The 55,962-nt window shown below is 59.2% G+C and carries 57 protein-coding genes and 1 tRNA gene (1 of these 58 cut by a window edge); 12 read left to right on the top strand and 46 right to left on the bottom strand.

Annotated features, from left to right (window positions below; translation table 11 throughout):
* Positions 1 to 8 precede the first annotated feature (8 nt).
* Both U8U68_RS00490 and U8U68_RS00485 read right to left on the bottom strand, forming a co-directional pair.
* Positions 9 to 3,182 (bottom strand): response regulator, encoded by a 3,174-nt coding sequence (locus U8U68_RS00490; RefSeq protein ID WP_322198896.1) that lies wholly within the window; start codon positions 3,180 to 3,182, stop codon positions 9 to 11.
* Between the two features lie 546 nt (positions 3,183 to 3,728).
* Positions 3,729 to 4,556: a C39 family peptidase gene (locus U8U68_RS00485; RefSeq protein WP_322198895.1), complete on the bottom strand. Its 828-nt coding sequence runs from the start codon at positions 4,554 to 4,556 to the stop codon at positions 3,729 to 3,731.
* A 427-nt stretch (positions 4,557 to 4,983) separates the two neighbouring features.
* Here U8U68_RS00485 and pyk point away from each other — a divergent pair, with 427 nt between their 5' ends.
* The 5 genes from pyk to U8U68_RS00460 all read left to right on the top strand — a co-directional run bounded on the left by pyk (position 4,984) and on the right by U8U68_RS00460 (position 11,188).
* Positions 4,984 to 6,732 carry a pyruvate kinase gene (pyk, locus tag U8U68_RS00480; protein WP_367575773.1) on the top strand — a complete coding sequence of 583 codons (1,749 nt, stop codon included), beginning with the start codon at positions 4,984 to 4,986 and terminating at the stop codon, positions 6,730 to 6,732.
* Between the two features lie 67 nt (positions 6,733 to 6,799).
* Positions 6,800 to 7,738, top strand: a complete 939-nt coding sequence (locus U8U68_RS00475; RefSeq protein WP_322198893.1) for a prohibitin family protein — start codon at positions 6,800 to 6,802, stop codon at positions 7,736 to 7,738.
* 12 nt (positions 7,739 to 7,750) lie between these two features.
* The gene (locus U8U68_RS00470) at positions 7,751 to 8,326 is read left to right on the top strand and encodes a DUF4364 family protein (RefSeq protein ID WP_322198892.1); all 576 of its coding nucleotides are present in this window, start codon (positions 7,751 to 7,753) and stop codon (positions 8,324 to 8,326) included.
* Positions 8,327 to 8,467: 141 nt separating this feature from the next.
* Positions 8,468 to 10,648: an alpha-galactosidase gene (locus U8U68_RS00465; protein ID WP_322198891.1), complete on the top strand. Its 2,181-nt coding sequence runs from the start codon at positions 8,468 to 8,470 to the stop codon at positions 10,646 to 10,648.
* A 464-nt stretch (positions 10,649 to 11,112) separates the two neighbouring features.
* A tRNA-Lys gene (locus U8U68_RS00460) sits at positions 11,113 to 11,188 on the top strand.
* Between the two features lie 410 nt (positions 11,189 to 11,598).
* On the opposite strand, the gene U8U68_RS00455 is transcribed toward U8U68_RS00460, so the two are convergent.
* A complete protein-coding gene (locus U8U68_RS00455) occupies positions 11,599 to 11,736 on the bottom strand; it encodes a hypothetical protein (RefSeq protein ID WP_322198890.1) in 138 nt (45 codons plus the stop codon).
* A gap of 72 nt (positions 11,737 to 11,808) precedes the next feature.
* Between U8U68_RS00455 and U8U68_RS00450 the strand changes: the two genes are divergently transcribed.
* Positions 11,809 to 12,126: a hypothetical protein gene (locus tag U8U68_RS00450; protein WP_322198889.1), complete on the top strand. Its 318-nt coding sequence runs from the start codon at positions 11,809 to 11,811 to the stop codon at positions 12,124 to 12,126.
* A 245-nt stretch (positions 12,127 to 12,371) separates the two neighbouring features.
* Here the strand turns inward: U8U68_RS00450 and U8U68_RS00445 are convergent, their stop codons facing one another.
* The 27 genes from U8U68_RS00445 to ruvC form a co-directional block, all read right to left on the bottom strand.
* Entirely contained in the window at positions 12,372 to 12,836 is a 465-nt protein-coding gene (locus tag U8U68_RS00445) for a hypothetical protein (RefSeq protein WP_322198888.1), read from the bottom strand.
* A gap of 178 nt (positions 12,837 to 13,014) precedes the next feature.
* On the bottom strand, positions 13,015 to 13,518 hold the full coding sequence (locus U8U68_RS00440; RefSeq protein WP_322198887.1) for a GNAT family N-acetyltransferase: 504 nt from the start codon (positions 13,516 to 13,518) through the stop codon (positions 13,015 to 13,017).
* Positions 13,515 to 15,809 (bottom strand): ATP-dependent Clp protease ATP-binding subunit, encoded by a 2,295-nt coding sequence (locus U8U68_RS00435; RefSeq protein ID WP_322199235.1) that lies wholly within the window; start codon positions 15,807 to 15,809, stop codon positions 13,515 to 13,517. The genes U8U68_RS00440 and U8U68_RS00435 overlap by 4 nt, the downstream gene beginning before the upstream one ends.
* Positions 15,810 to 15,954: 145 nt before the next feature.
* A complete protein-coding gene (locus tag U8U68_RS00430) occupies positions 15,955 to 16,626 on the bottom strand; it encodes a Type 1 glutamine amidotransferase-like domain-containing protein (protein ID WP_322198886.1) in 672 nt (223 codons plus the stop codon).
* On the bottom strand, positions 16,623 to 17,243 hold the full coding sequence (locus tag U8U68_RS00425; RefSeq protein ID WP_322198885.1) for a CDP-alcohol phosphatidyltransferase family protein: 621 nt from the start codon (positions 17,241 to 17,243) through the stop codon (positions 16,623 to 16,625). Before U8U68_RS00425 ends, U8U68_RS00430 begins: the two co-directional genes overlap by 4 nt.
* Before the next feature lie 90 nt (positions 17,244 to 17,333).
* Positions 17,334 to 18,038 (bottom strand): CvpA family protein, encoded by a 705-nt coding sequence (locus U8U68_RS00420; protein WP_322198884.1) that lies wholly within the window; start codon positions 18,036 to 18,038, stop codon positions 17,334 to 17,336.
* A 170-nt stretch (positions 18,039 to 18,208) separates the two neighbouring features.
* A complete protein-coding gene (locus tag U8U68_RS00415) occupies positions 18,209 to 19,513 on the bottom strand; it encodes a DUF5711 family protein (protein WP_322198883.1) in 1,305 nt (434 codons plus the stop codon).
* Positions 19,514 to 19,525: 12 nt separating this feature from the next.
* The gene (truA, locus tag U8U68_RS00410) at positions 19,526 to 20,263 is read right to left on the bottom strand and encodes a tRNA pseudouridine(38-40) synthase TruA (RefSeq protein ID WP_322198882.1); all 738 of its coding nucleotides are present in this window, start codon (positions 20,261 to 20,263) and stop codon (positions 19,526 to 19,528) included.
* Between the two features lie 180 nt (positions 20,264 to 20,443).
* The gene (locus U8U68_RS00405; protein WP_322198881.1) at positions 20,444 to 20,683 is read right to left on the bottom strand and encodes a GrpB family protein; all 240 of its coding nucleotides are present in this window, start codon (positions 20,681 to 20,683) and stop codon (positions 20,444 to 20,446) included.
* Between the two features lie 18 nt (positions 20,684 to 20,701).
* Positions 20,702 to 21,118 (bottom strand): GNAT family N-acetyltransferase, encoded by a 417-nt coding sequence (locus tag U8U68_RS00400; protein ID WP_322198880.1) that lies wholly within the window; start codon positions 21,116 to 21,118, stop codon positions 20,702 to 20,704.
* 21 nt (positions 21,119 to 21,139) lie between these two features.
* Positions 21,140 to 21,766 (bottom strand): hypothetical protein, encoded by a 627-nt coding sequence (locus tag U8U68_RS00395; protein ID WP_322198879.1) that lies wholly within the window; start codon positions 21,764 to 21,766, stop codon positions 21,140 to 21,142.
* A 25-nt stretch (positions 21,767 to 21,791) separates the two neighbouring features.
* A complete protein-coding gene (locus U8U68_RS00390; RefSeq protein ID WP_322198878.1) occupies positions 21,792 to 22,610 on the bottom strand; it encodes an energy-coupling factor transporter transmembrane component T family protein in 819 nt (272 codons plus the stop codon).
* Complete coding sequence (locus U8U68_RS00385; protein ID WP_322198877.1) at positions 22,600 to 23,472, bottom strand: energy-coupling factor transporter ATPase; 873 nt, start codon at positions 23,470 to 23,472, stop codon at positions 22,600 to 22,602. Before U8U68_RS00385 ends, U8U68_RS00390 begins: the two co-directional genes overlap by 11 nt.
* Positions 23,473 to 23,511: 39 nt before the next feature.
* Positions 23,512 to 23,904 carry a hypothetical protein gene (locus U8U68_RS00380; protein ID WP_322198876.1) on the bottom strand — a complete coding sequence of 131 codons (393 nt, stop codon included), beginning with the start codon at positions 23,902 to 23,904 and terminating at the stop codon, positions 23,512 to 23,514.
* A complete protein-coding gene (locus tag U8U68_RS00375; RefSeq protein ID WP_322198875.1) occupies positions 23,891 to 24,457 on the bottom strand; it encodes a GNAT family N-acetyltransferase in 567 nt (188 codons plus the stop codon). Before U8U68_RS00375 ends, U8U68_RS00380 begins: the two co-directional genes overlap by 14 nt.
* 13 nt (positions 24,458 to 24,470) lie before the next feature.
* Positions 24,471 to 25,307 (bottom strand): energy-coupling factor transporter ATPase, encoded by an 837-nt coding sequence (locus U8U68_RS00370; protein WP_322198874.1) that lies wholly within the window; start codon positions 25,305 to 25,307, stop codon positions 24,471 to 24,473.
* 385 nt (positions 25,308 to 25,692) lie between these two features.
* Positions 25,693 to 26,046 (bottom strand): hypothetical protein, encoded by a 354-nt coding sequence (locus U8U68_RS00365; protein WP_322198873.1) that lies wholly within the window; start codon positions 26,044 to 26,046, stop codon positions 25,693 to 25,695.
* Positions 26,043 to 26,912, bottom strand: a complete 870-nt coding sequence (locus U8U68_RS00360; RefSeq protein WP_322198872.1) for a class I SAM-dependent methyltransferase — start codon at positions 26,910 to 26,912, stop codon at positions 26,043 to 26,045. The genes U8U68_RS00365 and U8U68_RS00360 overlap by 4 nt, the downstream gene beginning before the upstream one ends.
* A 270-nt stretch (positions 26,913 to 27,182) precedes the next feature.
* Positions 27,183 to 28,142, bottom strand: coding sequence for a methyltransferase domain-containing protein (locus U8U68_RS00355; RefSeq protein ID WP_322198871.1), 960 nt, complete (start codon positions 28,140 to 28,142; stop codon positions 27,183 to 27,185).
* Between the two features lie 397 nt (positions 28,143 to 28,539).
* The gene (gene glmM, locus U8U68_RS00350) at positions 28,540 to 29,892 is read right to left on the bottom strand and encodes a phosphoglucosamine mutase (protein ID WP_322198870.1); all 1,353 of its coding nucleotides are present in this window, start codon (positions 29,890 to 29,892) and stop codon (positions 28,540 to 28,542) included.
* Positions 29,893 to 29,968: 76 nt separating this feature from the next.
* Positions 29,969 to 30,814: a class I SAM-dependent methyltransferase gene (locus U8U68_RS00345; RefSeq protein WP_322198869.1), complete on the bottom strand. Its 846-nt coding sequence runs from the start codon at positions 30,812 to 30,814 to the stop codon at positions 29,969 to 29,971.
* 5 nt (positions 30,815 to 30,819) lie between these two features.
* Complete coding sequence (ruvB, locus tag U8U68_RS00340) at positions 30,820 to 31,878, bottom strand: Holliday junction branch migration DNA helicase RuvB (protein ID WP_437124412.1); 1,059 nt, start codon at positions 31,876 to 31,878, stop codon at positions 30,820 to 30,822.
* Between the two features lie 92 nt (positions 31,879 to 31,970).
* Positions 31,971 to 32,288: a cupin domain-containing protein gene (locus U8U68_RS00335; RefSeq protein WP_322198868.1), complete on the bottom strand. Its 318-nt coding sequence runs from the start codon at positions 32,286 to 32,288 to the stop codon at positions 31,971 to 31,973.
* 336 nt (positions 32,289 to 32,624) lie between these two features.
* Positions 32,625 to 33,173, bottom strand: a complete 549-nt coding sequence (locus U8U68_RS00330) for a hypothetical protein (RefSeq protein WP_322198867.1) — start codon at positions 33,171 to 33,173, stop codon at positions 32,625 to 32,627.
* Positions 33,170 to 34,096, bottom strand: coding sequence for a phosphotransferase (locus tag U8U68_RS00325; RefSeq protein WP_322198866.1), 927 nt, complete (start codon positions 34,094 to 34,096; stop codon positions 33,170 to 33,172). The genes U8U68_RS00330 and U8U68_RS00325 overlap by 4 nt, the downstream gene beginning before the upstream one ends.
* 12 nt (positions 34,097 to 34,108) lie before the next feature.
* A complete protein-coding gene (ruvA, locus tag U8U68_RS00320) occupies positions 34,109 to 34,720 on the bottom strand; it encodes a Holliday junction branch migration protein RuvA (RefSeq protein WP_322198865.1) in 612 nt (203 codons plus the stop codon).
* Positions 34,721 to 34,861: 141 nt separating this feature from the next.
* Entirely contained in the window at positions 34,862 to 35,371 is a 510-nt protein-coding gene (ruvC, locus tag U8U68_RS00315; RefSeq protein ID WP_322198864.1) for a crossover junction endodeoxyribonuclease RuvC, read from the bottom strand.
* Between the two features lie 405 nt (positions 35,372 to 35,776).
* On the opposite strand from ruvC, the gene U8U68_RS00310 reads away from it, so the two are divergent.
* Complete coding sequence (locus U8U68_RS00310; protein WP_322198863.1) at positions 35,777 to 37,129, top strand: PepSY1/2 domain-containing protein; 1,353 nt, start codon at positions 35,777 to 35,779, stop codon at positions 37,127 to 37,129.
* Between the two features lie 74 nt (positions 37,130 to 37,203).
* The gene (locus U8U68_RS00305; protein WP_322198862.1) at positions 37,204 to 37,962 is read left to right on the top strand and encodes a helix-turn-helix domain-containing protein; all 759 of its coding nucleotides are present in this window, start codon (positions 37,204 to 37,206) and stop codon (positions 37,960 to 37,962) included.
* 439 nt (positions 37,963 to 38,401) lie between these two features.
* Here the strand turns inward: U8U68_RS00305 and U8U68_RS00300 are convergent, their stop codons facing one another.
* From U8U68_RS00300 to rsxC, 15 genes are all read right to left on the bottom strand, one after another.
* Positions 38,402 to 39,055: an alpha/beta fold hydrolase gene (locus U8U68_RS00300; protein WP_322198861.1), complete on the bottom strand. Its 654-nt coding sequence runs from the start codon at positions 39,053 to 39,055 to the stop codon at positions 38,402 to 38,404.
* A gap of 219 nt (positions 39,056 to 39,274) precedes the next feature.
* On the bottom strand, positions 39,275 to 39,811 hold the full coding sequence (locus tag U8U68_RS00295) for a hypothetical protein (RefSeq protein WP_322198860.1): 537 nt from the start codon (positions 39,809 to 39,811) through the stop codon (positions 39,275 to 39,277).
* A gap of 18 nt (positions 39,812 to 39,829) precedes the next feature.
* Positions 39,830 to 40,471, bottom strand: coding sequence for a J domain-containing protein (locus U8U68_RS00290; RefSeq protein ID WP_322198859.1), 642 nt, complete (start codon positions 40,469 to 40,471; stop codon positions 39,830 to 39,832).
* A 56-nt stretch (positions 40,472 to 40,527) separates the two neighbouring features.
* Positions 40,528 to 41,436, bottom strand: coding sequence for a DUF5685 family protein (locus U8U68_RS00285; RefSeq protein WP_322198858.1), 909 nt, complete (start codon positions 41,434 to 41,436; stop codon positions 40,528 to 40,530).
* Between the two features lie 339 nt (positions 41,437 to 41,775).
* The gene (locus tag U8U68_RS00280; protein WP_322198857.1) at positions 41,776 to 42,660 is read right to left on the bottom strand and encodes a diacylglycerol/lipid kinase family protein; all 885 of its coding nucleotides are present in this window, start codon (positions 42,658 to 42,660) and stop codon (positions 41,776 to 41,778) included.
* Between the two features lie 1,101 nt (positions 42,661 to 43,761).
* Complete coding sequence (locus U8U68_RS00275) at positions 43,762 to 44,481, bottom strand: CBS domain-containing protein (RefSeq protein WP_322198856.1); 720 nt, start codon at positions 44,479 to 44,481, stop codon at positions 43,762 to 43,764.
* Between the two features lie 5 nt (positions 44,482 to 44,486).
* Complete coding sequence (locus tag U8U68_RS00270) at positions 44,487 to 45,089, bottom strand: ribonuclease M5 (RefSeq protein WP_322198855.1); 603 nt, start codon at positions 45,087 to 45,089, stop codon at positions 44,487 to 44,489.
* Positions 45,086 to 46,144 carry a DNA polymerase III subunit delta gene (gene holA, locus U8U68_RS00265; RefSeq protein WP_322198854.1) on the bottom strand — a complete coding sequence of 353 codons (1,059 nt, stop codon included), beginning with the start codon at positions 46,142 to 46,144 and terminating at the stop codon, positions 45,086 to 45,088. The genes U8U68_RS00270 and holA overlap by 4 nt, the downstream gene beginning before the upstream one ends.
* 178 nt (positions 46,145 to 46,322) lie before the next feature.
* Positions 46,323 to 46,931, bottom strand: a complete 609-nt coding sequence (locus U8U68_RS00260; RefSeq protein ID WP_322198853.1) for a hypothetical protein — start codon at positions 46,929 to 46,931, stop codon at positions 46,323 to 46,325.
* Positions 46,932 to 47,179: 248 nt separating this feature from the next.
* Positions 47,180 to 47,968, bottom strand: coding sequence for an RnfABCDGE type electron transport complex subunit B (locus U8U68_RS00255; RefSeq protein ID WP_322198852.1), 789 nt, complete (start codon positions 47,966 to 47,968; stop codon positions 47,180 to 47,182).
* Positions 47,969 to 48,017: 49 nt separating this feature from the next.
* Entirely contained in the window at positions 48,018 to 48,638 is a 621-nt protein-coding gene (locus U8U68_RS00250; protein WP_322198851.1) for an electron transport complex protein RnfA, read from the bottom strand.
* Positions 48,638 to 49,339: an electron transport complex subunit RsxE gene (locus U8U68_RS00245; RefSeq protein ID WP_322198850.1), complete on the bottom strand. Its 702-nt coding sequence runs from the start codon at positions 49,337 to 49,339 to the stop codon at positions 48,638 to 48,640. Before U8U68_RS00245 ends, U8U68_RS00250 begins: the two co-directional genes overlap by 1 nt.
* 1 nt (position 49,340) lies before the next feature.
* Positions 49,341 to 49,958, bottom strand: coding sequence for an RnfABCDGE type electron transport complex subunit G (locus U8U68_RS00240; protein WP_322198849.1), 618 nt, complete (start codon positions 49,956 to 49,958; stop codon positions 49,341 to 49,343).
* Positions 49,955 to 50,926: an RnfABCDGE type electron transport complex subunit D gene (locus U8U68_RS00235; RefSeq protein WP_322198848.1), complete on the bottom strand. Its 972-nt coding sequence runs from the start codon at positions 50,924 to 50,926 to the stop codon at positions 49,955 to 49,957. The genes U8U68_RS00240 and U8U68_RS00235 overlap by 4 nt, the downstream gene beginning before the upstream one ends.
* Before the next feature lie 504 nt (positions 50,927 to 51,430).
* On the bottom strand, positions 51,431 to 52,777 hold the full coding sequence (gene rsxC / locus U8U68_RS00230; RefSeq protein ID WP_322198847.1) for an electron transport complex subunit RsxC: 1,347 nt from the start codon (positions 52,775 to 52,777) through the stop codon (positions 51,431 to 51,433).
* Positions 52,778 to 53,087: 310 nt separating this feature from the next.
* Between rsxC and U8U68_RS00225 the strand changes: the two genes are divergently transcribed.
* Genes U8U68_RS00225 through U8U68_RS00215 form a run of 3 tightly spaced genes read left to right on the top strand, consistent with a single transcriptional unit; the run spans position 53,088 to position 55,304 of the window.
* Positions 53,088 to 53,873 (top strand): ParA family protein, encoded by a 786-nt coding sequence (locus tag U8U68_RS00225; RefSeq protein ID WP_322198846.1) that lies wholly within the window; start codon positions 53,088 to 53,090, stop codon positions 53,871 to 53,873.
* A complete protein-coding gene (locus U8U68_RS00220; protein WP_322198845.1) occupies positions 53,870 to 54,811 on the top strand; it encodes a ParB/RepB/Spo0J family partition protein in 942 nt (313 codons plus the stop codon). The genes U8U68_RS00225 and U8U68_RS00220 overlap by 4 nt, the downstream gene beginning before the upstream one ends.
* Positions 54,795 to 55,304 carry a hypothetical protein gene (locus U8U68_RS00215; RefSeq protein ID WP_322198844.1) on the top strand — a complete coding sequence of 170 codons (510 nt, stop codon included), beginning with the start codon at positions 54,795 to 54,797 and terminating at the stop codon, positions 55,302 to 55,304. The genes U8U68_RS00220 and U8U68_RS00215 overlap by 17 nt, the downstream gene beginning before the upstream one ends.
* 45 nt (positions 55,305 to 55,349) lie before the next feature.
* Here U8U68_RS00215 and U8U68_RS00210 read toward each other — a convergent pair whose 3' ends face one another.
* Entirely contained in the window at positions 55,350 to 55,775 is a 426-nt protein-coding gene (locus U8U68_RS00210; protein ID WP_322198843.1) for a hypothetical protein, read from the bottom strand.
* Positions 55,776 to 55,896: 121 nt separating this feature from the next.
* Here U8U68_RS00210 and U8U68_RS00205 point away from each other — a divergent pair, with 121 nt between their 5' ends.
* Positions 55,897 to 55,962, top strand: the beginning of a protein-coding gene (locus tag U8U68_RS00205) for a hypothetical protein (RefSeq protein WP_322198842.1). 129 nt of this gene lie beyond the right edge of the window; the window shows 66 of its 195 coding nt (coding positions 1-66); the start codon lies at positions 55,897 to 55,899; its stop codon lies off the right edge, out of view.

The following is a 55,962-nucleotide window of genomic DNA, read 5'->3' as shown; positions in this document are numbered from 1 at the left end:
TTTGTTTTTTATGATCCGTTCCGGCCCAGCACTTGGTCCAGGGTGCTCATCAGGGTATCCACATCAATAGGCTTTGCTATGTGGCCGTCCATGCCGCTGCGCAGAGCCTCTTTTTTGTCCTCCTCAAAGGCATTGGCCGTCATTGCCAAAATGGGAATGCTGGCCAGCTCTTTTTCCGGCAGGGCCCGAATGGCCTTGGCCGCCTCATAGCCGTTCATGCCCGGCATCTGAATGTCCATCAGCACCAGCTGGAAATGCCCTGGCCCCGCGTTTTTCAGCATTTCCACCGCCTCCTGGCCGTTTTCCGCTGCTTCCAGGGTAAAGCCCGCCTCCTCCAGCAGAGCTGTGGCAATCTCCCGGTTCAGCTCGTTGTCCTCCGCCAGCAGAATATGCCCGGTGTTCTGCACCTGGGACCACGGGGCGGCCTCTTCGGCCTCTTGGTCCTTGTTGACAATGGAGTGCAGGCAGCCCCGCAGCTCTGAGAGGAACAGGGGCTTGCTGCAAAATGCGGTGACCCCCGCCTCTCTGGCCTCGTCCTCTATGTCGGACCAGTCATAGGCGGTCAGCACAATAATGGGCACCTCTTTGCCCATCTCCTGGCGAACCCGGCGGGCCACCTCCACCCCGTTCATATCCGGCAGCAGCCAGTCGATAATGTATACCGAGTAGTGGTCATCCCGCATAATGGCCTGGCGGGTGCGCAGCACAGCCTCTTTGCCGGAAAGGGTCCACTCGGCCCGTAGCCCTATCTGCTGAAGCATCCAGGAGACGCTGTCGCAGGTATTAAAGTCATCGTCCACCACCAGGGCCCGCAGCCCGCTAAGCTCGGGAATACTCTTTGGCTCCGTATTCTCGCTGCACAGCTGGAACGTAAAGGAGACCAGGCACTCGGTGCCCACCCCCTGGCGGCTTTTCACTTCTATAGTGCCGTTCATCAGGTCCACGATATTTTTGGTAATGGCCATGCCCAGGCCCGTGCCCTGAATACCGCTGGTGGTGGAGTTCCGCTCCCGCTCAAAGGGCTCGAAAATATGGGCCACAAAGGCCTCGTCCATGCCAATGCCCGTGTCCTTTACATGGAACTCATAGTTGGCGTACCCCGCGGGTGCCCCGGCCTTTTCCACCACTTTAACGCTTACCATGCCCCCCGCGCCGGTATATTTCACCGCGTTGGACAAAAGATTCAGCAGCACCTGGTTCAGCCGGAGCCTGTCACAGAAGATTTCCTCATTCTGTATGTCCACCGCGTCCATAAACAGCTCCAGCTGCTTGGAATGAATATCCGCCTGGATAATATTGCGCAGGCCGTGGAGGATCTCCGGCAGGCTGCACGGCTCCTCTTCCAGATGGATCTTGCCGCTTTCAATGCGGCTCATATCCAGCACGTCGTTGATCAGGCTAAGCAGGTGGTTCCCAGAGGACATAATCTTTTTCAGGTACTCCTCCACCTGCTCTTTTTTGTCAATATGGGTAACAGCCAGGGCCGTAAAGCCAATAATGGCGTTCATGGGGGTGCGGATGTCGTGGCTCATGTTAGAGAGGAAGGTGCTCTTGGCCCGGCTGGCCCGGTTGGCCTGGGAAAGGGCGTCCTCCAAAAGGGCCTGCTTCTCCCGCTGCTCCCGGGCCTCTTCGTCAATGCTGCGGAAGCCCAGCACCACCCCGTGCTTTTCCTCCCAGCTGCCGGCCCGGGCCGCCTTCATCTGAAAATACCGCACATAGCCGCAGCAGGTGGTACGGAAGTTCAAGGAGCTGGCCGGCTTCTCGGCCAGAGCCTCCTCCAGCCACTGGCGGGTAATGGTCTGGCGCATCATCTCCTGGTCCTCTGGGTGCACGCCCCGTTCTATGTAGCGGCCAATACAGTCCTCCATATAAAGCGGGCCGCTGAAGATCTCGGTCAGAATATCCTCCGGGCAGGCGTTAATGCGCAGGGGGTAGCCCGCGCCGGTTTCCAGGTCAAAGTAGCACACCAGGTTATACTCAATAGAAAGGGCGTGGATCAGCTCCATCTGCCGGCGCTCTTCCTCCTGCCGTTTCTGCTCTTCCTGCATTTTCAGGGCCGTGCAGTCCAGCAGATACCGCTGGTACAGCAGCTCGCCCTTTTCCTGTATCAGCTTTACGTTGCCCATTACGTGGAGAATCTCTCCGCCTGGGTGCTGCACCCGGTACTGGATGCTCACATTATCTCCCGCGTTTTTCAGCTTGCCAATGCTTTCCAGCAGGCGGGTGCGGTCCTCTTCGAAAACCGTATGGGCCACGGTTTGAAAGTCGTCGTTCAGCAGCTCCTCTTCCGAGCTGTAGCCCAAAATATCCAGGGCCGCTTTGTTAATGCTGATAATTCGGGAGCCGTCCAGGCTGTGGCGCATCACGCCGCAGTCCATGGTGGTAAACAGGTCCTCCAGGGTCTGGTTTTTCTCAATCAGCTCTTGGGCATAGGCCCGCTCTTTGGTCACGTCAATGGCCACGCCCACGGTGCCCATCACGCTGCCGTCCAGGTCATACAGGGGCGACTTATAGGTGGTCAGCAGCTTAATCTGCCCCTCAGCGGCCTGCACGGTCTCCTCGGAAACAATGGTCTCCCGGCGCTCCATCACCACCCGCTCGGACTCAATGCAGGCTGGGTCGTCCTGTTCCACGTCCCAAATAAAGGCGTGGCCCCGGCCCTGCACCTGGGCCTTGGTCTTGTTCACCGTAGCACAGAAGCTGTCGTTTACCTTTTCATGCAGGCCGTCCTTGGTCTTGTACCACACCAGGTCTGGGCTGCTGTTTATGGCTGTCTCCAGGTACTGGTTGGTCTGCCACAGGTCCTTCTGCTCTTTAAAGGCCCGCTGCCACCGGGAAAACCGGAACCGCAGCTGGGCCGGGGACATGGGCATGGGCCAAATGTCCGTGATGTGGGCCGCGTCCAGGGTGTCCACCAGCCGCTCGGTCTGCTCCGGGGTGGCCAAAAAAACCAGCTGCGCCTCGGCCTTTTTTCCCGCCGCCAGGGTGCGCGCCGCTGCCGCTGGGTCCATATCTTCTAAATTTGCTATGATCACATCGGCTTTAGCCGTAGGGGCTGGCTGGGGGCCGGGGCTTTCTATAAATTCGTGGGTAAACGCCTCTAAAGGGGGCGTCTCCTTGAGCGTCTGAAACAGCCCGCTCCAGCGGCCCACAAGGTAGAACCGGACATGACAATGATACACAACGATCCCTCCATGACCCAAGCCACCAGGGCCGGGCCAGATTGATTGATGTTTCGCGCTCTGCCCATAGGCAGAATACATTTAGTATATTGTATCAAATCATCGCGGCCTGTGTCAAGAAAAAAGCTCCATCTAAAAGGGGGCAATTCCATTTATTTTACAGCCAAATTTTGGAACCTCTCCTCTCCGGGCAGCGGCAGGGCCCTAAAGCCGCCCTGCCGCTGGGTTTTACACGGTTCCTAAAGCGGAAAAGCTTTTACGTCCCAGCCGCTTGGGCGCGGCCGCTTCCTATCAAAGACCCATTAGGGCTTGCCAAAATACTTTTTGACTCATGGAAAGCCCCCGGGGCAAAGAAGCAGTCTCGCCCGCCCATGAAACCGGCTGGGCTGGGTCAGAACGGCCCCATTCCTTGGCTTCCACAAATAACCCGCCGGCCTTCCCATCCCCTTGACCGCGCCACATTTCTTGACAGCTTCTATTTCCCAAGAGGTTTAAAAAGCAAAGGCGCTTCCCCTTTTGAGGGAAGCGTCCCGTGGCTTTCTTCTATTACTCTATGACCAGGGCTTGTTCGCCCAGGGCCTGGTAGGCCCTTTCTGTGCTATCCCGGGGGTAGGCCACCGCCTTCCCCTCCAAGGGGTCGTTAAAGTAGTAGTTCTCGCTGTCCGCGCCCACCAGCAGCAGGCAGTGCTCGGGAGAGAGCCAGTCCAGGGTCCCCCCGTTCTCCAGATGCAGGGTGGCCTCCAGGGCGGCGTCCTCCATATACATGGTGGCCCACACCACCACCGGCGTTCCCCTGCTCACATAGCTCTGCCACAGCTGGTCCAAAGAGCTCCCGGTCAGGTCCCGCACCTTTAGCCCAGAGCCCTTTTCAGCCAAAAGCCCCTCCGCCGCTTTTTTCAGGGCCGGCGCATAGCAGCCCCAGCCGTTCTGGCCGCGGGGGTCTCCCAGATAGGCCTCCCGCGGGTCTGCCGCGTGGTATTGCCCCTGGCTGTCCGGCCAAGGCTCGCCGGCCATTTTCAGGTGGGCCAAAAAGTCCTCCACGCCTACCTCCAGGCCCGCGTATTGCAGGGCCATGACAGCGGAGACACTCTCGCAGCCTGTGGGGTATTCCTCCCTCTGGTTGATAAACGGGGCGTCAATAATAACGCGCTGGGTGCTATGGTCCAGGTAAGCCGCATAGGCGGCGCTTTCGGGGGCCAAACCAGGCAGCGCTTCTGCCGCCTGCCCCTGCTGGCCCAGCATCCCGCCCACCACCATGCCCGCCACAAACACCGCGCCTCCGGCCCAGCAATACACCAATAGCTTGACCCAAATACTGGGTCCCTTTTGCCGCCGGATTCTGGGGCGGGGATAAGAAGCGTTATGCTCTGTCATCACAAACACGACCTTTCTATGTAAATTCCTTAGAGGCTGTTTCGTATCTGGCTGTGCATTGATTGCAGCGTGAAATTTTTCGCCAGAGTGTCCAAATGGAGCACCGCCCATCAGGCCATAAATGCTCTTGAGATTCGGCCAGGGAAAGTTGGGCGCTATGGCGAAAATACGCTAGCTATGTGCGGGCAAACACTAAACAGGCTCTTTAGGCAGTTCCTTGTGAAAAGCTGGCGAACATGCGCGCTGTGTTCCAGGGCTTTCTGTAACATTAGACGCGGCGGACAGGGGGCAAGTAACAAGAAACTTCATCTTTTTTTCAAAAGTTCCCTCTCTTGCTATCTCCTTCAGAACATGCTATAATGTCTATTAAGCAAAAGCTGCCATCCCCTTTGCCGCAGCTCATCTATATATAAAGGGAGTGTTCGCCGTGAAAACCAAGATTATCTGTACCCTGGGCCCTGCCACCGAGGACGAAAGCGTTCTGCGCCGCCTGATGCTGGGGGGCATGAACGCCGCGCGCTTTAACTTTTCCCACCTGACCCATGAGGACGCCCTGCACAAGCTGGAGGCTGTCACCCGTCTGCGGGAAGAGCTGGGCCTGCCCATTGCCACCATTCTGGACACCAAGGGACCCGAGATTCGGGTGGGCTCCTTTCAAGACGGACCCATCGAGCTAAAGCCCGGCGATATCTTTACCCTGACCACCCGGGACGTGCCCGGCACCCAGCAAACCGTCTCTATTACCTATAAAGACCTGCCAAAGGACCTGGCCCCCGGGGCCCGGGTGCTTATTGACGACGGCCTGGTGGAGATGCGGGCCCAGCGGGTTACAGACACGGACATTATCTGCGAGGTGATCAACGGCGGCCGGGTCTCAAATAAAAAGGGCATCAATGTGCCGGGTACCACCCTTTCCATGCCCTTTATCAGCCAGCGGGACCGCGCGGACATTATCTTTGGCATTGAGCACGGCTTTGACTTTATCGCCGCCTCCTTTACCCGCAGCGCCGCCGACGTCCTGGAGATCCGCCAGATTTTAAAAGAGTACAAGTGCCACACCATCAATATCATCGCCAAAATCGAGAACATGCAGGGCGTGGAGAATATCGACGAGATCCTGCGGGTTACAGACGGCATTATGGTGGCCAGGGGGGACATGGGCGTGGAGGTTCCCCTGGAGGACGTGCCCGTGCTGCAAAAGGAGCTGATTAAAAAATCCTACCTGGCGGGCAAGCAGGTGGTTACCGCCACCCAGATGCTGGACAGCATGATGAAAAACCCCCGCCCCACCCGGGCCGAAAGCACGGACGTGGCCAACGCCATCTATGACGGGACCAGTTGCATTATGCTCTCTGGCGAAACCGCCGCGGGCCAGTATCCCCTGGAGGCCCTGGAGACTATGGTGCGCATTGCGGAAAAGGCGGAGGAGAGCATTGACTACATCCACCGCTTCAATTCCCGGGACAACCGGGACATTGCCTTTGACGTGACCAACGCCATCTCCCACGCCACCTGCACCACCGCCCACGACCTGGGGGCCCGGGCCATTATCACTGTGACAAAGTCCGGCGGCACAGCCAGGCAGCTTTCAAAATTCCGGCCCCTATACCCCATTGTGGGCTGCACCACAGAAGAGAACGTCTGCCGCCAGCTGAACCTCTCCTGGGGGGTAACCCCCCTGCTCATCCAAGAGGAGAGCGACACCGACACCCTGTTTGAGCACGCGGTAGAGGCCGCCCAAAAGGCCGGCGTGGTGGAAAGCGGAGACATTGTGGTCATCACCGCCGGCATGCCGCTGGGGGTATCGGGCACCACAAACATGATGAAGGTCCACGTGGTGGGCCATGTGCTCATTACCGGCCAGGGCGTTACCGAGCAGTCTGTCTCGGCCCGGCTGTGTGTGTGCAAGACCCTCTCGGACGTAAAGGAGAGCTTCCGAGACGGGGACATCCTGGTGGTGCCGGAAACCGACAACACCATGGTGGAGTACCTGCGCCGGGCTTCGGGCATCATCACCGAGGCGGCCGGGGCCAACACCCACGCGGCCATTGTGGGGCTGGCCATGAACAAGCCCGTCTTAACCGGGTCCCAGCATGCCACCCGCATCCTAAAGGGCGGCGCGGTGGTCACCCTAAACGCCAAGGAGGGCCGGGTGAGCGTATACGCCGACGCCTAGGCGGCGGGCCCTAAAAGCCCCCGGGCAGCCCTAAACAAAAAAATATGAATGTGAGAGGAGACCCACCTTGTTTCAGAAAAAAACTTCTTACACCGACGCCGAGGGGCGGCAGGTGTACACCTCCAAAATCAATCTACCCAAAATAATTCTCGCGGTCATCATCCTGGCGGCCCTGCTGGCCCTGGGCACTTCCTGCTTCACGGTGGTCTCGGCGGGCCACACCGGGGTGGTCTCCACTTTTGGGCGGGTCAGCGAAAACGTGCTGCAAGAGGGCTTCCACTTTAAGGCCCCCTGGCAGAATGTGACCAAAATGGACAACCGCATTGTAAAGCTGGAGGTCTCTACCGAGGCCTTTAGTTCGGACCTGCAAACCGTGAACGTAAACCTGGCTGTAAACTACCGGGTGGACACCAGTAAGTCTTACTCCATTGTGAAAAACGTGGGCACCAAGTATGAGGACGTACTCATCACCCCCTCGGTCAACGAGGTGATGAAGTCCATTATGGCGCAATACACGGCGGAGCAGAGCATTACCAACCGCAATATTATCTCCGCCGCCCTGCTGGAAGAGCTGAACGAAAAGGTGGGAGACAGCGGCATCTTTGTTTCAGACATCAATATCATTGACTTCGACTTTTCCGACGTATATGTGGCCGCCATTGAGGCAAAGCAGGTGGCCGAGCAGGAAAAACTGCGGGCCAAAATTGAGCAGGAGCAGCTGACCATGGAGAAGGAGGCCGAGGCATCCCGCCGGGTGATTGACGCCGAGGCGGCGGCCAACGTGGCCCGCATTGAGGCCGAGGCGGCGGCCTACGCTGGTGAAAAGGAAGCCGCCGCCAACGAGAAGATTGCGGCCTCCATTACCCAGCCCCTGATTGAGTATAACAAGATCCAGAAGTGGGACGGCAAGCTGCCCGCCGTAACAGGCAGCGACGCCCTTATTATGATGGAAAATCCCGGCAAAGAGACCTCCTCCCCGGCGGCGGCGCCGGAGGATGGGCAGTAAAGGAGTGTGTCTATGCGGCAGGACGCTTTTACCGGCGGAGTAGACCCCGGCGGGCTGTGGACCCAAAACGACGTGCGCATTTTGATTTGTTACATTCTTAGCAGCATCGGAGAGCCCATGAGCCGGGAGGACCTGTGCGCCATGATCCAAAACCGGGCCCTGGCCAACTACTTTGAGGCAGAGGACGCCCTGGCGGCCCTGGAGGTTTTAGGCCATCTGCGCCAAAGCGGCGGGGGCCTGACCGTAACGGACACCGGCCGGGAAATTGCCAAGGACCTGGACACCAGCCTGCCGCTGGCTGTGCGGGACAAGGCCCTGGAGGCCGCCATGCAGGCCCTGGCCCTGGCCCGGGCCCGGCGAGAGCACCGGGTGGAGATTATAGAGGCAGAAAAGGGCTGGCAGGTGCGCTGCCACATCTCCGGCGGCGGGAGCCTGGACCTTATGGAGGTCTCTCTGTATGTGCCAGACCGGGCCCAGGCGGCCCTGGCCCGGGAGAATTTTCATAAAAATCCAGACGCTGTGTATAAGCTGTTGCTGGCCGCCCTGACCGGGGACCGGGCCTATGCCCAAGAGTATTTTGCCCAGTAACGGCGGCCAGGGAGGCTAAAGACAGCCGCTCCTAAGGGGGCTTTAGGCTTTTTCCAAAAAGGGCTTCCTTTTTTGGAATGAGACGCTATAATTAAGTACAGTCTATCTATCATTAAAAAACAGGAACACAAGGAGCGTATTATGCCAATTACCTTTGACGAAAAAAACAAGGTGTTCCGCCTGGACACCAAGACCTCCAGCTATGCTATGATGGTCTTTGAGGAGAACTACCTGATCCACCTGTACTACGGCCCGAAAATTCCTGACACAGACCTGCAATACCTGATGTACCGGGGCTGGTATGAGTCCATGTCTCCCCACAACCCCAAGGTCAGCGAGCACCGCTTTACCCTGGATGCCATGCCCCAAGAGTACTCTGGCAACCAGAACGGCGACTTCCGGCTCTCCGCCCTTCAGGTGCGCAACCACAACGGCGACGCCGTAACAGACCTGCGCTATGTGGGCCATAAGATTTACCCCGGCAAGCCCCAGCTGCCCGGCCTGCCCGCCACCTTTGCGGGAGAGGGCCAGGCCGAAACCCTGGAGATTGAGACGCTGGACGCTGTTACGGGCGTAAAGGCCACCCTGCTGTACACCGTGTTTGAGAACCACGGCGCTATGGCCCGCAGCGTCCGGCTGGAGAACACCGGCAGCGCCCCTGTGGACCTGGAGCGGGCCTTTAGCCTGTGTCTGGACCTGCCCGGCATGAACTATGACCTGGTGCACATGTATGGCCGCTGGGCCAAGGAGAACACCGTGGTGCGCCATCCCCTTCAGCACGGCATACAGGCCATTGGCTCCAAGCGGGGCATGACCAGTAGCAACCACAACCCCTTCGCGGCCCTGTGCCGCCAGGGTTCCACCGAGGAGCAGGGCCAGGTCATGGGCGTAAGCCTGGTGTACAGCGGCAACTTCTCCATCGAGATAGAGGTGGACACCCTGGGCTGCCCCCGGCTGCTGGCGGGCATTAACCCCACGGATTTTTGCTGGCGGCTGGAGCCCGGCGAGAGCTTTACCACCCCTGAGGCCGTGATGGTCTTTTCCGAAGAGGGCCTGGGCGGCATGAGCCGGGACTTCCACCGGCTGTACATGGACCACCTGTGCCGTAGTGAATGGACCCACAAAAAGCGCCCGGTGCTGATCAACGACTGGGAGGCAGCCGTGTTCGACTTTGACGATGAGCTGCTGGTGGCCTTTGCCAAAGAGGCTAAGGACCTGGGCGTGGAGATGCTGGTGATGGACGATGGGTGGTTTGGTACCCGCAACGACGACCGCCAGGGCCTGGGCGACTGGTACGTAAACGAGAACAAGCTGAAAGGTGGCCTGGGGTCCCTAATCCAGCGGGTCAACGACCTGGGACTGAAGTTTGGCATCTGGTACGAGCCGGAGATGGTGAACCCCAACAGCGACCTGTACCGGGCCCACCCGGATTGGATTATCCAGGCCCAGGGCCGGGAGGGCTCCCTAAGCCGCTACCAATGCGTACTGGACATGACCCGCAAAGAGGTGCGGGACAATATCTTCCAGCAGATGTACGACGTGATCTCAAAGAACAACATCGCCTACATCAAGTGGGACTGCAACCGGAACATTAGCGAGGCGGGCAACGCCGTGCTGCCCCCAGAGCGCCAGGGGGAGTTTTTCCACCGCTATGTGCTGGGCGTGTACGAACTGATGGACCGGGTAACCCGCGCGTTCCCCCACATTTTGCTGGAGAACTGCTCTTCCGGCGGCTGCCGATTTGACCCGGGGATGCTGTACTACTCCCCCCAGATCTGGACCAGTGACAACACAGACCCCATTGAGCGCTTGACCATCCAGTTTGGGGCGTCCCTTTGCTACCCGGTGGCCAGCATGGGGGCCCACGTTTCGGCCTGCCCCCGCACAGGCTTTGAGACCCGGGGGGCCGTGGCCCTGATGGGCACCTTTGGCTACGAACTGGACCCCCGGAAGCTGACAGAGGAGCAGAAAAACCTGGCCAAGGCGCAGATCGCCGATTATCATAAATATTATGACCTCATCCACTACGGGGACCTGTACCGGTTAACAGACCCAGCCCAGGACCGGTTTTTTGCGGACTGGGAGTTTGTCAGCCCGGACCAAAGCGAGGCGCTGCTGACCCGGGTGGTCATGCGCAAGCCGGACAACTTCTACCAGATGCTGCGGCTGCGGGGCCTGGACCCCCACAAGACCTATATGGACCAGGCCACAGGCCAGCGGTACTCTGGCGCGCTGCTGATGAACGCCGGGGTAGACCTCTCCACCCCCTACCCAGGTCCAGCGGACGGCAGCTGCGTCATGAAGCACTTCATACAAGTTTAGCCAGCGCCCGCAACGTGACGTTGCATCCAATGTCGCGGGGGCGTTCGCTTGGGCTCACTCGTCGGTGGTAGCGTTTCGCTAAGCTAGCGCGGTTTTCTGGGCGCTTCCGATCCTGTCCACGTTGGCTCGGCTAATGGTTACCACCCAGGAAGGGCGGGGCTGTGCCCGGGGAAGGTCCCCAGTGGCAACCGTTCTGACCCGACCGGCTCCAGCCGATTTCATGGGACACACCCACGGTGGGGCCGTGTTGGTTAAAGCAAATAAAGAGAGAGCCTTGCCGGAAGCGCCCGGAGGAACGCGCTGGCTAAGCGAACGGTTACTGGCGAGTGAGCCAGGGCGAACGCCCCACGACATTGGTGCAGCGCTTGCGCTGCCCGTGACTAATATCTTCAGAAATGGGTTGACAGGACGCGAAAAAGTTGCTATAATAAGTAAGCTGTCTGGGTTATTCTGGACAGCTGTGAGACTCATTAGCTCAGTTGGCAGAGCACCTGACTTTTAATCAGGGTGTCCGGGGTTCAAATCCCCGATGGGTCACCAAGAGAAATCTCTAGAAGTTACTGACTTCTAGAGATTTTTTCTTTTTGTCTGGAAAGGCCTAGATTTCCCCACTGACTACCTTGACTACTTTCTGAAAAATCCCCCTCTGCCTGACTACCGCTGGACAGATACCGCTCCAGCTGAATAACAGAAGCGGCCGCGTCCTCCTTCTCCATTTTGCGGTCATCTGGATAGTGGTATGTCCCGGCAGGTACTGGGCGGTTTTCAGGTCAAAACACGGCCGGTATCTTTCGCCAATCTTTGCTGGCGAATCGTGGCTGAGACCTTGCCGATCCCCTCGGTCACATTCTCTATTCCTTCGCGAGTGCCCATGTACTTTACCCGGTTTGCAACCGTGCACTTTCGCATGTTCCTCATGTATCGACTTGTCACAATAAGTTTCGGTATATTCAATCACCGCCGTTCTGCCACTCGTTGGCGTCCTCAAAACTCAGAAGCCCATTTGCCTCTCCAATTTCTCGTGCAATGTTGTGGCGCAAAGTTGTCAACGACACTTCAAGGACATCGTTAAACACTTCCACTAGCATCGGCCCAGGTCACTTCTGGCAGTGTGGATGGGGCGAAGTTCTCACTTGCTGCCACGAGTCTCTATCGGTGGTGTGACGTTCAATGTCACAAAGCCCGGCGGCAAGATCACTTTGAGCATGAAGAGCGTGCCCACCACCAAGTTCGACGAGGGTATGTCCGTTACAGTTGATGTATCCGGCGCAAAAGCCACAGAAAACAGCGCGGTTTCCGGCGCTGTCAAAGTGGAGCGGGCCGCCATTGCCAAGGAATACTCGAAGTTTGCTTCCGCAACCTTTAGCCTGGCAACCGACATGATAAAAAACGGCAACCAGATTAAGAACGGTAAGCATGGTTTACTTCGCCTGCTTCGTTGGCGCGGGGCTGTGTGGTCGCCTCTGCTTCTTAGATAAGAGAATACCGGAAAATTCTCTGTCTGTCTAGGAAAGGCGGCAAAGCGGAGGCTTTAGGAGCCCAAAGCCAGGGATGGTTTTGTATTCCCGAGCGGCCATAGGAAATATGAGCAAAAGAAAAAGGCCCTGGCAGCCGCGTACCAGAACCTTTTGAAGGACTACTTTTTGACTACCCGGCGGCTGAAAAATCGGGTGCTTTCCTGTTTACATATCTCTCTGCGCACAAAATTTAATCAGCTATCTCCCTAAAGCTTCTTTAAGCCGTCGAAAAGCTCGTTATAGGACTTCATCCCCTGGCACCGCCCAAAGGAGAGCTCCTGGTCCTCCCCCAGCGCTCCCAGCCAGCATTTGGCCAGTTCCTCCACAGTGACCTCCAGCGCCTCCATAAACTGCCGGTAAACCACGCCATAGGCCGGCGTGCCCTCCTGGTAGTGGCCCTCAATCAGCCCCTCGGTCAGCTGGTCCAGAGGATACAGCTTTAGGTGCATCAACTCATGGATAATAACCTCCTCCGGGTTCTCCTGGCGGGGGTTTTGGGCATTCAGCATTAAAATGGCCTTTCGGTCGTCAGGGTCTATTTTTAAGTCCCCGGTTTTGGTAAAGGCAGGGTCCTCTATCAGCTCCAGCTTTACGTCCCAGACGTTTTTTAGCCGGAGGCGTTCCAGCCAGCGCTCAAAAATGGGGAAAACCTTATCCTGGGTATACGTCATAAACCATTCGCTCCTTTTGGTGCTTCTGCTTGGGCTGGGGCGGTTTTTTGCCGCGCGGAAGGGAAATGTACGCAAAATACGCTGATAAATAAAGGGCCCGCCAAGGGGTGGTAAAAGTTCTGGAAAAAACCCCGTCGATCCTCCCCACAGGGGCCCCGGTTTTTTTCTTATAGCCCCACTATAGCACCCGCTCATAGGCCATGCGCGCTGTGCCATTCTCCGCGTAGATGATTCCCCGGTACTCTAGCCCACACTTCTCCATCACCCGCCGCATGGGCTGGTTATCCCGGTGGGTGTCGCCTCGTATGGCCCCCACGCCCCGGGCCCGAGCCTGCCCCACCAGCTCCTGGAAAAACATTGGCGCTATGCCCTTTCCCTTAGCGGAAGCAGAAACCGCCGCCCGGTGCAAAAAGCCGTAGTCCCCGGTACTCTGCCAGCCGCCCTTTTCTATCACGTCATAGGTGGGGTCCTGGCCAAAGCCCAGGCAGGCAGTGGCCACCACCCGGCCCTGGTCCTCGGCCACATAACACCAGCCCCGGGCCATGTCCTCCCGGGCGGAGTCCTCGTTGGGGTACTCTCCCTGCCACTGGTCTACCCCGGCCTGGCCCAGGGCCTTTCGGGCCTCCCTATAAAGAGCCCCAATGGCGGGCAGGTCTGTCTCCGCCGCTCTTCGAATGATCATAGGGCCTCCACCCGCAGCGCACCGTCTTTCGCGTCCACGGCAATGGCCTCCAGGCCCCCTTCGCCCTTTTGGACAATGAGGTTGGCTATTTTATCCTCCACCATCCGCCGGATGTTGTTCCGCAGGTCCCGGGCCCCGCTTTTTCCGCCCACGGACTTCTCCGCCAGCAGGGCGCAGGACTCTGGGCTGTAGTTCAGGGTAATGCCTTTCTCGGCCAAAGAACCCACGTACTCCTCCAGCATCAAAGCGGCAATCTGTTTGTAATCCTCCACATCCAGAGGGCGGAATACCACCACCTCGTCAATGCGGCTAAGGAACTCGGGCCGCAAAAACTCGTTCAGGGCCTTCAGGGCCTTTTCCCGGCTCATGTCCCCCGGGCTCTTGGCAAAGCCCAGGGCCCCTTCCTTCCGCTCGCTGCCCGCGTTAGAGGTCATCACCACTACGGTATGCTCAAAGTTCACGGTGCGGCCGTGGGCGTCTGTAACGCGTCCTTCGTCCAAAATTTGCAGCAAAATGTTCATTACGTCCGGGTGGGCTTTCTCAATTTCATCAAACAGCAGCACCGAGTAGGGCCGCCGCCGCACCTTTTCGGTGAGCTGTCCGGCCTCGTCATAGCCAATATAGCCTGGAGGCGAGCCAGTGAGCTTAGACACCGAGTGCTTTTCCATAAACTCGGACATATCCAGGCGGATCATGGTCTCCGGCGTGTCGAACAGTTCCTGGGAGAGCACCCGCACCAGCTCGGTTTTGCCCGTGCCGGTGGGCCCCACAAAGATAAAGGAGGCTGGCCGCCGCCTGGGGCTGATCTGCACCCGGCTTCTGCGCACCGCCGCGGAAACCGCCGCCACGGCCTGGTCCTGGCCCACAATCTTCTTTTTCAGCACATCCTCTAGGCCAGAGAGCTTCTCCAGGTCTCCAGCCTCTATCTTGGCAGCCGGAATGCTGGTCCACAGCTCTATCACATAGGCCAGGTCCGCCTCTTCCACTGGGGCAAACACCCCTTCCCGGCGCAGCCGGTCCAGGCCCTCCTCCAGGGTGGCAATGCGGTAGTGGGTTTTGGCCAGCTCCTCATAGTCCACGCTAAGGTTCCCCGGGTTCGAGAGATCCTGCTCCCGCACCCGTTCCCGGTTCAGGTCTCTCTCCATGCGGTCATATTCCTCCAGCCGCTGGTTGCGCAGGGCCGCGCAGGCGCAGGCCTCGTCCAAAAGGTCAATGGCCTTGTCAGGCAGATAGCGGTCATTAATGTACCGCTCGGCCAGCACCACCATGCGGCGGGCAATTTTTTCCGATACGGTCACCCGGTGGTAGGCCTCGTAATAGCTTTTTATGCCCAGCAACACCTGCGCCGTATCCTCGGAAGAAGGCTCGTTTACGGTGACAGGCTGAAACCGCCGCTCCAGGGCAGCATCCTTTTCAATATACTTTCTGTATTCGTTAAAGGTGGTGGCCCCTATGACCTGAATCTCCCCCCGGGACAGGGCGGGCTTTAGAATATTGGCCGCGTTCATGCTGCCCTCCGCGTCGCCGGTGCCCACCAGGTTGTGGACCTCGTCGATAAAGAGGATCACATTTCCGTCTGCTTTCACCTCGTCTACCAGGCCCTTGATGCGGCTCTCGAACTGCCCCCGGAACTGGGTGCCCGCCACCAGGGCGGTAAGGTCCAGCAGCTGAATCTCCTTTTCCCGCAGCTTCTCGGGCACATCCCCGCTGGCAATGCGCAGGGCAAGGCCCTCTGCCACAGCGGTTTTGCCCACGCCGGGCTCGCCGATCAGGCAGGGGTTGTTCTTGGTCCGGCGGGAGAGAATTTGCACCACCCGCTGAATCTCCTTTTCCCGGCCCACAATATTGTCCAGTTCTCCCCTGCGGGCCCGGCCGGTCAGGTCTGTGCAGTAATTCTGGATGTGCTTGCGCTTCTTTTTGTGAACGCTCTCCCGGCGGTCCCGCACGTTCTGGCCCGCGTTGGCCCCCGGGGCGCCCCCCAGCATGATGTCTGTGGGCAAGGTGGCCGCTCCCCCCAGAGAAAAGCCTTCCTCCTCGTCCTCGTCCTCCCCGCTTTCCTGGGCGTCCAGGCGCATCATCTGGGTCATCTGCTCGGTGGCCTCCTGAAACTCCTCCTCGGTCATGCCGGTCTGCTGCTTCAGGGTGTTCATCATGTTGTCCATAATGTCGTTCACGGGCTTGATGCCCAACTCTTTTGCACACACAAAGCAGTAGCCCTTTATGTCCTTGCCCGTGGCCGACTGAGAGACAAACACCGTGGCCGGCCTTTTGTGACATCTTGTACACAGCATCATCATATATACCCTCCTCTATCTTGAGAAAGGGAACACGGGCCCTGCCGTGTTCCCCCTATAAACCTTCAATTCTGCAAGCATGCAAGCCTTTGCATTTATCCCTATTATACCACGGCCCCCCGGCGATTTCATTAACAAGCTTTTAATTTTTGCCGGCAACCCCCAGCTTTTCCGGTGAAAAAGGGGCCCTTTGGCCCTGGTCGACCCAATAGATCTCCCCTGTGTGGAACACGCCGCCCGCCTCTACAAAAATAGCGCTGTCATCCGCCATAGCGCAGATGGGCAGTTCCATAGAGATTTGCAGCAGGGTGCTTAGCACCTGCCTGTCAGACAGAGAGAAGTGGGGCTTTACCGTAATATTGGCCAGCCCCAGGCCCGCATAGGGGGCCAAAGATTCTTTGGTGTCCAACGCGCGCTCCGCCATATTGATGGCCCCGGCGCTGACGCCCAGCACCACGGGGGCAAAGCCTTCAATGGCCCCGGCCAACCCCAGATCCTGTATCAGCCTGAGCTGCTGCCCCGGGTGGCCGCCCATCAAAAACACGCAGGAGGCCTTTTGAACCGCCGCCACGGCCTCCTGCGCCCCCATCCGCCTATCAATGACACAATGCCGGTCAAAGGACATGCCGTACTGCAAGAACATCTCATACATACCCGCCAGGTCGCTGTCATTCCTTTGGGCATCCTCCGGCCATGCGCTGACGAAAACCAGGCTGTCCCGCTGTGCCAGCGCCTCTTTTAACCGCTGGGCTACCGCAGGGGGAAAGCGGCGGCTGGGAAAGCCGCTGAAAAAGCCCAATAACCGCTGCTTCATTTCCGCCGCCTTTCCGCCGGCGGGTTTTTGTCCTGTCCGCCCCCCGGCTCCCTTAGTATGGCCAGGAATATCTGAAAATACTTCACCGCCGCGTAGGCCATCATCACGCCGGTCAGGCCCAGCATTACATAGGCCGAAATATTAAAGGTGTTGGGCTTTGCCAGCCCAATGCCGTCCATCAGCACGATCACAGACACCGAAACATAGAACATCACGGTGGCCACCTTGCCGTACCATTTGGCGGCGCAGGGCCGCTTGTGCTTTTTCAGCAGCACCACCGCGCAGCCCAGCATCAGCAGCTCTTTAAAAATAAACAGCAGCAAAAGCGGACGAATGGCTGGAAACCGCAGGGCAATGCACAGGGCCACCACCCCCTGGGTCAGCTTGTCGGCAAAGGGGTCCAGCATTTTGCCCAGCTCTGTAATCTGGTTGAATTTTCTGGCAATCAGCCCATCCAGCATATCTGTCAGCCCCGAAAGAAGCAAAAGCGCCACTGCCGCGGCCACGTACCCCTTTAGGTAGAGCACCGCAAAAAAGGGCACGATCAATATTCTTAGCCCGGACATGGCGTTGGGCACAGTCAGTACACGGTTCGAAGGTTTTGTTTCTTGGGGCATAAGGGCTTCCCTTTCTTTATCTTAAAAATGGGTTTTTTATGGTGTATGGTCCCACCCCAGCGCGCCAGCGTTCTGTTTTTAGAACAGACTCTAGCCTGCCTGGAACATGCCTCCCAGCGGGTTCAGATTTACCAGGGTTCCGGCAATTATCGAGTGGTTTAGGGCGTCCTCCATCTTCCACTGCACGCTGGGCTCCAGCATGGGGGTAAACACAAAGAGGCCCGCAACGATAATCCAAACAACCACCAGCGCCACCAAAAAGCCGCACACCCCGCCCAAAAGGCCGTCCACCTGGCTAAGAACGGGCAGCTTCAGCATTCGGCTCACGGTCACGGCCAGCACCCGCACCAATGTCATAAACAGGAAAAACAGCACAATCACAGCCAGCACCTTTAAAAAGTTCACAAACACCGGCGCCAGGTAGTCCACTACCATAACCGCCGCCCGGCCTGTTTGAGAAGCCAGCCCCCCGCTGATGGAGGCTGCGGTCACCCCGGCCTCTTCCAAAGCCCGGACAATAAAGTCCGGCAGGTTGGCCAGCAGCTGCTCCGCAGTGATGGCCGCGTTTTCCACCCCCATGGTGCGCAGCGAAGCGTCAATCTTATCCACCATGGCGTCCCGAAACAGGGTGTTAAAAAGCCAGTGCGCCAGGTATCCGCCAAAAACGGAGGCCAGCCCGGCCGCCACAATCGCGCCCAAAAAGTGGACCAAAGAGCGGATAAAGCCCCTGCGTACCCCGGCAATCACACAGATCAGGCAAATGCCTAAAATACAGATGTCCAGTGAATAGCCCATTTGGCATTCCTCCTTTTCCAAAACGCGCCAAGCCGCGCCAAGCAAATCCTATTGTAGCACACTTTTTCAACTTAAACAAGAGAAAACCCCTTACAGTTCTCTTTCAATCCTGGCCGCGGGCCGCAGCGCCCAAGCCGCCCGCTTGCCGCCCCTTTGAAAAAACGCTTTCGCTAGCCCTCTGCCTCTAGGGTTCGAATCTCACTGACACCCAATATGTAGGCCTTGCTTTCGCTGGCCAGGGCCAGGCTCTTGGCGTCTGTGCCCGCCTCCGCCCGGGCCAGCACCATGCCGGTGTCGTAATCGCAGAACACCACTTCGCCCCCTACCAGCGCGCCCACCGTTCCCCCGGCGGCCGAAATAGCCTCTATGCGCTGGTCAAACTCCACCCGCGCCGGGTTGTTTGGGCCAATCTCCTGGGTGGCGTCATAGGCCATCAGGGTGCTGGCCCCCGCGTGCTCATAGGCGGAAATGGACAAAAACGCCCGGTTTTTGTCCAGGCAGAAAGCCGTTAGCCGCCGGCCCTGGTAGCCCTGCTCCACAAAGCTGTAGTCCGAGGACCGGCACATTACCAGCGCCTCGTCCCCCACCCCGTAAATAGCCCCGTTCTCCCCCCAGTAGGCGGCCAAAAGCAGGTTGTCTCTGGTCTCGAACTGGGCCACGGGCTCGGTTTTTGTAAAGTCGAATATGGTTAGCAAAGACACCATCTCGCCTTTTTCGCTGCGTACAGTGCAGACCCCGCCAAAGGAGCCGTCGTAGTTTAGGCAGACCGCTGTAATATAGTCTTGGGCAAAGGGGTACTCATATTGCAGCTTGCCGTCCTTTAAAAAGACTTGCAGCTTTGAAGCGCCAAAGCTGCCCTCCAGGCCCAGGGCATACTTGCCGTTTGGGGCCACATCGCCGGTAATGATGTCCTGCTCCGCCACGGCATCCACGGCCTTTTCCCCGCCGGACAGCACGGTATAGCCCGTACTGCCGCTGTTAAATATCAGGTACCGGCCCCCGGCGGTTTTCAGCACCGGCTGGTTCAGCTTGTGCCGAACCGACATCTCCTCCTTTCCCCCCGCGTTCACCACAGTAAGGGCCGTGTTGCTTAGGACCACCGCCGAGCCTCCGCTGGCGGTGAAGTTAGAGGCAAACACATTGGAACCCGTGATCTGCACTGGAAAGCCGTCGCCGCCCTCTTCCCCCAGCACTTGCAGCTTGGCCCATTCCTTTATGGAGTCCCAGTTCAAGTACTGCCGGTTAACCCACAGGGCCAGGCCAATAATCACCGCCAAAAGTGCCAAACTGCTGGCATACACGGCCTTTGGCAGCTGGCGCAGCCTTCTTCTTTGTTCATAGACTTGGCCGCTCTCTTCTTCCTGGTCCTCTCCCTCATATTCATATGCCGCCCGGGGCTCTGGCTGTTCCTGTTTTTCCTGGTAGTCCTTCAGGCGGATGACCTTTGTGTTCTGTTCCTTGCTGTGTTTTGCCATATGCTTTCCCTTTCAATAAAACACCCGGTTTAAGTACAGCCCGCAGGCCGGGGCAGTGGGCCCCGCCGCTTTCCGCTCCCGGGCGGCAATAATGCCGGGGATGTCCTCTGGGGCCAGCTTGCCCTGCTGGACCCGCAGCAGGGTGCCCGCCATAATGCGCACCATGTTGTACAAAAAACCGTCCGCCGCCACCGTGAACACCACCAGGTTCCCCCGGCGCTCCACCTTTGACTCCCACACCCTTCGGGTCAGGTCCCCCCGGTCCCGGCTGTCCAGGGTGCAGAAGGAGGTAAAGTCGTGGACCCCCACATAGCGGCGGGCGGCCTGATCCAGCAGGGCCTCGTCCATGGGATACCAGTAGTGCAGAGCCCGCCCCCGCAAAAAGGGCTCCCGCACCGGGTGGTTCCATATTTCATAGCAGTACTCTTTGCCCTTGCAGCTGTAGCGGGCATGAAAGTCTGGGGGCACTTCCCGGCAGTCCTTCACCGCCACGTCTGGGGGCAAATAGTGGTTCAGGGCGGCCAGCAGCCGTTGGGGCGGCATAGGCGCCGCTGTTTTTAGGCTAAGACAGAACTGCCGGGCGTGTACGCCGGTATCGGTCCGGGAGCAGCCCTTTAGGTCCTCCCGCTGCCCCGTAACCCGGAACAGCGCCTCTTGAAAGACCTGCTGCACCGTAAGGGCGTTCTCCTGTATCTGCCAGCCGTGGTAGGCCGTGCCGTCATAGGTAATGGTTAGCAGTAGGTTGCGCATGGAGACTCCTTTCATAAGCTCTTAGAACCTGTACCGATAGGATATTGCGCATGTCTTTCCGGCAAACTCCCGTTTGGCCTGTGCCGTGACCTGTTCCCACAAACGCGAACTTTGCCTGAGAATATCCGTTGGACATACGCTCAATTTTGCCGCTTTCAATGTCCCGCAGCATGCGCCGCTTCAGCCCCGCGTACTCTGCCGCCGCAGGACATCCCCTTTACCCACAAAAGGGTCCTCCGCCCGGGTGGCAAGCTCTTCCCCATAGCCAATGGTTTTCAGAGCCCTCTGTAATTCCGTCACATTGCAGCTGGCGTCGATCTCCAGCAAAATGTCCACAATGGGCTTTGCCACCAGCCCCGGAACCGCGCTGCTGCCAATATGGTTTAGGCGTGCAGCGTCCCTTGGGCCAGCGGCGCGCAATATCGCCGCTTTCTCCCCTCACTCCACCGCCTTCATCATCTTCAGCCGGATGCCCTCGTTGGCGTCAAAGCCCAGCTTTTCATAAAAGGGGGCCTTGTCCGGCACGGCGCACAGCTCCACAAATATCTCGGTGCCCCGAACGCCGTGGTCGTTGACAAACTGAAGCAGCTGGTCCATCATCAGCCGCCCAATCCCCCTGTGCTGGTACTCCGGCCGCACCACCACGTCTTTCACGTAGTAGTTCAGTCCCATGTCCCCCAGCATCCTGGCCATTCCCACGATTTTGCCCCCATCCCACACAGATACCCGAAACAGGGTGTGCTCCATGGCCAGCCGCACCTGCTCCGGCGCGGGCCCCTGGTCCCATACTGTCTCCCACAGCTCGATAAATTCCTGGGCCGTCAGTTCATTTTGCTTTATTACAAATCCTTCCATTTGGTTTCCTCTCCAAATTCCTCACTGTGCGCACTGCACAGCGGGGTTTTCCACCAGCTCCAGCTGGACCGCCATAGGGGGCAGGCCCAGGCTTTCCAGGTCTGCCAGGGCCTGGCGCAGCACCGGCCGGGCGTTTTGCGCGGATATCTCCCCCCGATACCCCGTTACGGCCATCTCGCTGCCAAGGGGAATGCCCATAGAAGCCAGTACGCTCTTTAGGTCCCGGCCCGCTTTCACTGCCTCCCACACGCTGCTAAACTGAAAGTGCCCGTACCGGGCCACGTCGCCCAGCAGTTCTTCGCCCCACACGCTCTCGTAGTACTCCACAAGACCCATATTTTCCGGCACAAAGGCGGGCATGCCCGCCAGCCGTTCTTCCAGCAGGCGGCCCAGCTCCTCTATTCTGTCCCCCTGGCCCGCCTGGTTCCAGTATGCCACGGCAAAGGCGTTCACCAGCATTTCCTCTTTCACAGGGGAGGTCCGCAGCCCCTGGGCCTCCGTCACGCAGTGCCCAAGCTCGTGGAGGATGTTATACCAGTGGAAGTACAGGTCGAACTTGTACTGGGTGTTCTCTTCCCCAAACAGCGCCCGAAAGGCCTCCCGCTGCTGGCTGGTCCCCTTTTCGTATTGCCCGGATATAATCTTCACGCAGTCCATCCCCTTTCTACTGGAGCTACCGCACAATGGCCGGCGGGAACCCCACATTCAACACAATAAACACTCCCAGCGCCACCGCCGCCGAGCAGAGAATCAGCCAGTCCGCTCCCCCAAAGCGCAGCACCTTCATCTTGGTGCGGCCCTGGCCCCCGTGGTAGCAGCGGCTCTCCATGGCTGTGGCCAGGTCAAAGGCCCGCCGGAACGCCGACACGAACAGGGGAATCAGCACTGGCACCAGGGCCTTGATCCGCTGGATAATCCCCCCGCTCTCCATGTCCGCCCCCCGGGCCTTTTGGGCGCTCATAATCTTGTCCGTCTCCTCTAAAAGCAGGGGAACAAACCGCAGTGCGATGGTCATCATCATGGCAAACTCGTGCACCGGCACCCCCAGCTTTGAAAGAGGCCGCAGCAGCCGCTCGATAGCGTCGGTGAGCTGGTTGGGGGAGGTGGTAAAGGTGAGCACCGAGCTGGCCAGAATCAGCACCACAATGCGCACAGACACAAAAAAGCTGTTTAGCAGCCCGTTTTTCGTGATTTTGATAAAGCCCAGCTGCCACAGGGGGTCCCCGGTGCCGTAAAAGACGTTTAACACCGCGGTAAACACAATGATGAACAGCACGGGTTTCAGGCTGCGCAGGTACATCTTTAAGGGGATTTTAGAAAGGGCCATGCCCAGGCCAATGTACCCCACCGCCAGGGCCAGGCTGAAGAAATTCCCCGCCGCGAAGATCAGCACAATGGAAAAGATGGTCAGGCAGATTTTCAGCCTGGGGTCCGTCCGGTGCAGAACCGACGGGGCTGGAAAATATTGGCCCAAGGTAATATCAGAGAGCATTCTTCCGCCCCCTTTCTTTGAGATAGGGAATCAGCTGCTTCAGGGCATCGTCCACCGTCAGGGTGGCGGGGTCCACCGGCCAGCCCAGCTTTTGCAGCTCTCCCATGATTTTCGTAATCTGCGGCACCCGCAGGCCCACGGCCTCCAGCGCTTCCCCCCGGGAAAACACCTCTTTGGTGGGGGCCAGGGCCTGTTTGCGCCCACCGCCCATTACCAGCAGCCGGTCCGCCGCCCGGCCGATGTCCTCCATGCTGTGGGAGACCAGCAGCACTGTGTTGCCCCGCTCCTTGTGGTATTGGCCAATCTGCGCCAGCAGCACGTCCCGGCCCCGGGGGTCCAGGCCGGCGGTGGGCTCGTCCAAAATCAGCACCTCGGGGTCCATGGCAATCACCCCCGCAATGGCGGCCCGGCGCTTTTCGCCCCCAGAGAGTTCAAAGGGGGACTTTTCCAGCAGCTCCTCCCGCAGGCCGGTAAACCGGGCGGCCTCTTGGGCCCGCTCTTTGGCCTCTTCGTCCGAAAGGCCCATGTTCTTGGGCCCGAACATGATGTCTTTGAGCACCGTCTCCTCAAAGAGCTGGTACTCTGGGTATTGGAACACCATCCCCACCCGAAAGCGCACGGCTCGTATCTTTTTGGGCTCTTGCCAAATGTCCCGGCCCTCCAGCAGCACCTGGCCAGCGGTGGGGCGGATCAGGCCGTTGAGCATTTGAATCAGGGTGGACTTTCCGCTGCCCGTGTGGCCAATGACCCCCACGAACTCCCCTTTCTCAATGGCAATGGACACATCTTTCACAGCGGTTTTCTCAAAAGGGGTGCCCTGGCCATAGACATAGCACAGGTTTTTAGTCTCTAGTATTGGCATTTGAATGATCTCCACTCCTTGTCCCTTAGATGCACGGGTTTAGTCTCTCTTCGTCAGCACCTCATATCTCCTCTTCTTTCGCTCGCTGTATCTGCCCCATGTCTCCCGCTCCATTATCAGCGGCGGGGCCTGGAATAGAGAACGCTTTTTCCTCACCCAGAAGGTCCTTCCCTGGCAGATGTCCAGCAAGTCCCCGAATATTTCCTCCTCCGGGGGATGCCAGTGGGTCAGCGGGCGCTCCCGGCCCCGGCGGTCCGTCCAGGCTGTGGCAATGGTCTCGAAACAGACCCAAAGGCGAATGCCGTTGGGCAGCCGCCATAGGAGAACGTCCTCTTTCAGGGCCAGCTCCCCCGCCGGGTTCTGCCGCCGGAGGGCCTCATACAGCTCCTCCATGCCGCGGGGGACAAAGCTCCCTCTCTCATGTTCCATCATACCCCCGCGCGTCCGCTGAAGCGTCCGGGACGCAGTCCCAATAAAAAATGATGTCCGCCTTTCCCTCTTGGGGGGTGCCTTTATACACCTGGGTATCCAGGCCCCCAATGACAAAGCCCATCTTCAGGTAGAACCGGCACGCGGCCAGGTTGTTATCCTGGCCCTGGGTGTAGACGCCCCGGTAGCCGGCGTCCAGGGCCACCTGGCGGGCCTTTTCCATCAGTTGCCTGGCCACGCCCTTGCCCCGGTACTCCCGGTTGACCTTCAAATCATACAGGTACATGTACTTAAAAAACCCGCTCTGCATCACTGCCAGGCCCACGCAGGCCTCACCGTCATAGGCGCCAATGAACACGGTGTCCTCGCTCATGGCGTCATAGTCGTAGGGCTCGTCGGGAAAGCGCATCTCCGTAACATGGGGAAGCTTTTCCACCGTATAGCTCCATTCCTGGTGGATATAGCTGGGAATCATCCGCCCAAACAGCGGGAAGGGCTGGTTGGGCAGACGGACGTCCGCCTTGTGCGCGGAGTCAATAACGCGTATCTCTATCAACCATCATTGCCTCCTATTCATTTATATTTATCTTTTTAAAGATCTCCAGGCACTCCTCCACCGAAAGGGGCGAGCTCCCCAGGTCCACCCCCGCCGCCTTTAGCTGGTAGCACAGCTCCGTGGCCTGGGGCACGTCCAGGGCGTGGCGCTTTAGCCGCTCCACCTGGCTAAAGACCTGCCGGGGGCCCCCGTCCATCAGCACCCGGCCCCCGTCCATCACCACCACCCGGCCGGCCCCCACCGCCTCGTCCATATAGTGGGTAATCAGGATAATGGTGATGCCCTTCTCCCGGTTCAGCCGTCGGATGGTGTCCATCACCTCGGTCCGGCCCTGGGGGTCCAGCATGGCGGTGGGCTCGTCCAGCACAATACATTTTGTCTCCATGGCAATAATACCCGCTATGGCCACCCGCTGCTTTTGCCCGCCAGAAAGCTTGTGGGGGGCGTGGCCCCGGTAGTCGTACATATCCACCGCCCGCAGGGCCTGGTCCACCCGGCGGCGGATCTCCTCCGGAGGAATGCCCAGGTTTTCGGGGCCAAAGGCCACGTCCTCTTCCACCACCCCGGCCACCAGCTGGTTGTCCGGGTTCTGCTGCACCAGGCCCACCCGCCGGCGCACGTCCAGCTGGCGGTTCTCGTCCGCTGTGTCGATGCCGTCCACCAGCACCTGGCCCCCTGTAGGAACCAGCATCCCGTTAAACAGCTTGGCCATGGTGGATTTTCCGCAGCCATTATGGCCCAACAGGGCCACAAACTGCCCCTCTTCAACACGCAAATCAATATCATGCAGGACCTCCGGGCTTTCGCCGTCATACCGAAAGCTCACGCCCCGCGCTTCTATAAACGCCATGATTTTCACCGCCTTGTATCTCGGATAAAGTTTTTTCTGATGAGCCGGGCGCCCGCCCGCACCGCTTTTTCTCCCGCGCTGGCTGGCCGCTGTTCCGGTGGTTAACCGCCGGAACACGCTGGGATTGGAGGAAGGGCAAGGGCCGGGGGGCACCCCCGGACCCCCGATGGCGGCGCGGAGTTGTCGCTCCCTCTTTGACTCGTGGGGCGGAGTTGGGCTGGGGGGACCATCTCTGATGGGTTCGCGCCGCCAATGGCTGTTATCCAGCACCTGCCAGGACGCGGGGCTCTGCCCCGCACCCCGCCAGGAGAAACTAGTTTCCCCTGGACTCCTTTTTGCGCTTCGCGGCGTTTTCTTTTGGCCGCTGTGTTCCTTTTGGCTCCTTTTATGGATCTGGGTACCGGTTCTTCCACCAAGTATAGCAGCCAGAGGCCAAAAAGTCCAGAAACAGAATCAGGTACAGGGGCAGCATGGGCACATGAGAGGCCCCCTCTTCCGCTGTATGGTCCATGGCCAGCATAAAAAACGCGCAGGCCAGCGCCGCCAGGGTAAACCAGGTCCTGGGCTTCAGCTTTGGTACGCCCCGCCGCCAGGGCTGCCGCATTAACACTACGGCTCCCATAAACACTCCCCCTGTCAGCAGATACCCCAGCCACAGGGCGCCCTGGCCGGACCACATCCACTCGTACACCACAGCCGCCGCCCACGCGGCCCCTATGCCCCAATAGCTCCACGTCATCCCTTGTCCCCCCCGCTCCAAATAGCTGTGTTGCCGCAGGGCAGGCTTAGGCCGCTGGCCGTTACCCGCAGGCCAATCTCCTCTGCCCAGACCCCGCCCCCCAAAGGGCCCAGCAGTTCGCTAAGCAGATAGCCCATCACCGTGGGAGAAAGCCCCGTGGTGTAGGAGTTCAGGATAAAGAATAAGGGTCTGTCGCTTAGGATGCCCCGGCATTGCTCTACCAGGCCGTACAGCTGCTCCTCCAGCTTCCACACCTCGCCCCCGGGCCCCCGGCCGTAAGAGGGCGGGTCCATAATAATGCCGTCGTAGCGGCTGCCCCGGCGGGCCTCTCGCCCCACAAACTTCACGCAGTCGTCCACCAGCCAGCGCACCGGCCGGTCCAAAAGCCCGCTGGCCCCGGCGTTCTCCTTGGCCCACTGGACCATGCCCTTGGCCGCGTCCACGTGGGTAACGGCGGCCCCGGCCGCAAGACAGGCCACGGTGGCCGCGCCGGTGTAGCCAAACAGGTTCAGCACCTTCACCGGTCGGCCCGCGCCCCGAATCTTTTCCATGGCCCAGGCCCAGTTCACTGCCTGCTCGGGGAACAGCCCCGTGTGCTTAAAGCCCATGGGCTTTAGCCGGAAGCTAAGCCCCTGCCAGCCAATCCGCCACACCTCCGGCATTTTTTTGTAGGCTTCCCAGTGCCCGCCCCCTTTGTTGGACCGGTGGTACCGGGCGTGGGCCTTTTCCCAGCGGGGGTCCCTTTTTCCCCCCCGCCAGATGATCTGGGGGTCCGGGCGGATCAGAAGGATGTCCCCCCAGCGCTCCAGGCGCTCCCCTGCCGCCGCGTCGATCAGTTCATAGTCCTGCCACTTTGCTGTTCTCATGCCTTCCCTCATTCCGCGACCACTAAAACGCCGTTTTCTGTTGTCGCCTCAATTTTCATTGTCTTTCTCCTTAATTATTTTAAGCCGTGTTCACATAAGCTGAGTATGCAGATTTTGGAGTCAATTTTTGTCAGATGCACGGCGAAAATTCGCAGACGTGCTCGCGTACTTCAAGAATTTTCAACGCAGAAGATGGCAAAAATTTGCCAAAAACATGCGTACGAACGCTTATGTGAGCACGCCCTAGGCAACAACCGCGCAATAGGGTGCTTAGTATTGTGCGGGATTGCCTGTAGATTTCTCCGCCGCGGCGAACAGGTTGTCTTTGCCCATGCCCAGCACATAGGGGTTTTGGTCATAGACAAAGCAAAAGTCCAAAAAGTCCCGCTTCTGCTGTGGGTCGCGCATCAGTTTTTGCAATATCTCATGGGGCACGGTGCGGGCATAGGCCCCCGGGGCGCTCATGCGGATCTCCCGGAGCCCCAGGCGTTCCAAAATGCTCTGCAGCTCGTCCGGCAGAAAGCAGTAGGTGATGCACCAGGGCGCTCCGCCCCGCTCATACTCGTCAATTTCCGCCTGGCCGCCCATCAGCCCCTGGGCCAGCAGCCGCTCTGCCGCCCCCTTGTCAAAGCGGAAGCCCTTCACCAGGGCTTCTTTGTTTTCCAGGCACCACTGCACATAGGGGTCGTCGCAGCTGGGGTCCAGGATAAACTGATTTTTATTGAGGGGATTGGCCAAGTACGGCAGCGACCCCAGCCGGGAGCTGACGCTAAGCAGCAGCCTCTTTTTGCAGATACGGGCCAGCTCCCCAAGGACCCGCTCCTGGTTGGGGTAGGTGTAGGAAACCGGCGCGTCAAAGGACATCACCAGGTCAAACTGCCCGTCCCTATAGGCCGAAAGGTCCTCCAGGGCCCCCTGGACAAAGGTCATCCGGTCCAGCACCCCGGCCTGGGCCGCCAGCTCTTGGGCTTTGTCCAGCATGGGCTGGGAGATGTCGAAATGGGTCACCCGCAGACCCCGCCTGGCCAGCGGGATGGAGAACCGCCCGCAGCCTCCGCCGCCGTCAAACACGGTCTCCACGCCCTTCAGCGCACCCAAGATCTGGCGCTCCAGGTGGTCCTTTTGAATAATGTCGTCCATAAAGGTGGCTTCTCTTTGGCTTTCCAGCTGGCCCTTGTCGGGCTGGTTCCACTGGCGCTGGGAGATTTTTTGGCTGTAGCTTGGTTCCATAAGTTCACTTCCTTTTGGTCTGTTGCGTTTCGGGCGTTCCACCCGGTTTTTTTGTTTTGGTTGATTTTGGACTCTCCGCCCAGGGCGGGGCTTCTTCTGGCTTGTTTGAACTTCGGCCTCCCCGCCTGGGGCAGCCCACTTCTGGCCGTCCGCTGTCCAAAAAATCCCGCTTTGCTCATTTTTAGGATTCGCTGCCCGCAGGCGGCGCTCGCCGCGCGCTCTATCCTGGCTATCCTAAAAGTACTGCCGCGCCGCTCTATCTTACCTTCTCGCGCCGCTTAAGGTCAAGGTCTTGGGGCGCTGCCCCAAACCCCGCAGCCTTTGAAAAGGCTGGCGAAACTTTTACTCCGCCTCTACGCTTCTGCTCCCGCTAGCTACTGCCTCGAGGCCGTCAGGCTTAGCAGAGTTCCTCTCTGATGACTTTGGCTACGCTTTGGGCCAGCTCCTCAATCTGGACCTGGTCCCGGCCCTCTACCATCACCCGCAGCAGGGGCTCGGTGCCGCTGGGCCGCACAATGACCCGGCCCTCGCCGCCCAAAATGCCGCTGACCCGGTCGATCTCCTGCCGCACCCGCTGGTCGGTGTAAAAGGCCAGCTTGCCTTCAGGAGAGACCTGGATGTTCACCATGGTCTGGGGATAGCGCTCCATGGCCGTGGCCAGAGAGGAAAGCTTCCCCTGCCGCCTGTGCATCAGGCTAAGCAGCTGGCAGGCGGTCAGCTGGCCGTCGCCCGTGGTGGCAAAGTCTCTAAAGATTACGTGGCCGCTCTGCTCGCCCCCAAAGCTGTAGCCTTCCAGCCGCATCTGCTCCAGCACGTAGCGGTCACCCACCTTGGTGGCCTCAAAGCGCATCCCGTTGTCCTCGCAGAACTTCTGGAAGCCCAGGTTGGTCATAATGGTGCCCACCACGGTGTTTTTGTACAGCTTGCCCCGGCTCTTCATGTCCAGGGCGCAGATGGCCATAATAAAGTCGCCGTCTACAAATTCGCCCTTCTCGTCCACCATCAGGCAGCGGTCCGCGTCGCCGTCAAAGGCCACGCCCGCGTCCAGGTCGTGGGCCTTCACATACTCGATGAGCCCCTCCATGTGGGTGGAGCCGCAATGGTCGTTTACGTTAATGCCGTCGGGGCTCTGGTTCAGCATAGTGACCTCTGCCCCCAGCTCGGTAAACAGGGCCTCCGCCGTGGCGCTGGCCGAGCCATTGGCGCAGTCTATGGCAATTCTCATGCCGTCCAGGGCAAAGTGCACGGTGCTCTTCACATGGTCAATGTAGTCTCTCACCGCTGTTTCCGCCCGGCTGACAGTGCCAATGCCGTCGTCCTGGGGCAGCTGGCCGGAAATATCGGTCTTGCCCAGAATGATGTCCTCAATGCGCTCTTCCAGGTCGTCCGGCAGCTTAAAGCCGTCGCCGGAGAAGATTTTGATGCCGTTGTACTCGAAAGAGTTGTGGCTGGCGGAGATCATAATTCCCGCGTCCGCCTTGTACTTCTCCACCAAATAGGCCACCGCGGGAGTCGGTACCACGCCCAGGGTGACCACGCTGGCCCCTATGCTGCACAGCCCCCCGGCCATGGCGTTTTCCAGCATGTCAGAGGAGAGCCGGGTGTCCTTGCCGATGAGCACCCGGGGGTGGCGGTTGGATTTGTTGGTCAATACCTGGGCGGCGGCGCGCCCCAGCTGGGTGGCCAGCTCACAGGTCAGGTCTTTATTGGCAATGCCTCTGATTCCGTCTGTTCCAAAAAGCCGTCCCATAAAAAAACACTTCACTTTCTCAAAAAGATTAAGATTTATAATATATATGCTGTCCTATTCTTCAGGAGCCACGGGCTTATTCACTTTGCTTCCTGCAAATTGCGTCCTGCAAATTGCGTCCCGCAAAGGCGATCATCTCCGGCAAAACCGCCGCCGGGTTTTTGTGCCAGTCGTATAGGGCGTCCACTTCCTCCCGGCTCACCTGGCGGCCGTTTACCATTTCATGGTTGCCCACAAAGAACGGCCGCTCGTAGTCTGGCTTTGGCATGATCTCCTCCATGTGCAAAAGACCAACGCCCGCCTCCAGCATGGCGTTTACTATATCCTGTATGCGCCAGGCAAAGTTCACGGTAGTCTCGTCCTCAAAGGGGCCTGTCCAGTCATAGGGCTTTACCACCTTCATCCCTTCGCCAAAGGGCCGCTGAAAGGGGTGCAGCTCATACATCACATATACGCCCCCGGGCTTTAGTACGCGGCTGACGTTTCTGTACATAGAGGGCAGGTCGTTTAGCCACACATGCACCCCATTGGAGGTGTATACCAAATCGTATTCGCCGTCCGGCACTCCCGCCAGCCGCATGGTATCCTCCTGTTGAAAGGTCATGCGTTTTTCCAGCCCCAGCTTCCCGGCGGCGGCCTTTGCCGCGGCCAGCTGGTTTTTTGAGATGTCGCAGGAGGTCACCCGGGCCCCCAGCAGGGCAAAAGCCAGCGCCGCGTTATTGTCCCCGCTGGAGGGCACACAGACCCGCCTGTTCAAAAGCTCCGGCACATACCTTTGCAGCATGGCCCACACCGCTGGGTCAAAGGCGCTCTGGGGCCTTGTTTTCAGGCGTTCCAATATTTTGTCCGATAGGTTAAAAGCCATATACTTCTGGGAAATTTCCTCCCAGTCCCGCCGGTTCTTTTCTACAATATCTGCCATGGCTCTCACTCCATTCTCATTTGCAGCTCCTCTTCTGCCCGCAGCCGGCTGGGCAGGGGCAGGCCCAGGTGGGCGCAGGCCGCCGGGGTGACACAGCGGCCCCGGGGGGTGCGGGTCAAAAAGCCCAGCTGCATTAGGTAGGGCTCGTTCACGTCCTCAATGGTCACCGCCTCTTCGCCAATGGCCGCCGCCAGGGTCTCCAGCCCCACGGGCCCGCCCCCATAATTTTTGATAATGGCCGCCAGCATATTCCGGTCGCTCTGGTCCAGGCCCAGTTCGTCAATCTCCATGCGCTCCAGGGCGATCTGGGCGGTGTTCAGGGTAATCACGCCCCCGCTCATTACCTGGGCAAAGTCCCGCACCCGCTTTAAGAGCCGGTTGGCAATGCGGGGGGTGCCCCTGCTGCGGGAGGCCAGCTCCAGGGCGGCGTCCGCCTCTATCTCCACCTGTAGAATGCGGGCGCTGCGCCGGACGATTTGTCCTAGCTCCTGGGGGTTGTACAGTTCCAGGCGGAGCATCACCCCAAACCGGTCCCGCAATGGGGCCGAGAGCTGCCCCGCCCGGGTGGTGGCCCCCACCAGGGTGAACCGGGGCAGGGGCAGGTGGTAGCTGGCGGCCATCTGCCCCTTTCCGGTGATAATGTCCAGGGCAAAGTCCTCCATGGCTGGATACAAGATCTCCTCCACCAGCCGGGGCAGGCGGTGGACCTCGTCAATGAACAGCACGTCCCCGGAGGAGAGGTTGGTCAGCAGCGCGGCCAGATCTCCGGGCTTTTCAATGGCCGGTCCACTGGTAATGCGCAGGTTGCTGCCCATTTCCTCTGCCACAATGCCCGCCAGGGTGGTTTTGCCCAGGCCCGGCGGGCCATACAGCAGCACGTGGTCCAGGCTCTCCTTCCGGCTTTTGGCCGCCTCAATATATATTTTCAGGTTCTCCTTTACCTTGTCCTGGCCAATATACTCCCCAAAGGTCTTGGGCCGCAGGGGATTTTCCACCTCCTGGTCCCCGGGGGCATAGCCAGTGTCCATCAGGCGGTTTTCCAGATCCAGGTCATCGCCCGCCATAGCGTCTCTTTCGTTCCAGTCAATGCCATACTGGGCGCTGCCCGGGCCGCCGCTTTTTTCTATCATTCTGTCCGTTTCCTCCTTCCCCGGGCCTAGGTCTGTGTTACGTTGATTTTAATAACCTTCGCCGTTTCATCGCTGTCGTTCCAAATGGAATGGGCCGCGCCCCCCGGCACCACAAAGCTGTGGTCCTTTTCCACCATATGGGCCTCTTCCCCCAGCATCACCCGCACCCGGCCCTCTGTCACAATGAAGATATGGCCGCTCTCGTGGGTGTGGTTTCCCGCCGGGCCACCGCCGCCCTTCTCAATATAAGCCAAGGCTGCCCACTGAATGGCTCCGCCGCCCTCAAACAGCTTTTTTGCCAAAAAGTTCCGGTGTCCCTCCGGGGTCATAAATTCTTCTTGCATCCTGGGTGCTCCCCCTTTTTATAATAGGTTTTTTTCGCTCTTTAAAAACTACCCCAGGGCCTTGGCCTGCTCTGCCGTCCGGATGTCCAGCTGCCTCAAGCAATATTTTTTCTCTTGCATATCTTTCCCCTTTCTAACGGGAATCCCCGGCGGAGCTTGGGGCATTCTCCCAAAACGGAACCCCAGGAAACTCTAAACCAAAGCCCCGTCCTAACGCTATAGTAACCCCCTTGAAAACCAGCAGAGCCACGGGGCGTCCATCCCCCGCCGCTTTTGAACAGAGGGGACCCGCTTCCCTTCCAAAGCAAATATCCGGGCCCAAAAGGCTTTGGGGCCTCACCGCGCCAGCGCCCCAAACTGCCGCTCTGTCATAACCCCGCCCACCAGGGCCCACAGGCGTTCCCGGGCCCTGGTGCGGTCTGTCTCTATGGGAAAGGCCCCTGCCAGCCGCTCCCATTCTTTGGCTGTCCCGTACCGCAGCTGGGACCAGTTCGCGTTTAAGTCCCGGCCCTTTGCCACTGCTGTGGCCAGCAGATTTTCCAGCAGAAAGTCCAGGCCCGCTCGGAACTCCTTGGCCAAAAGACCGCTGGCAGTTTTTAAAAAGGCTGTATCCGCCTCTGGGTTCTCCGCCAGGACCCCCAGCAGCGCCTGGGCAGAAGGCGGCGGGGGCCGGGAAGGCTTCACCGCTTTTAGCAAATAGTAGGCCTCTTGGGAAAGGTAGGTGGTCCGCTTCTTATACGCCTTGCAGTAGAATACCTGGTGGGCGTCCACCAGCTCCATGGCCTCCTGCCAGGTGCAGCCCACGTCCTCCAGGGCGGGCAGTTCCGGGTTCTGGTTGCACAAGAGGACGCCATTTTTCTCCAGCCAGTCCAGCATACGGCTCATAGCCCCGCCTCCCGCAAAATTCCTTCTGCCGCTTCCATTGCCCGCCGGTAGTAGAAGCAGGGCTCCGCCTCCAGCTCTTCCCGGCTCACCCCGGGGTCCAGCAGGCCCTGCTCCAGAAACTCCACATACTCGTTCAGCGCCGCCAGCTTGAGGTCCATCACATACCGCTCCCAAGAGGGCTTGTGTTCCAGCCGCCGGTACATCTCCTCCACAAACCGCCGCCGGGCGGCCTCCTCCATATAAAAGGGAAACTCCCCGGGGGCTGGGCTCTCGCTGCCATGGGCAATGTGCCGGGCAATGTCCAGGGCGTAGGGCATGGTCCCTCCAAAGGCCCAGTCGATGAGATACACCCGTTCCCCGTGGAAGATGGCGTTCAGGGGAAGAAAGTCCCCGCTGGAAAGGGTTCGGGGGCAGTCTACCTGCCGTTTTAAAAAGAGTTCATAGGCCTCCGCCAGCAGGGGGTCGCTCTTTAAGCACTGGGCTCTTTGGTTAATCCGCCGCCAGTAGCGCTGAAAGCGCCCGTCCTCTCGGCCTCCCCAATAGGTGTTTTGTATCTCCGCCAGACTCCGGGCGCTGGCCCCGGCCAGCTCCGGGGTAAAGCGCCGCAGGTCCGGCCCGGGCAGATATTCCAGCAGCAGCCAAAGGTCCCCGCCCCAAAAGGCCCGGCCAAAGTACTCCGGCACCGGGAGGCCCCGGCCCTTCAAATAGGTTTCGTACAGGCGGGCCTCCGCCTCATCGCTCTTTTTCAGCACATAGGCCCTGTCCCCGGCCTCTAGCCGGTAGACGTTGTACTCCCGGCGGTAGTCCCCGTCCTGGTCGCAGAAGCGGCCCACAGCCAAGGGGCCGCCGCGGCCGGTGATCTCCCCCAGCAGCTGGGCAAAGGGGATGGGGCTGTTCTCCACAGGCTTGATAAAAGCGCTCATATGCCCAGCCCCCTAAACCGCGCTGCCAAAAGACTTCAGCGCCAGCCGGATCAGCTCCTCGGGGGGCAGCTGGCTGTCCAGCCGGGCCACGGCGGCCGCCGCCTCGCTGGGCGAGTACCCCAGGGCCACCAGGGCCTCGGCGGCCTGGGCGGCGTGCCCAGCGGCAGAGGGGCCCCCGGGCTGGGGCAGAGAAAGGTCCAGCTCTGTGCCCGCAAAGCTAAGGCCCTTTACCTTGTCCTTCATCTCCAGCACAATGCGCTGGGCCAGCTTGGCCCCCACGCCGCTGGCCCGGGTAAAGCGCTTGGCGTCCCCGGCGGCGGCGGAAAGGGCCACGTCCTCGGGGCTCATCTCTGACAGAATGGAGAGCGCCGCCTTTGGCCCCACGCCGCTGATGGCCGTAAGCATTTTGTAGCAGTTCAGCTCCAGCTGGCTGGCAAAACCGTACAGGTCCAGGGCGTCCTCCCGCACGTTTAAATAGGTAAAAAGCGTGGCCTGCCCCCCAATGGGCGGCAGGGTGCGCAGGGTGCCCATAGAGGTATTGCACCGAAACGCCACCCCGCCCACGTCAATCACCGCCATACCCGGCCCGGTATGGGCCACCTTGCCCGTAATACTATAAAACATGGTTGGCCTCCTTTTAGTTTTACACCTGGTGTGAATTTTTTTTGAGGGACGGCAGGCCTCCGGCGGCCAAAGTTTGGCTTTGGCCGCTCTTGGGCCTTGGCGTTTACCGTGCGTCTATGCCCTCTTCGCCGCTTCCGCCTCTTATCGCCGGTCCAGCTGTATCATCCCCCGCCGCAGGGGCGAACCCGCCGCTTGGCCGTGACAAATAGCCAGGGCCAGGGCGTCGGCTGTGTCGTCTGGCTTTGGGATGCCCGGCAGGTTCAGCAGCCGCCGGGTCATTTCCTGCACCTGGCGCTTTTGGGCCTTACCATAGCCTGTCACCGCCTGCTTCACCTGCATAGGCGTGTACTCAAAAAGGGGTACGCCCCCCTGGGCCAGGGCCAGCAAAAGGACCCCCCTGGCCTCGGCCACGCCAATGCCTGTGGTCTTATTGTTGGTGAAAAAAAGTTTTTCCACTGCCGCCGCCTGGGGCTTCAGCGCGGCCAGAATTTGGGTCATTCCCTCATAAAGCTCTTTCAGCCGCAGGCCGAAGTCCTGCCCCGCGGGGGTGGTGACCGCCCCATACTCAACAGGCCGGTATGTCCCTGTGGCCGCTTCAATCACTCCGTACCCAGTAATAGCGTACCCTGGGTCAATTCCTAAAATGCGCACCTGTTCCCTCCCCCCCCAAAGCCCCGGGCCTGCCCTTTTTGCCCAAGGCCAGCGCCCCAAGCCCGCCGCTTTTCCCAAAGCGGTCCAAGGGCTCTATTCTAAATTTTTTACGTTGATCCAGCGGCCCCTGCCACAAAATAGCAAGGCGCCCGGGAACCGAAAGCCTTCGGCCGCGCGGGCCCGTATCTGGCAAAACAAAAGTCCTTTTCCAAAATCAGCGTTCCCCACATAATAAACCCGACAAGCCCGGTAAGAAGGAATTGTCCGTGTGTTCAAAGACTTGCTTTGAAACCCATTATATCATAGAAGGTTTTTCCAGTCAAAAAAAGTTGATTCCCACGCATGACAAGCCCTCTAATTCGGAAAACTATCCATAATCTTCTAAGAAAGGAAGCCTATAAATAGATGAAAACCCCCACAAAAATTCGTCTTGTCACCTTTTCGCTGGCTTTTCTGGTTCTGCTGGGGGGCTTTTGGCTGGACACCCGCCTAAGCCTCTCGGCCAGCAGCACCCAGCTGGAATATGTTTACCGCCGGGCCCTGGGCGACCTGACCGGCTATGTCACCGGAATGCAGTCCACCCTGGAAAAGGCCCGCTATGCCGGCGCCCCCACCACCCAGACCGAGATCTCCGCCCAGCTGCTGGAGCAAAGCGGCGGCGCAAAGGCCGCCATGGCCGCCCTGCCCCTTTCCCAAGAAAAGGCCGAGGCCATCAGCCGCTTCCTCTCCCGGGTCGGGGACTATGCCCTGTGCGTCAGCCGGAAGTCCTTTTCAGAAGAAGGCCTGGAAAAGTCCGACCTGGAGGGCCTTAGCCTGCTGCAAGACTACGCCGGACGGCTCACCGGGGCTCTCCAGGAGGTGCAGTCTGGTCTCACCGCGGAGGGAAAGAGCCTGGTAAAAATAGAAAGCCGCCTGAACAACCTGGAAGGTCTGGAGGTCCTGGCCAGCCTGGACGATTCTATGGACGAGGCCGCCCAAGAATTCGCCGCCTTTCCCACCCTGCTGTACGACGGCCCCTTCTCTGACCACATTGCCCGCCGCAGGCCCCTGTTTATAGAAAACGCGGAGGGCGTTACCCAGGAGGCGGCGGCCCAAAAAGCCGCGGACTTTTTAGGCTGCGGGGCCGACGCCCTGACATGCACCGGCCAGGGCAGCGGGCCCCTGGCCGCGTATGGTTTTTCCTGGGAGGGCTCTATGGTAAGCGTCACCCGCCAGGGCGGGCAGGTGTGCTATTACAAAAAGGATGGCCAGGTGAAAAGCCCCCGGCTGAACTATCCCCAGGCCCTGGAAGCCGCCAAGGACTTTTTGTCCCAGGCGGGCTTTCCTCCCCTGACAGAGAGCTATTATGTGACCAGCGACGGGCTGTGCACCATCAATTTCCACACCATCGATACCACAGAAAACGGCCAGCAGGCGCTCTGCTACCCAGATCTGGTCAAAGTGACCGTGGAGCTGGAGCAGGGCGGCGCGGTGGAGCTGGACTGCACGGGTTTTCTGATGAACTGCCACCGCCGGACGCTAAAATCCCCCCGGATCCGCCAAGAGGAAGCCCAGCAGACCCTAAGCCCCCTGCTGGAGGTGGAAAAGGCCGGTTTAGCGGTGATTCCCGGACCAGGGCTGGAAGAACTGCTCTGCTGGGAATTTTTGTGCACCGCGGCGGACGGCCGGGAGATCCTAAGCTACGTGAACACAGAGACCGGGCTGGAAGAGCAGCTGTACCTTTTGCAAAAAGACGGGCACGGGGTGCTGACGGTGTAACGGAACCCGCCCTTGCCAAACCGGGAAGAATATGTTATAGTAAAACTTCACCAAGAGGACTCTGGGGGCGCGCCATGATCACCGTAAATTTTGTGGACTATATGCGCAGGGAAACCGCTGGATATGAAATTCTGCGTCCAGCGGGCAGCGGCGACTATCTGTTTCTCTGCTTCCCGCTGCCCATGCGCTTTTCCCACATGGGCCCTTCCCCAGGGCAAGAGATTCTCCTTACCCAAAAGCACGCCTGCATTCTGCTGGCCCCTGGAGACGCCCACTGGTTTTGCGGAAACCCGGAGTTTCTAAACAGCTTCATCCACTTTAACGATCCCCAAGACCAGGTGGGGCGCTTTGGCGTTCCCACCGGGCGGCTTTTCTACCCCACAGGCTTCGAGCGCCTAAACAGCGCAGCCCTGACCATCAAGGAAGAGCTGCTTACCGGCGGCACACTTCACCAGGAGATGGTCCACGCGGCTATGTTGCGGCTTTTGGTATGGATATGCCGGGACTTTGCCCAGGGCGCTTGCGACCCCCTAAAGGAGCAGTTCGAGGCGCTGCGCTACGAAATGCTCTCGGACTGTGCCCGGGAGGTCTCCGTACAAGAGCTGGCGGCTAAAATGTGCATGAGCAGGACCTCCTTCTACAAGTACTACAGCCGCTACTTTGGCTCTTCCCCCAAGCAGGACCTGCTGCGCCTGCGTATGGAAAAGGCGGCGGTTTTGCTTACCAACCAGCAAAAAACCGTGGCCGCGGTGGCCGCGGAAACGGGCTTTAAAAGCGTGGAGCACTTTGCCCGGTATTATAAAAGTTTTTACCACAAGCCGCCCAGGGGCTAGAGTCTGTTTTAAAATCGGAGAAATGCTGGATGAAAAGGAGCCGCCCGCAGTCCGCCAGGCCAAGAACCCGCCTTTGGCTTGGGCCGGCTTTCCCTGGCTTGCCAGATTGCCCGCGCTCAACCCCTTTAATAAACACACTTAAGGCAACACCGCACAATTCTAAGCACCGTCTTGCTTGCAGATTTTCCGTGATAGCGCACAGCGTTCGCTGGTCAATGGTGAGATGGACGGCGCTCAATCTGTACCCTCTCACGAAAAATCTGACTGCCCAATACGGTACTTAGAATTCTGCGGTATTGTCTTAAAAATTGCTACCTGCCGATTTTTAACCAGAAGGGCGTGGTATTGCCCAAACACAAAAAAGGGACAGCCCCGCGCTGCCCCTTTTCCTTTTGCGTAAAGGCCTGTATTTATTAGTCCCCAAAAGAGTTTGATGGTTCTAAATCCACCCAAGCGCCTCTGGCCGCCCTTCCTTTTCCCCATAGAATTCGTTTAATATCCCGGCCAGCGCCTCTGGATTTTCCTCATTCACCACGTGCCCTGTGCGCTCTATAATTTTTAACGCCGCGTTTTCAATATGTTTCCCTAAATACTCCGCCGCCTTCCGGTTTGCCCGGTCCTTTTCTCCGCAAAGAACCAGGGTCCGGCAGCGGATGTTTTGCAGCCGGCCGCTAAAGTCCAGGTTTTTCATGGAGCGGCCCAAAGCAAAGGTATCCTGTTTGCCAAAGGCCGCGCCCTGAAAAAAGGAGCTGGGCAGACACCGAAAAACCATATTTTGTATGCCAAACAGCAGCTTTGGTACCTGATAAGGCGTCCCGATCAACACCAAAGAGTCCACCTGGTCTGGAAAATCCAGGGCGTAATCCAGGGCTAGAATGCCCCCCAGGGAAAGGCCGCATAGCGCCGGCCGCTCCCCCGCCTTCTGGCAGTACTGGACAAAAGCGGCATACAGGTTTTCATAGGCCGCCTCCTTTTCCCCCAGAACCGCGGCCAAGTCAGGGCACAAAATATCCTCTCTGTTTTTCATGCGGGCAAGGGTTGCGTTCCAGCTTTCCGCTTTGTGCCCAGAACCGTGAAGGAAAATCTTTTTCATGGCGCCCTCCTTCCTTCTCAAGGTTTTTTGCTCTCGTCCCAGCCATAGGCCGCTTTTGCCCAACGCAGCCTGGGCCTCGTTTCCCACGAAAGCCCCCAGGCCAGCGCCCCGCCGCCTTAAACAGGGACAAAGGCCGCCAGGGCCCGCCCTTGGGGCCGTCTCCCGTCCCTTTTATTCCCAGAAGAGGCCAGAAGCCCCTTCCTGGTTTGCCTTTGGCCTCTATTTCCGAAACATCCGCTCCAGCTGCCTGTGAAGCCGCCGGTAGTACTGGGTAATTAGCCCCGCCAGCACAAAATCGTACAGTACAAACACCCCGTTGGCCAAAAGCAGCAGCGCCGCCGGGCCCCAGCCCCCCAAAAAGGGGAAGGCCTCCCAAGGGACGCCCAGCACGTACACGGTCAGCAGGGCCTCACCAATGGCCGCCGCGTTAAAGATCAGCAGCTTGGCTCCCCAGCGCAAGAACCGCCCCCGTATTTTGCTTAATAGGGCAAACAGCGCCGGGTAATATCCAAAAAACAGCAGGTAGATCAGCACCGCCTCCCGGTCCGGGGCCAGCAGCAGGCACAGCGCGCCCGTGGCCCCATAGGCCCCAAAGGCATAGCCCAGGCCCGCCTCGGCCACCAGGGGAATCAGCAGGCACCCGGCCACTGCCGGAATGGCCACCGAGGCCACGGAAACCAGCCCCTCGAAAAGCATAAGCACCACCGAAAGAGCCGCCACCATGCCGCATAAAGCCAGCTTCATTGTGTTTTTCACCAGCCACGCCTCCCTCTTTTAGCAGCAGGGAATCAGGTCGCCGCCCATGCACTCGCAGCAGCAGTCCGCCATCAAAAGGCCGGAGCACATGTCACAGGTATTGCACCCGCCGGCCGCCATATTCTGGTTAGGGTTATAGCCCCCATACATGCCCCCCCGCTGGCTCATGGCCTGGTTCAGGGCCGCGCTGTATTCGCCGTTGCCCGGGTCCATTTGGCACGCCCGGGTAAAGTGGTCCTTTGCCTCTTCCAGCCAGCCCCGGCGGTACAGCACCGAGCCCTTTAGAAAATACCATTCCGCGTTGCGCCGCTCCACGGGCACGCCGTTCAGAATCTGCTCTGCGTCCGCGATGCGCCCGGACATAATCAGACCGCGCACATCGTTAAAGCCCGTGTTCTGCCCCGCGTATCCATAGCCCTGGGCCCCGCCGTAGTCATCCTCGCCGCTGTAGCCGCCGCTTCTGCCCCTGCCCTTGCGCCGGGCCGTAATGGCGTCGTAGGCCTCGTTAATCTCCTTCATCTTCTCCTCTGCCAATTCCTTCAGCGGGCCTTCCTCAAACTGGTCCGGATGGTAATTTTTGGCCTGTTTGCGGTAGGCGTCCTTGATCTCTTCGTCAGAGGCGGAAGGAGAAACCTTCAGCACTTTATACGGATCGCTCATACAAAAAAACACTTCCCTTTCTTCATAAAACCGGCCGCGAACCGGTCCGGCCGCTTCTACACTTGTTCCAGTTCCCGCCTGGGCTTATCCTTTACATGCAGAAAAAGAATTTCCCGCTGCACCTGGGCCAGGCCTTTTAGGGCCACGTTTTCTATAATGGGGCCAAACTGCCCGGGCTCCTCCAGCAAATCCACCGCCCTCACGGCCTGGGCGGCGGTGGCGTTCAGGGCCGCGTTGCACGCCTCTTCGGCCTGGGTCCGTTCCTGGGGGGAAAGCTCCCTTTTTCCTTCCAACCCCAGCCGGGAGATAAAGGGGTTAAAAGCCCCCGCCGCCAGGTCCTCCCGCAGGTCGTCGGCAGCGTCCATCAGGTACACCCACCGGCCCAGGTAATAGCCAAAGGCTGCCAGGGGCCTTTGCTGGGCCCCGCACCCGGCCAGCGCCCCAAACACGGTCTCCAGCAGCTTGGCGGTGGGCTCGGCGCAGCGGTCAATGCCCGCCTTTTCCGCCTCTGCCCGGCGCTGGTCCTCCATGGCTTGTTCTGCGGCCCGGGCCAGGTCCGGCCAGCGGACAGCGGCCTTTTTTGCTTTGCCCCATACCACCGGCAGCAAAAAGCGGCTGCCCAGGGAGGCCAGAACGCCCTGGTCCGCTATATTGTCCTTTAGCTTGTGGTAGGTAAGCAGCACGCACAAAGCGGCGGCTTTTTTGTAAGAGTCCCCCCCCGCGGGCAGATAGGCGCAGGCTTTCAGGGGGTTGCACACGCACCGGGCCCGGCGCTCCTGTACCTTTTCGCCCGTCACAGACAGGGCCAGCATGGCGTAAAAGGCGCAGTCGTAACTAAGGGCAAACCGGGCCAGGGGGCCGTACTCCTGTCCCAAAACCCGGCACAGCTGGCAGTAGACCGCCTTATACTGGGCATACTCCCGCACCAAAAGCTCCGCTTTATGAGGACGCACATAACCAAACATAGCATCATCCCTCTTGTAGCTATTGTACCGGATTTCCCGCAAAAGATGTTGAACACAATGTAAACTTTGCAGCGCCCAGCGCAAGCGCTGGACCATTAGTCGCGGGGGCGTTCGCTTCGGCTCACTCGCCAGTGGTAACTTTTAGCCGAGCCAGCGCGTTCTTCTGGACGCTTCCGGCGTGACCCTTCTTTATGTCTTTCTTTAGCCAATACGGGCCCCCACCCCTCGGCCCCTGTCCGCGCTGGCTCGGCTAAAAAAATATACACCGGCAAGTGAGCCGGAGCGAACGCCCCCGCAACATTGGGCGCGGCGTCACGTTGCGGACGCTGGGCTGCTGTGTCAGCGGTAAAGATTCAGCCCCCCCTGCAAAACCTCTACCCTCACATCCTGCCCGCCAGAGGCATACTCTCCGTCCAGGGACCAGGGCATGGGCTCCGCGCAGGTAAACGCGGCCCCCTGGGTATGCACAAAGGTAATCAGTTCCTCATCCACCTTGCCGCCCATAAGGGCCAGCAGAATGCGGTTCAGCTCATGAATATTCTTGGGGGTCTTGACCAGGCTTAGTTCAAACATCCCGTCCGTGGGGTTCACCTGGGCTGGGTCCAGCTTAATCACGCCCCCTAAAGAGGTGGAGTTGCTGACCGAGCCAAACAGGTAGTTCCCCTGGTACACGCCCCCCTCGGCGGTCTCCACCCGCACCGGGTAAGACTGTAAGGCGGGCAGCTCCTTAATGCCCTCAATCACATAGGCCAAGTGCCCAAGGGAGTTCTTCAGGCTTTGGGTAGTGGTGTAAGAGGTCTGGGTAAAGGCCCCAAAGGAGGCCACATAGATAAAGTGGCGGCCGCAAAACCGGCCCACGTCAATGGGGGCGGGCTCCCCCCGGGCAATAAGCTCCGCGGCCATAGGGGGCTCTTTGGGCAGGCCCAAAAAGTTGGCGAAGTCGTTCGTGGTTCCAGCGGGGATATAGCCCAGGGGAATGGGGCACTGCCGGCTAAGCAGCTGGTCCGCAGCGGCGCTAAGGGTGCCGTCGCCCCCGCAGCAGACAATAGCCCCCGGGCCCTGGGCCACAGCCCGCTCCATGGCCCGGGCGGCGTGTCCGGCGGTAAAGGTGAGTTCCACCACAGGCTGGTGGCCCGCCTGCTGAAAGGCCTGGAAGATACCCTCGGCCTCCCGCAAAACCGTCTGTTTTCCAGCGCTGGCGTTAATCAGAATGCTTACGTTCATGGGGTTCTCCTTTTTGGCAAGTTGACAATATCTTTATTATAAACCATTTCTTTCCCCTTATCATGCAGCGCCCAGCGCAAGCGCTGGACCATTAGTCGCGGAGTCGGGCAAAGCGACGCCCTCCCTGGGTGGTAAGGGTCAGCCGAGCCAGCGCGTTCCTCTGGGCGCTTCCGGCGCGGCTCCTCTTTTTTGCTTTAGCCAATACGGGCCCCGCTCCTTCGGCTCCTGTCTGGCACTTTATCCCTCTAAAGTCCCAAGCAGCGCAAGCGCTGCACCTTTAGTCGCGGAGTCGGGCAAAGCGACGCCCTCCCTGGGCGGTAAGGGTCAGCCGAGCCAGCGCGTTCCTCTGGGCGCTTCCGGCGCGGCTCCTCTTTTTTGCTTTAGCCAATACGGGCCCCACCCCTTCGGCCCCTGTCTGGCACTTTATCCCTCTAAAGTCCCAAGCAGCGCAAGCGCTGCACCTTTAGTCGCGGAGTCGGGCAAAGCGACGCCCTCCCTGGGTGGTAAGGGTCAGCCGAGCCAGCGCGTTCCTCTGGATGCTTCCGGGCAGCGCAAGCGCTGCATCCACTTCGCGGAATCGGGCAAAGCTGCGCCCTCGCCAGTGCGAACCATCAGCATAGCCAGCGCGTTCCTCTGGGCGCTTCCGGCACGGCACCGTCTCTGTGTTTTTCTTTTAGCTAATACGGGCCCCGCCCCTTCGGCCCCAGCCAACCCTGTCCGCGCTGGCTTAGCCAAAAGTTATCAGCGGCAAGTGAGCCCAAGCAAACGCCCCCGCGACTAACGGTCCAGCGCTTGCGCTGGTGTGTTGCGCGTTGCGGTGTGTTACGGCTTCTACCTATAGTTATAACAATATACACTTTGTACACGACTTTATAAAACACCGTAACACAACACAACACATAACACATCAGCAGCGTGACGCTGCACCCACTTCGCGGAATCGGGCAAAGCTGCGCCCTCGCCAGTGTAAACCGCCAGCTTAGCCAACGCGGACAGAGGCCACACACCGCCGGAAGCCCCCAGAGAAACGCGCTGGCTCGGCTAAAAGTTACCACCGGCGAGTGAGCCGAAGCGAACGCCCCCGCGACATTGGATGCAACGTCACGTTGCTTGCGCTGGATGCATGACGTCCCATGGGGTTAGCATCCCCAGAAGAGGCTGGTCTGTGCGGCCGTCTTGGGTGATGAAAATCACGGAGACCCGCTTGTTCCTGGCGCGCACCTGCTCGAACCGCTCCCGCACGGCAAGGTATGTGGCATTCTCTGGGACAAACTCGTAGTTCTCAATGTGCTCCTCCACCGCCAGGTAGCCCCGCATGTCCCGGATGGTGGTCTCCGGCGTCAGGCCCCGGCCCCCGTTTCGCAGCACATAGCGGAACACGGACCCCACGCTGAACACCCCGGTAAAGGTTCCGTCCCGCATAACAGGAATATGGGAGTAGCCGTTCTTCTCCATCACGTCCATCACCCGCAGCACCTTTTGCTCTGGCGTGGCCCGCATCACCCGTTCTCCCCGGGTGGCGTATTCCAGGGCCAAAGGCGGCCGCCGCACAAAATGAAGCACCTCTTCCAGGGCGTCCACCACGGGCTGAGAGGGCACCACCACCGGCTCGCCCTGCATATTGGCGCTGTGGGCCATCAGGTTTCGAATGTGCCGGCAAATATCCAGCTTTTCACGCACCGGGGCGCTTTCGTAATCCTTGATAAACTCAAACACCGCGCTGGAATAGTGCCGCCGGGCATGGCGGTACTTTTCCTCTAAAACATCCTCAATCTGCTTATATAGGTCTAAAAAAAGATCGGCCCGCTGGTATCCTTCCATGACTCTCAACTCCTGTCTGTTGGTATGTGGTTTTTTAGCTGGGTCAGGGCCTCTTCCCGGTTGTACAGGGCGTTCAGTGCCTGCAAAAGCCCGTTGGCGGAAAGCCGCTCTGGCAGGCCCAGGGCCTTTTGCACCCTCTGGCGCAGGCTGGCGCTCTCTGGCCCGCCGCTTAAGCCCAGGTCCCACAGGTCCGCTTTGGTCAGGGTCGGGGCGCGGGCTTCTTGGCCCCCCTGGTCCACCGTGGCCCCGGCCCGCAGCAGGCAGTCCCTTAGCAGGGCTGGGTCCATGCCCTCCACCCCCAGCTTGCCCTCTTTCGAGGGCCGGGCTTTTCGGCGCTCCTTGCCAAAAATATCCGGAATATAGGCGTGCTTCACCTGCCCGGGGGGCAAGCACTGGCTTAGCCTGCGGCGGATGACAAAGCCCGCGCCGTCGCTGTCTGTAAAAATAATAACCCCCACCGTGGCCGCCAGACGGCGGATGAGGGCCATTTTTTCCCCATCGCGGAAAATCCCAAAGCCGCCGGTCTCCACAATGGTCCCTTCTACTAGGCCCGAAAGCTTCGCCTTGTCGCAGCGGCCCTCTACAATAATGGCCTCTTTCACCCTCATGTCCGCCGCCCTCCTTCCGTGACCAGCAGCAGCCGGGCCACCAGGGTTTCCAGCACCAGCCGGGGCTCCAGCCGGGAGCCCTTTAGGGCCAGGTCGGCCTCCAGCAGCAGGTCCAGGCAGCGCTTTATCTGGGCTGTGGTCATTTTCTTTGCCCAGCGCTCCCCGCTGCGCAGCCGGAACTGCCGGTTTTTATAGTCTCCATACTCCGCCGGGGCGGCGCTGGTCAGGCCGCTTTCCAGGGCGGCCCGCACCCGGTACATGTCCACATAGGTGGAGGCCATGGCCCCCAGCACGGCAATGGGGTCCTCATTCTGATAAAACAGGGCGTTCAAAAGGCCGTAGGCCCGCTGGTACTCTCCGGCCACCAGGGCGTTCACCATAAGGAACACCGTGGTCTCAGTGCTTTTGGGGGTCAGCTCTTCCACCATCCGGGGGGTAATCTCCCCCCCGCCGCCGCCCATGGCAAAAGCGCAAAGCTTTTCCAGCTCGGAGAGCAGGACCTTTAGGTCCGGCCCCACATACTCCAGCAGCTTTTCCGCGCTGGGCCTGGGCAGGGCGCAGCCCTGTTTTTCCGCTTCCCGGGCCAGCAGACGGCGCAGCTCGCCGGGCTCCCGGTGGGCAAAGGCCAGGGTGCACCCAGCCTGGTTGGCGGTTTGCAGCAGCTTTTTCCACCGGGCGGACTTTTTTTCGCTCCAGTCCAGGGTGGGGTACCACAGCACCAGAGAGGTGGTCTCCGGCAGGGCCCCCAGCAGCTCGTACAGCAGGTCCAGCTGGGCCTGGGGCTTTTCGTCCAGGTTCCAGTCCGAAACGGCCACGCACTTGCGCTCTGCCATAAAGGGCAGAGCCAGCACCGCGTCTGCAATATTTTCCATCGCTGCCTCCGCGGAGAACTCGCTGCGGTTAAACGCGGGAAAATCCTCGCCCCCCAGCCGCCGCACCAGCCGCCGGGCCGTGCGGCCCAGCAGGTGCTTTTCCTCCCCCCACAAAAGGTACAGGGGGGCCGGCTGGCCGGCGGAAAGCTGCTTTTTCAGGTCTTGTTCGGTAATTTCCGGCATGGCGGATCCCCCTTTCTTTTTGTCATACGGAGTGGCCTTCAGGCGCAAAGGGCGGCGCCTTACGGCAAGACCTTGGGCTTCTCGCCCAAACCTCGCCAGGAGCTTCGCCCCTGGACCCCACAAGGGGGACCTATCCCCCTTGACCCCCGTCTCACTGGCGGCCTCCTCAGCCTCTACTCTACGCCACGCCCCAGCTGGCCCCAAAGGACCGGCGGGACAACTGCTCCAGCACTTCCTTGATCTCCTCCGCGGCGTCCTTGTCCTCCGCGTCCTTCAGCTGCCGGTCTAAAATCTTAAACAGCTCCTCCAAACCGTCGGCCTGGGCAAAGGCCCCGCTGGTGAAAAAGCTGTCCCACTGGGGCATGTACCGGGCGGACCCCACCGGGACGGCGACCACCATCTTCTCCTTGTCCACCGTCTCCAGGGTAATGGGGCCCATAACGGCCTCCAGCATTTCCTTTTCGGTCAGAATCCCCATCTCTACCATTGTATCCAGGGCGTCTACTTTTTGGAACAGGCTGAGGCTGCCGGAAAAGTGTTCCTTCAGGTAGGCAATGTTCTCCTGGGTAGCCCCTTTGGAGCTGGGCAGCTGCCGTGGGGGCTGGGCTGCTTTCCAGTCCTTGTAGTCCCACAAAAGCTGCGCCCCCGGGCTGACGCAGTGGCCGGTTTCCCCTGTAACAGACCGGACCATCTCCGCGAAAGAGGCCTCGTCCATATTCCTGCCGGGGTCTTTTTGATACGTGTTGTAAAGCGCTTCGGTAAGGTAGCTGTTTCTGGTAATTTGCATAAAGATTCTCCTTTTCTCTTCTATGGGCCTGTACCAATAGAAGTTTTCTTGAGGTGCTAAAAGATCCGGGCGCAAATCCTATCGGTATAGGTTCTAAAATTAAAGCCAGCGGTTCCCGCCCAGCTTACGGCTTCGTGGCAGGGGCTGGCTGGTACGCCTTAACAAAATTCGGGTTAAATGTTTTTGAAAGGTCCAGGAAAACTTTTTTCAAAAAATTTTCCTGGCGGGGTTCTTAGGGGCAGGGCCCCCTAAGCCTCCATATAGATGATCTTCCGGGGGCAGGCCTCGGCGCATTTGCCGCAGCCGGTGCATTTTTGGGGGTCCACGGCGGCCAGGCCGTTCTGCACCGTAATGGCCCCGAACTCACAGGTCTTTTGGCATTTCATGCAGCCAATGCAGCCCACTTTGCAGCTTTTCATCGTGTCCTTGCCCTTGTCGCAGCTGGAGCAGCGCACCACGGCCTGGGGCTTGACGGGCAGCAGCTGAATAAGCCCCTTGGGGCAGGCCTTTACGCACTGGCCGCAGGCCACGCATTTGTCCTGGTCAATGATAGCCACCCCGTTGCACACCTGAATGGCCCCATAGCCGCACACAGCGGCGCAGTCCCCAAGACCCAGACAGCCAAACCGGCAGCTGGAGGCCCCCCCGGCCAAAAGAGCCGAGGCCGCGCAGCTTGGCAGGCCGTCATAGTCCATTTTTTCGGTGGTGTGGTCCGCGCTGCCCGCGCAGCGCACCAGGGCGGCCCTGCGCTCCATCTCCACCGCGCCGGAGCCCAAAATCTCCCCGCACTGGGCGGCTACCGCCGCGCCCCCAGGGGAGCACAGCCCGGGCGCGGCCTCGCCTTTTGCCATAGCGGCGGCATAGCCCGAGCAGCCCGAGTAGCCGCAGGCCCCACAGTTGGCCCCAGGGAGAACGCCCTCCAGGGCCTCGGCTTTTTCGTCCTTGGGCACCGCCATCACAATGCTGGCCACAGCCAGCACCACACCGGCCAGCAGACCGATGGCGCCCACGATTGCAATGGGAATCAGTATATCCATATCATTCCTGCTTTCTTTTGTAAAAAATCTGAATGGGCGCTGCGCTGGCTTAGCCTGCCAGCCTGTCTACCACGCCGTTGAAGCCCAGGAAAGACACCGCCACCAGGGACGCCGCCACCAAAGTGATGGGCAGGCCCTGGAAGGTCTTGGGGATGTCGCAGTCCTCCAGGCGCTCCCGCACCCCGGCGAACAAGATCATGGCCACCAAAAAGCCCACGCCGCTGCCAAAGGCGTTTACCAGGGACTGCACATAGCCAAAGCTGGGGTCCGCCGCGCCCTTTTCCAGCACCAGCATGGTCACGCCCAGCACGGCGCAGTTGGTGGTAATCAGCGGCAGGTAGATGCCCAGGCTGCTGTACAGCGGCGGCATGTATTTGTGCAGCACGGTCTCCAGCAGCTGCACCAGGGCCGCGATGACCAGAATGAACACCAGGGTCTGCAAGTATTCCAGGCCGTTGGGGGCCAGGATGTAGCTGTAAATGGGCCAGGTCACCCCAGTGGCAATGACCATGACCACGGTAACGGCGCAGCTCATACCAAAGGCGGTGTCCAGCTTTTTGGAAACCCCCAAAAAGGGGCAGATGCCTAAAAATTTATTCAGTACGTAGTTCTCGGTCAAGATAGCGGCCAGGAAAATGGCCACCAAAGAGCGTATGGTTTGGGCGTCCATCAGTCAGCGGCCTCCTTTCCCTCGCGGTTTTCTTTTTCGCCAATTTTGCTACAGCTGGCCGCAAAGGGGCAGCTGCCGCAGCCCATGCTCTGGGGGGCCTTGCCCTCTTTAGAGAGCTTCCCGGCCAGGGCGATGAGCATGCCGAACACAAAGAAGCCCCCCGGAGGCAGCAGAAAGATGATGATGGGCTCCATAAAGCCCGAAAGCACCGGCAGGCCAAACACCGTGCCGGCCCCCAGCAGCTCGCGGATGATGCCCATAGCCAGCATAGCGGCGGTAAAGCCCACCCCCATGCCCAGGCCGTCGATGACAGAGGGCAGCACCTTATTCTTGCTGGCGAACATCTCCGCCCGGCCCAGGATGATGCAGTTCACCACAATCAGGGGCAAAAACACCCCCAGGGCGGTATCCAGAGCAGGGGAGAACGCTTTGATAAACAGCTGCACAATGGTGACGAACCCGGCGATGACGGTGATAAAGGCCGGGATGCGCACCTTATTGGGGATCACACCGCGCAAAAGGGAGATCACCGCGTTGGAGCAGACCAGCACAAAGGTGGTGGCCGCGCCCATGCCAATGGCGTTGCTGGCCGCCGTGGTCACCGCCAAAGTGGCGCAGCAGCCCAGCATCAGCCGCAGTACGGGGTTTTCTTTAATAATGCCCTTGGTAAATTCCTTCAATAGGCTCTTTTTCTCGTCCATATCACGCATCCCCTTCCTGACTTTTAATCACGCTGGGTTTAAAAGACAAAGCCACCTGTTTCCAATCGCCTTCCGACTGGTAGGCGTTCTGGTACTGCTCTATGGCCTGGTTCACCGCGCCCGTCACCGCCGTGCTGGTGATGGTGGCCCCGGTCATAGCTTGGATTTCGCCCTCACCCGGGGCCTGGAACTTCACCACTTGAATGCCCCCCGCCAGGTTGGCCACCGGCTGCTGGTACTGCTCCCGGAAGCTCTCCTTCTCGGCGTTGGCCCCCAGGCCCGGGGTCTCGCTGTGGCTAAGCACAATCACCCCGGTGATGTTTCCGTCCACGCCAATGCCGGTCATCACCTTTACAGTGCCGCCGTAGCCCTTGCCCTCGGTCTCGAACACATAGCCCACGGCCTCTCCGGCGCTGTCCAGGCCCGCGTAGTGGCCCTCTCTCTCTTCAAAGCTCTCGGCCCCCGGCAGTGCCACCAGGCGGCTCTCCTCGGCCTTTTTGGCGGCGGCCTGGGCAATTTTATCCTTGGTCAGCAGGTTGGTGCCCGCCAGCGCCGCCGAAACCAGCACGCAGATGGCAAAGAGGATGGCCGCGGGCTTTAGCACTTCTTTCACATTCATGCCGCTGGTTCCCCTTTCTTTTTCTTCTCCTTTTTGGGCGCGCCAAAAGCTTTGGGCTTTACATAGCGCTCAATCAGGGGCGTGATAATATTCATCAGTACAATGGAGTAGCTGACGCCCTCGGGCAGGGAGCCGAACTCCCGGATGATGATGGTCAGAAGCCCGCAGCCGATGGCGAAGATCACCCGAGCCCAGAAATACAGGGGGCTGGTGGTGTAGTCCGTAGCCATAAAGAACGCGCCCAGCATCAGCCCGCCGGCCAGCAGGTCAAAGAGAGGATCCCGGCCCAAAAGCGCCGAGAACACCGCCACGGTGCAGAGATATGTAACGGGAATCACCGGGCTGATGACGTTTCTAATAATAAGATACGCGCCGCCTATGAGGATGGCCAGAGCGCAGGTCTCGCCCAGGCAGCCTCCGTGGGTGCCCAGCAGCAGCTGGAGATAGTCCGGAGCGCTGTTGGGAGAATCCGCATACATCAGCCCGGAAAGAGGCGTGGCGGTGGTCACCGCGTCGGCGGTGGCCCCGTAGTCAAAGGCCGCCGTCCAGTGGGTCATGGGGGCGGGGAAGGAGTTCATCAGCACAATGCGGGCGGTGAGGGCCGGGTTCACGAAGTTCTGGCCAATGCCGCCGAACATCTGCTTGACCACCACAATGGCCACCACCCCGCCAAAGGCCGCCATCAAGGGGTTAATGGTAACCGGCAGGTTTAGGGCCAGCAGCAGGCCGGTGACCAGGCACGAGAGGTCGCCCACGGTCTGGGGGCGCTTCATCACCCGGCGGCACAGGTACTCGCTAGCTAGGCACGAGGCCATGCACACGGCAATGACCAAAAGGGCCCGGGGCCCAAAGATCACCACAGAGGCAACAGCCGCCGGACACAGGGCGACAAGTACGTCCAGCATGATATTTTGGGTCGTCTTTTTCCCGTTAAAATGGGGAGAGGACGACACGATGAGTTTTTCCATAGGGGATTGTCCTTTCAAAAAAACTTGGATTGAGAGGGGGCTTCTGTATAAGCGGCGCCGCGCAAAGATTGCGCGTGGGTTGGGCAGTCCATTTTTGTTATGCAGCAAACTCTTGCGGCCGATCAGACCATTTCTGGTTAAACCTTGGATGGTCACACCTTTTTGGATGGTCAAACCTTTTACTATGGCCACACCTTATATGGTGTTTCGATTCTGGCACGGGAACGCTGCGCGCGGCGGTACGGGCATACTTTACGCGGGGGGTGGCTTGGTGGAGCCGGGCCGCTGTTCCGGCGGCTTGCCGTCGGAAGGCGCTGCTTTGGGCGGCGCGGTTTTTGTGGGCCCGCTCTGGCGTTTGGTTAGGGGAAGGTCTGGCGCACCCTCTTTTTTCTTCGCGCCGCCTTTTTAAAGGCAAGGCCGCGGGGCTCTGCCCCGCACCCCGCCGGGGGAAATCATTTCCCCCGGGCCCCCTCTTTGCGCTTCGCGTTCTGCGTTTTGCTACCGCTACTTCTTGGCTGTGGCGGCTTTCAGCGCCGCTTTGCCCATACGGATGCTCTGCACCAGCCTTCTTCCCGCCGGACAGGAAAAGGCGCAGCAGCCGCACTCCATGCAGGTGTTGATGTTCAGCTCCTTCATGGCCTCCAGGTCCTTTTTCTGGGCGGCGCGCTCCAGCTTGGTGGGCATCAGATTCATGGGGCAGGCCGCCACGCACCGGCCGCAGCGGATGCAGGCCGTGGTCTCGTACAGCTTGGCCTCTTTTTCGTCAAAGGCCAAAATGGCGTTGTTCTGCTTCAAGATGGGCAGCTGGTCACTGGTCAGGGCAATGCCCATCATGGGGCCGCCCATCAGCAGTTTTTTGGGCTCCGCCTTGTACCCGCCGCAAAACTCGATGACGTCCTGAATGGCCGTGCCAATAGGCACAATCACATTCTGGGGATTTTTGATGGCGGAGCCGTCAATGGTCACCCGCTTTTTGGTCAGAGGCATACCGGTGCGCATATAGCTGGCCAAAAAGGACACGGAGCCAATGTTCATCACCAGGCAGCCCACGTCGGCCGGCAGGGCCCCGGCGGGCACCGTGCGGCCGGTGCAGGCCTGCACCAGCACCTTTTCCGCGCCCTGGGGGTAGCGGCTCTTCAGGGGCAGGACGCGCACCTCGTCGTGGGGGTCCCGGCGGGGGTCGTCGGCAATCTTCCGGAGCGTTTCTATCACGTCGGGCTTGTTGTCCTCCACAGCAACCAGCACCCGGTGCACGTCCAAAATCTCTTTCACCGCGTATATGCCCTCCAGCACATTTTTGCCGTTTTCCAGGGCCTCCCGGTGGTCGCTGGTCACGTAGGGCTCGCACTCGGCCACATTGATAATCAGGGTGTCTATGTTCTTGTCCTCGGGCACGTTTAGCTTTACATGGGCGGGAAAGCCCGCGCCGCCCAGCCCCACCAGCCCGGCGGCTTTGGCAGCCCCGGCCAGGGTCTTTTTGTCATAAATCCGCTCCGGGGGGCGGATCTCCGGGTCCGGCTCCATCAGCCCGTCTGATTCGATGACCACCGCTTCCACAGGCTGGCCGCCGGTGAGCATAATTTTCGTTACCTCCGCCACCGTACCAGAAACCGAGGCGTGCACAGGCGCGCTCACATAGGCGTCGCTTTGGCCCACCACCTGGCCCAGGTAGACATAATCGCCCTTTTTCACCACAGGCCGGCAGGGCGCGCCAATGTGCTGCTGCATAGGCAGCACCACCCGGGCGGGGGGCGGCATCTCTACCGTGGGGGTCTGCCAGGTATTTTTGTGGTGGGGCACCGGAGCGCCGCCATGGGTCCTAAAGGGGCGCTTGGGGAAATGCTCCTGCATAATAGCCACAATCCTTTCGTTCTCAAAAAATTTACAAACTTATTTTACCGCAAAACCCGAAATTGTGCAACAGGAAAAGCAGAGAATGGCGAATTTTAACACGCCCGCTTCTCTGTCCCGGGCTGCCGCCGCGGCTTCACTCTTTCCTCTGCCTTTACATAAACTGGCGTGAAAGGAGGAATTTTTATGCCCATCAGAATCTTTATCGATGGTAATGTTAAAATAGGACTAAATCAAGCAAGCCTTAACAGCAAGGCGAGCGCTGATTTAGTCCTAATATTTTGCCACGAAACGGCATAGGAGGTTGAAAATGAACGAGAATACAAAAGTTATAGCAATCTGCAATCAAAAAGGCGGCGTCGGCAAGACCGTCACCACTGTAAACTTAGGCATCGGCCTTGTCCGCCAGGGCAAGCGCGTCCTGCTGGTGGACGTGGATGCACAAGGCTCCCTGACTGCCAGCTTGGGCTACCAGCACCCTGACCAGCTGGACGAGACTCTCGCCACCGTGCTGGGCAAAATCATTGAGGACGAGCCTCTGACTCCCGGCGAGGGAATTCTGCACCAAGAGGAAGGCGTTGACCTGCTCCCAGCCAACATCGACCTTGCCGCTATGGAGGTCACGCTGGTGAACATCATGAGCCGGGAAACCATTCTGCGGGAGTATCTGAACACCGTTCGGGACAAGTACGACGTTATCCTGCTGGACTGCTGCCCCTCGCTAGGTATGCTGACCATCAACGCCCTGTCTGCCGCTGACGAAGTCCTGATTCCCATGCAAGCCCACTACCTTTCGCTGAAAGGCATGGAGCAGCTCATGCGGACTATTGCCAGGGTCAAACGGCAGATCAACGCCAACCTGACCATCAGCGGTATTCTTGTCACGATGGCTGACATGAGGACCACCTACTCACAAGGAATCGTGGAACTGCTTCGGGGTACATACGGCGGCAAGCTGAGAATTTTCAACACCGTTATCCCCCGCTCCATCCGGGCTGCTGAAACCAGCGCAGAGGGTAAGAGCATCTTCCTCCACGACCCCAGCGGTAAAGTATCAGCGGCATATGAGGCCCTGACTTTGGAGGTAGCGTCATGAAAGGGAGCGCGGCTAAAATCCAAATGACCAGCCTGGACGACTTATTTGGCGGAACTCCGGCCCAGGTTGATGGTGACCAGATTCAGGAGATTGCACTATCAGACTTGCACTCATTCAAAGACCACCCTTTCCACGTGGTGGACGATGAAAAAATGCAGGAGATGGTTGAGAGCGTGGCTCAATACGGCGTTCTGGTGCCGGGAATCGTTCGTCCCCGGCCAGAGGGCGGATTTGAAATCGTGGCAGGCCACCGACGCAGGAGGGCCAGCGAGCTGGCTGGAAAAACGACTATGCCCGTTATCGTCCGGGATATGGACGATGACGAGGCCACAATCATCATGGTGGATTCTAATCTTCAGCGGGAGAAGATTCTGCCCAGCGAAAAGGCGTTTGCCTATAAGATGAAGTTAGAGGCTATGAAACATCAGGGCAAGCGACTTAGTTCAACTTGTGCCCCAATGGGGCACAAGTGCGCTAGCAAAAAATCAAGAGACATTTTGGCAGATAAATCTCCCGACAGCAAGTCCCAAATTCAACGGTATATCCGATTGACGGAGTTAGTTCCACACCTGCTGAATCTTGTCGACCAGGACAAACTACCTTTGCGGCCCGCCGTGGAAGTTTCCTACCTTCCTCTGGACGAACAAGAGCTGCTATATGACGTGATTGAGGACATGGCTTTCGGAGCGCCGTCCATGGAACAGGCGAAAAAGCTGAGGGAATACGGTGAGCGCACGGAGCTGACCACCAGCCTGATCATCGACATCCTTACAGATGAAAAGCCCACGCCGGTCAAAATCACTCTCAAAAAGAAGTGCCTGAGTCAGTATTTCCCCAAAGATTACACCCAACAGCAGATGGAGGAGGTCATTCTCTCCCTGCTGGAAACATGGAAGTTGCAGCAGGAAGGAGCTGAACCCCATGACTACGATGGCTAAAACGATCAGCATGAAATCCACCGCTTTCGGCCAGGATATGCTGGAGGTCTTGGCAGAGCAGCAGCTGCAAAAGGTAGCTTTCCGTGAGCTGGAAATCTCTGCATCCATTTTAACCTTAAAGGGCTATCTTGTCAAGAAGCTCAGCCGCTGGAACTGGAAGATCGCTCCCGGCCTGTGCCAGCCGGAACTGCGCTCCCTCTACCCCGTCTACTTCGATTCTGTGCGGGTTTTGCTGGCCGAGTGTGTCGCGGAGTTCTTTCAGACCGGCAGGGTCTACATGGCTGTGCTTGACCCTTACCGCATGGAGTATTTGGAGCGTGAAATCAGATTACTGGTGCTAATGCCGGAGGACGTTTCCTCGCTCCTGCGGGCTCTCCACAATGTACAGAACCCCGCACACGACCTGATTGCCCGATGGAAAGACCCAGCCGACCGGGAGCGGTGGATGGAGCATATTCAAAAGCTCCACCAGACCATAAGCCAGTTACAATAGAATAAACCCTTTATCCCTGATTGCTTTTTGTAATCAGGGCTTTCTTTATGTCCCGCTCCACTTTTTACCCCATGCAGTCGCCCAGCGCTCACAATACAGGGAATCATACGGAATATGCCGCTTTTCCCTGAATCTCACAAAGAAATGATACCAGACAGCGCTGGGAATGGCAACGACCAGCCAGTACAGGGGGCCGAGGAAAAGGCATTGAACCGTGCGCCCGTATTCATGCGTACAAAGACGGCTGCTATCGGCACTCTGTGAACTGATAAAAATGAAAATGCCCATCGACAGCCCGCCACGGTTTCCGGGCAAAAAAGTCACGACACTGTTATGGAAGATTGCCCGACGGCAGCGCCAACAACAGAGAAAAACGCACAGCCCAACCAGATTAACCGGCAGGCCCCAGGTAAATTGCAGGATGAAAAACAGGACCCTGGGCCATCCTGCTGCGGCAAAAGGCTTGTTCATGTGCATCCCCTTTCCCTTTTTAAGACTGCTACAACACCATCATACCACATTATGCGGTTAGCCTCAATTGCTTTTTTGTGATTGGGGCTATTCTTATGCCCAAATTAAGGAGGTATCGGCCATGAAAGACTACTTTATCGACATTTGCAACTGCCCGGAGTGCCATTACTATGGCATGAATAAGCCA

Source organism: Acutalibacter intestini, from assembly GCF_034334985.1.
In the GTDB taxonomy this organism is placed as follows: domain Bacteria; phylum Bacillota; class Clostridia; order Oscillospirales; family Acutalibacteraceae; genus Acutalibacter; species Acutalibacter intestini.
Note: the sequence above shows the minus strand (reverse complement) of the source record. Positions and strands in the feature narration are given on the sequence as shown.

Coding starts and splice junctions, on each gene's coding strand:
- U8U68_RS00250 (WP_322198851.1), bottom strand. CDS start 48,638: ATGGACGCCCAAACCATACGCTCTTTGGTGGCCATTTTCCTGGCCGCT.
- U8U68_RS00365 (WP_322198873.1), bottom strand. CDS start 26,046: ATGACGTGGAGCTATTGGGGCATAGGGGCCGCGTGGGCGGCGGCTGTG.
- U8U68_RS00465 (WP_322198891.1), top strand. CDS start 8,468: ATGCCAATTACCTTTGACGAAAAAAACAAGGTGTTCCGCCTGGACACC.
- U8U68_RS00325 (WP_322198866.1), bottom strand. CDS start 34,096: ATGAGCGCTTTTATCAAGCCTGTGGAGAACAGCCCCATCCCCTTTGCC.
- U8U68_RS00275 (WP_322198856.1), bottom strand. CDS start 44,481: ATGGAAGGATACCAGCGGGCCGATCTTTTTTTAGACCTATATAAGCAG.
- U8U68_RS00335 (WP_322198868.1), bottom strand. CDS start 32,288: ATGCAAGAAGAATTTATGACCCCGGAGGGACACCGGAACTTTTTGGCA.
- U8U68_RS00380 (WP_322198876.1), bottom strand. CDS start 23,904: ATGATGGAACATGAGAGAGGGAGCTTTGTCCCCCGCGGCATGGAGGAG.
- U8U68_RS00385 (WP_322198877.1), bottom strand. CDS start 23,472: ATGCCAATACTAGAGACTAAAAACCTGTGCTATGTCTATGGCCAGGGC.
- U8U68_RS00440 (WP_322198887.1), bottom strand. CDS start 13,518: ATGATCATTCGAAGAGCGGCGGAGACAGACCTGCCCGCCATTGGGGCT.
- U8U68_RS00280 (WP_322198857.1), bottom strand. CDS start 42,660: ATGAACGTAAGCATTCTGATTAACGCCAGCGCTGGAAAACAGACGGTT.
- rsxC (WP_322198847.1), bottom strand. CDS start 52,777: ATGCAGGAGCATTTCCCCAAGCGCCCCTTTAGGACCCATGGCGGCGCT.
- U8U68_RS00260 (WP_322198853.1), bottom strand. CDS start 46,931: ATGCAAATTACCAGAAACAGCTACCTTACCGAAGCGCTTTACAACACG.
- U8U68_RS00235 (WP_322198848.1), bottom strand. CDS start 50,926: ATGGAAAAACTCATCGTGTCGTCCTCTCCCCATTTTAACGGGAAAAAG.
- U8U68_RS00245 (WP_322198850.1), bottom strand. CDS start 49,339: ATGGACGAGAAAAAGAGCCTATTGAAGGAATTTACCAAGGGCATTATT.
- holA (WP_322198854.1), bottom strand. CDS start 46,144: ATGCCGGAAATTACCGAACAAGACCTGAAAAAGCAGCTTTCCGCCGGC.
- U8U68_RS00360 (WP_322198872.1), bottom strand. CDS start 26,912: ATGAGAACAGCAAAGTGGCAGGACTATGAACTGATCGACGCGGCGGCA.
- U8U68_RS00355 (WP_322198871.1), bottom strand. CDS start 28,142: ATGGAACCAAGCTACAGCCAAAAAATCTCCCAGCGCCAGTGGAACCAG.
- U8U68_RS00345 (WP_322198869.1), bottom strand. CDS start 30,814: ATGGCAGATATTGTAGAAAAGAACCGGCGGGACTGGGAGGAAATTTCC.
- U8U68_RS00400 (WP_322198880.1), bottom strand. CDS start 21,118: ATGGAAGGATTTGTAATAAAGCAAAATGAACTGACGGCCCAGGAATTT.
- ruvB (WP_437124412.1), bottom strand. CDS start 31,878: ATGGCGGGCGATGACCTGGATCTGGAAAACCGCCTGATGGACACTGGC.
- U8U68_RS00240 (WP_322198849.1), bottom strand. CDS start 49,958: ATGAATGTGAAAGAAGTGCTAAAGCCCGCGGCCATCCTCTTTGCCATC.
- U8U68_RS00285 (WP_322198858.1), bottom strand. CDS start 41,436: ATGTTTGGTTATGTGCGTCCTCATAAAGCGGAGCTTTTGGTGCGGGAG.
- U8U68_RS00215 (WP_322198844.1), top strand. CDS start 54,795: ATGACTACGATGGCTAAAACGATCAGCATGAAATCCACCGCTTTCGGC.
- ruvA (WP_322198865.1), bottom strand. CDS start 34,720: ATGTTTTATAGTATTACGGGCAAGGTGGCCCATACCGGGCCGGGTATG.
- U8U68_RS00370 (WP_322198874.1), bottom strand. CDS start 25,307: ATGGCGTTTATAGAAGCGCGGGGCGTGAGCTTTCGGTATGACGGCGAA.
- U8U68_RS00470 (WP_322198892.1), top strand. CDS start 7,751: ATGCGGCAGGACGCTTTTACCGGCGGAGTAGACCCCGGCGGGCTGTGG.
- U8U68_RS00300 (WP_322198861.1), bottom strand. CDS start 39,055: ATGAAAAAGATTTTCCTTCACGGTTCTGGGCACAAAGCGGAAAGCTGG.
- U8U68_RS00420 (WP_322198884.1), bottom strand. CDS start 18,038: ATGGGCTATTCACTGGACATCTGTATTTTAGGCATTTGCCTGATCTGT.
- U8U68_RS00220 (WP_322198845.1), top strand. CDS start 53,870: ATGAAAGGGAGCGCGGCTAAAATCCAAATGACCAGCCTGGACGACTTA.
- U8U68_RS00455 (WP_322198890.1), bottom strand. CDS start 11,736: ATGCTAGTGGAAGTGTTTAACGATGTCCTTGAAGTGTCGTTGACAACT.
- truA (WP_322198882.1), bottom strand. CDS start 20,263: ATGCGCAACCTACTGCTAACCATTACCTATGACGGCACGGCCTACCAC.
- U8U68_RS00415 (WP_322198883.1), bottom strand. CDS start 19,513: ATGGCAAAACACAGCAAGGAACAGAACACAAAGGTCATCCGCCTGAAG.
- U8U68_RS00210 (WP_322198843.1), bottom strand. CDS start 55,775: ATGAACAAGCCTTTTGCCGCAGCAGGATGGCCCAGGGTCCTGTTTTTC.
- U8U68_RS00435 (WP_322199235.1), bottom strand. CDS start 15,809: ATGCTGTGTACAAGATGTCACAAAAGGCCGGCCACGGTGTTTGTCTCT.
- U8U68_RS00305 (WP_322198862.1), top strand. CDS start 37,204: ATGATCACCGTAAATTTTGTGGACTATATGCGCAGGGAAACCGCTGGA.
- U8U68_RS00430 (WP_322198886.1), bottom strand. CDS start 16,626: ATGAAGCAGCGGTTATTGGGCTTTTTCAGCGGCTTTCCCAGCCGCCGC.
- U8U68_RS00225 (WP_322198846.1), top strand. CDS start 53,088: ATGAACGAGAATACAAAAGTTATAGCAATCTGCAATCAAAAAGGCGGC.
- U8U68_RS00445 (WP_322198888.1), bottom strand. CDS start 12,836: ATGACGTATACCCAGGATAAGGTTTTCCCCATTTTTGAGCGCTGGCTG.
- U8U68_RS00255 (WP_322198852.1), bottom strand. CDS start 47,968: ATGGATATACTGATTCCCATTGCAATCGTGGGCGCCATCGGTCTGCTG.
- U8U68_RS00270 (WP_322198855.1), bottom strand. CDS start 45,089: ATGAGGGTGAAAGAGGCCATTATTGTAGAGGGCCGCTGCGACAAGGCG.
- U8U68_RS00310 (WP_322198863.1), top strand. CDS start 35,777: ATGAAAACCCCCACAAAAATTCGTCTTGTCACCTTTTCGCTGGCTTTT.
- U8U68_RS00485 (WP_322198895.1), bottom strand. CDS start 4,556: ATGACAGAGCATAACGCTTCTTATCCCCGCCCCAGAATCCGGCGGCAA.
- U8U68_RS00390 (WP_322198878.1), bottom strand. CDS start 22,610: ATGCTCTCTGATATTACCTTGGGCCAATATTTTCCAGCCCCGTCGGTT.
- glmM (WP_322198870.1), bottom strand. CDS start 29,892: ATGGGACGGCTTTTTGGAACAGACGGAATCAGAGGCATTGCCAATAAA.
- U8U68_RS00425 (WP_322198885.1), bottom strand. CDS start 17,243: ATGCCCCAAGAAACAAAACCTTCGAACCGTGTACTGACTGTGCCCAAC.
- U8U68_RS00290 (WP_322198859.1), bottom strand. CDS start 40,471: ATGAGCGATCCGTATAAAGTGCTGAAGGTTTCTCCTTCCGCCTCTGAC.
- U8U68_RS00330 (WP_322198867.1), bottom strand. CDS start 33,173: ATGAGCCGTATGCTGGACTGGCTGGAGAAAAATGGCGTCCTCTTGTGC.